48 protein-coding genes, 1 pseudogene and 1 riboswitch (1 of these 50 only partly in view) are annotated in these 57,102 nt (G+C 71.9%); of the genes and pseudogenes, 13 read left to right on the top strand and 36 right to left on the bottom strand.

All coding sequences use genetic code 11. From position 1 onward, the window contains the following. Positions 1 to 463, bottom strand: the 5' portion of a protein-coding gene (locus tag IE264_RS36300; protein ID WP_032760535.1) for an amidohydrolase. 1,184 nt of this gene lie to the left of the window's left edge; only the first 463 of its 1,647 coding nucleotides appear in the window; the start codon lies at positions 461 to 463; its stop codon lies off the left edge, out of view. 56 nt (positions 464 to 519) lie between these two features. Then, complete coding sequence (locus IE264_RS36295) at positions 520 to 960, bottom strand: Lrp/AsnC family transcriptional regulator (RefSeq protein WP_015607305.1); 441 nt, start codon at positions 958 to 960, stop codon at positions 520 to 522. A 202-nt stretch (positions 961 to 1,162) separates the two neighbouring features. Between IE264_RS36295 and IE264_RS36290 the strand changes: the two genes are divergently transcribed. Beyond that, entirely contained in the window at positions 1,163 to 1,561 is a 399-nt protein-coding gene (locus tag IE264_RS36290) for a hypothetical protein (RefSeq protein ID WP_015607306.1), read from the top strand. A 481-nt stretch (positions 1,562 to 2,042) separates the two neighbouring features. Here IE264_RS36290 and IE264_RS36285 read toward each other — a convergent pair whose 3' ends face one another. Then, complete coding sequence (locus IE264_RS36285) at positions 2,043 to 3,215, bottom strand: acyl-CoA dehydrogenase family protein (protein ID WP_015607308.1); 1,173 nt, start codon at positions 3,213 to 3,215, stop codon at positions 2,043 to 2,045. A gap of 385 nt (positions 3,216 to 3,600) precedes the next feature. On the opposite strand from IE264_RS36285, the gene IE264_RS36280 reads away from it, so the two are divergent. Continuing rightward, positions 3,601 to 4,875 (top strand): glycoside hydrolase family 18 protein, encoded by a 1,275-nt coding sequence (locus tag IE264_RS36280; protein ID WP_032760533.1) that lies wholly within the window; start codon positions 3,601 to 3,603, stop codon positions 4,873 to 4,875. Positions 4,876 to 4,960: 85 nt separating this feature from the next. Here the strand turns inward: IE264_RS36280 and IE264_RS36275 are convergent, their stop codons facing one another. Then, a complete protein-coding gene (locus tag IE264_RS36275) occupies positions 4,961 to 5,116 on the bottom strand; it encodes an SCO1431 family membrane protein (RefSeq protein WP_106973160.1) in 156 nt (51 codons plus the stop codon). Between the two features lie 383 nt (positions 5,117 to 5,499). On the opposite strand from IE264_RS36275, the gene IE264_RS36270 reads away from it, so the two are divergent. Together IE264_RS36270 and IE264_RS36265 are read left to right on the top strand one after the other, a co-directional pair. Next, the gene (locus IE264_RS36270; RefSeq protein ID WP_032760531.1) at positions 5,500 to 6,090 is read left to right on the top strand and encodes a hypothetical protein; all 591 of its coding nucleotides are present in this window, start codon (positions 5,500 to 5,502) and stop codon (positions 6,088 to 6,090) included. Positions 6,091 to 6,260: 170 nt separating this feature from the next. After that, entirely contained in the window at positions 6,261 to 7,772 is a 1,512-nt protein-coding gene (locus IE264_RS36265) for a PepSY-associated TM helix domain-containing protein (protein ID WP_032760529.1), read from the top strand. A gap of 56 nt (positions 7,773 to 7,828) precedes the next feature. Here IE264_RS36265 and IE264_RS36260 read toward each other — a convergent pair. Both IE264_RS36260 and IE264_RS36255 read right to left on the bottom strand, forming a co-directional pair. Beyond that, positions 7,829 to 8,296 (bottom strand): annotated as a pseudogene (locus IE264_RS36260) (SAM-dependent methyltransferase); the annotation flags it as partial. Positions 8,297 to 8,344: 48 nt separating this feature from the next. Further along, entirely contained in the window at positions 8,345 to 9,721 is a 1,377-nt protein-coding gene (locus IE264_RS36255) for a C39 family peptidase (RefSeq protein WP_032760528.1), read from the bottom strand. A 185-nt stretch (positions 9,722 to 9,906) separates the two neighbouring features. Between IE264_RS36255 and IE264_RS36250 the strand changes: the two genes are divergently transcribed. Further along, positions 9,907 to 10,536 (top strand): uridine kinase family protein, encoded by a 630-nt coding sequence (locus IE264_RS36250; protein ID WP_032760525.1) that lies wholly within the window; start codon positions 9,907 to 9,909, stop codon positions 10,534 to 10,536. A 359-nt stretch (positions 10,537 to 10,895) separates the two neighbouring features. Beyond that, positions 10,896 to 12,815, top strand: coding sequence for an AAA family ATPase (locus IE264_RS36245; RefSeq protein WP_032760582.1), 1,920 nt, complete (start codon positions 10,896 to 10,898; stop codon positions 12,813 to 12,815). A gap of 103 nt (positions 12,816 to 12,918) precedes the next feature. Here IE264_RS36245 and IE264_RS36240 read toward each other — a convergent pair whose 3' ends face one another. The 10 genes from IE264_RS36240 to ribD all read right to left on the bottom strand — a co-directional run bounded on the left by IE264_RS36240 (position 12,919) and on the right by ribD (position 21,537). Beyond that, complete coding sequence (locus IE264_RS36240) at positions 12,919 to 14,022, bottom strand: hemolysin family protein (protein WP_032760523.1); 1,104 nt, start codon at positions 14,020 to 14,022, stop codon at positions 12,919 to 12,921. Further along, entirely contained in the window at positions 14,019 to 15,428 is a 1,410-nt protein-coding gene (locus tag IE264_RS36235; protein ID WP_032760522.1) for a hemolysin family protein, read from the bottom strand. The genes IE264_RS36240 and IE264_RS36235 overlap by 4 nt, the downstream gene beginning before the upstream one ends. Before the next feature lie 202 nt (positions 15,429 to 15,630). Then, a complete protein-coding gene (locus IE264_RS36230; protein ID WP_032760520.1) occupies positions 15,631 to 16,092 on the bottom strand; it encodes a PH domain-containing protein in 462 nt (153 codons plus the stop codon). A gap of 53 nt (positions 16,093 to 16,145) precedes the next feature. Then, complete coding sequence (hisG, locus tag IE264_RS36225; RefSeq protein ID WP_015607320.1) at positions 16,146 to 16,994, bottom strand: ATP phosphoribosyltransferase; 849 nt, start codon at positions 16,992 to 16,994, stop codon at positions 16,146 to 16,148. 59 nt (positions 16,995 to 17,053) lie between these two features. Further along, positions 17,054 to 17,326: a phosphoribosyl-ATP diphosphatase gene (locus IE264_RS36220; RefSeq protein WP_015607321.1), complete on the bottom strand. Its 273-nt coding sequence runs from the start codon at positions 17,324 to 17,326 to the stop codon at positions 17,054 to 17,056. 35 nt (positions 17,327 to 17,361) lie between these two features. Continuing rightward, complete coding sequence (gene ribH / locus IE264_RS36215) at positions 17,362 to 17,847, bottom strand: 6,7-dimethyl-8-ribityllumazine synthase (protein WP_015607322.1); 486 nt, start codon at positions 17,845 to 17,847, stop codon at positions 17,362 to 17,364. Between the two features lie 38 nt (positions 17,848 to 17,885). Next, on the bottom strand, positions 17,886 to 19,190 hold the full coding sequence (locus tag IE264_RS36210) for a bifunctional 3,4-dihydroxy-2-butanone-4-phosphate synthase/GTP cyclohydrolase II (RefSeq protein ID WP_032760518.1): 1,305 nt from the start codon (positions 19,188 to 19,190) through the stop codon (positions 17,886 to 17,888). Beyond that, a complete protein-coding gene (locus IE264_RS36205; RefSeq protein WP_015607324.1) occupies positions 19,187 to 19,831 on the bottom strand; it encodes a nicotinamide mononucleotide transporter family protein in 645 nt (214 codons plus the stop codon). Before IE264_RS36205 ends, IE264_RS36210 begins: the two co-directional genes overlap by 4 nt. Next, on the bottom strand, positions 19,828 to 20,436 hold the full coding sequence (locus IE264_RS36200; RefSeq protein WP_015607325.1) for a riboflavin synthase: 609 nt from the start codon (positions 20,434 to 20,436) through the stop codon (positions 19,828 to 19,830). Before IE264_RS36200 ends, IE264_RS36205 begins: the two co-directional genes overlap by 4 nt. Next, complete coding sequence (ribD, locus tag IE264_RS36195; protein WP_032760516.1) at positions 20,437 to 21,537, bottom strand: bifunctional diaminohydroxyphosphoribosylaminopyrimidine deaminase/5-amino-6-(5-phosphoribosylamino)uracil reductase RibD; 1,101 nt, start codon at positions 21,535 to 21,537, stop codon at positions 20,437 to 20,439. A gap of 159 nt (positions 21,538 to 21,696) precedes the next feature. Next, positions 21,697 to 21,827: riboswitch (FMN riboswitch) on the bottom strand. Positions 21,828 to 22,131: 304 nt separating this feature from the next. On the opposite strand from ribD, the gene IE264_RS36190 reads away from it, so the two are divergent. Together IE264_RS36190 and IE264_RS36185 are read left to right on the top strand one after the other, a co-directional pair. Continuing rightward, on the top strand, positions 22,132 to 24,495 hold the full coding sequence (locus IE264_RS36190) for a chitinase C-terminal domain-containing protein (RefSeq protein ID WP_015607327.1): 2,364 nt from the start codon (positions 22,132 to 22,134) through the stop codon (positions 24,493 to 24,495). Between the two features lie 127 nt (positions 24,496 to 24,622). Then, complete coding sequence (locus IE264_RS36185) at positions 24,623 to 25,369, top strand: SDR family oxidoreductase (RefSeq protein WP_032760514.1); 747 nt, start codon at positions 24,623 to 24,625, stop codon at positions 25,367 to 25,369. A 119-nt stretch (positions 25,370 to 25,488) separates the two neighbouring features. Here the strand turns inward: IE264_RS36185 and IE264_RS36180 are convergent, their stop codons facing one another. Beyond that, positions 25,489 to 26,670, bottom strand: a complete 1,182-nt coding sequence (locus IE264_RS36180) for an ROK family transcriptional regulator (protein ID WP_032760511.1) — start codon at positions 26,668 to 26,670, stop codon at positions 25,489 to 25,491. A gap of 170 nt (positions 26,671 to 26,840) precedes the next feature. Here IE264_RS36180 and IE264_RS36175 point away from each other — a divergent pair, with 170 nt between their 5' ends. Together IE264_RS36175 and IE264_RS36170 are read left to right on the top strand one after the other, a co-directional pair. Next, positions 26,841 to 28,067 carry an MFS transporter gene (locus tag IE264_RS36175; RefSeq protein WP_032760508.1) on the top strand — a complete coding sequence of 409 codons (1,227 nt, stop codon included), beginning with the start codon at positions 26,841 to 26,843 and terminating at the stop codon, positions 28,065 to 28,067. A gap of 139 nt (positions 28,068 to 28,206) precedes the next feature. Then, on the top strand, positions 28,207 to 29,613 hold the full coding sequence (locus IE264_RS36170; RefSeq protein WP_032760506.1) for a uracil-xanthine permease family protein: 1,407 nt from the start codon (positions 28,207 to 28,209) through the stop codon (positions 29,611 to 29,613). 71 nt (positions 29,614 to 29,684) lie between these two features. On the opposite strand, the gene IE264_RS36165 is transcribed toward IE264_RS36170, so the two are convergent. Further along, positions 29,685 to 30,887, bottom strand: a complete 1,203-nt coding sequence (locus IE264_RS36165; protein ID WP_032760505.1) for a glycoside hydrolase family 6 protein — start codon at positions 30,885 to 30,887, stop codon at positions 29,685 to 29,687. Between the two features lie 96 nt (positions 30,888 to 30,983). Between IE264_RS36165 and IE264_RS36160 the strand changes: the two genes are divergently transcribed. Beyond that, entirely contained in the window at positions 30,984 to 31,652 is a 669-nt protein-coding gene (locus IE264_RS36160; RefSeq protein WP_032760502.1) for a DUF5995 family protein, read from the top strand. 37 nt (positions 31,653 to 31,689) lie between these two features. On the opposite strand, the gene IE264_RS36155 is transcribed toward IE264_RS36160, so the two are convergent. The 5 genes from IE264_RS36155 to IE264_RS36135 all read right to left on the bottom strand — a co-directional run bounded on the left by IE264_RS36155 (position 31,690) and on the right by IE264_RS36135 (position 38,203). Then, complete coding sequence (locus IE264_RS36155; RefSeq protein WP_015607334.1) at positions 31,690 to 33,384, bottom strand: flavin monoamine oxidase family protein; 1,695 nt, start codon at positions 33,382 to 33,384, stop codon at positions 31,690 to 31,692. Positions 33,385 to 33,439: 55 nt separating this feature from the next. Then, entirely contained in the window at positions 33,440 to 34,237 is a 798-nt protein-coding gene (locus IE264_RS36150) for a carbon-nitrogen hydrolase family protein (protein ID WP_032760500.1), read from the bottom strand. Positions 34,238 to 34,455: 218 nt separating this feature from the next. After that, entirely contained in the window at positions 34,456 to 34,914 is a 459-nt protein-coding gene (locus tag IE264_RS36145) for an Lrp/AsnC family transcriptional regulator (protein WP_015607336.1), read from the bottom strand. Positions 34,915 to 35,077: 163 nt separating this feature from the next. Then, on the bottom strand, positions 35,078 to 36,535 hold the full coding sequence (locus IE264_RS36140; protein WP_015607337.1) for an aldehyde dehydrogenase family protein: 1,458 nt from the start codon (positions 36,533 to 36,535) through the stop codon (positions 35,078 to 35,080). A 201-nt stretch (positions 36,536 to 36,736) separates the two neighbouring features. Beyond that, positions 36,737 to 38,203, bottom strand: coding sequence for a GuaB1 family IMP dehydrogenase-related protein (locus IE264_RS36135; protein WP_031127656.1), 1,467 nt, complete (start codon positions 38,201 to 38,203; stop codon positions 36,737 to 36,739). Positions 38,204 to 38,522: 319 nt separating this feature from the next. Here IE264_RS36135 and IE264_RS36130 point away from each other — a divergent pair, with 319 nt between their 5' ends. Beyond that, positions 38,523 to 39,590, top strand: coding sequence for a terpene synthase family protein (locus IE264_RS36130; protein WP_032760498.1), 1,068 nt, complete (start codon positions 38,523 to 38,525; stop codon positions 39,588 to 39,590). 88 nt (positions 39,591 to 39,678) lie between these two features. Here the strand turns inward: IE264_RS36130 and IE264_RS36125 are convergent, their stop codons facing one another. The 4 genes from IE264_RS36125 to fmt form a co-directional block, all read right to left on the bottom strand. After that, positions 39,679 to 40,674: a sugar-binding transcriptional regulator gene (locus IE264_RS36125; RefSeq protein WP_031127654.1), complete on the bottom strand. Its 996-nt coding sequence runs from the start codon at positions 40,672 to 40,674 to the stop codon at positions 39,679 to 39,681. Between the two features lie 133 nt (positions 40,675 to 40,807). Continuing rightward, on the bottom strand, positions 40,808 to 41,491 hold the full coding sequence (rpe, locus tag IE264_RS36120) for a ribulose-phosphate 3-epimerase (protein ID WP_015607341.1): 684 nt from the start codon (positions 41,489 to 41,491) through the stop codon (positions 40,808 to 40,810). A gap of 148 nt (positions 41,492 to 41,639) precedes the next feature. Further along, positions 41,640 to 43,073 (bottom strand): RsmB/NOP family class I SAM-dependent RNA methyltransferase, encoded by a 1,434-nt coding sequence (locus IE264_RS36115; RefSeq protein ID WP_032760497.1) that lies wholly within the window; start codon positions 43,071 to 43,073, stop codon positions 41,640 to 41,642. A gap of 119 nt (positions 43,074 to 43,192) precedes the next feature. After that, the gene (fmt, locus tag IE264_RS36110) at positions 43,193 to 44,125 is read right to left on the bottom strand and encodes a methionyl-tRNA formyltransferase (RefSeq protein WP_032760496.1); all 933 of its coding nucleotides are present in this window, start codon (positions 44,123 to 44,125) and stop codon (positions 43,193 to 43,195) included. A 300-nt stretch (positions 44,126 to 44,425) separates the two neighbouring features. Between fmt and IE264_RS36105 the strand changes: the two genes are divergently transcribed. Further along, a complete protein-coding gene (locus IE264_RS36105; RefSeq protein WP_015607344.1) occupies positions 44,426 to 44,995 on the top strand; it encodes a hypothetical protein in 570 nt (189 codons plus the stop codon). 212 nt (positions 44,996 to 45,207) lie between these two features. On the opposite strand, the gene IE264_RS36100 is transcribed toward IE264_RS36105, so the two are convergent. From IE264_RS36100 to carB, 9 genes are all read right to left on the bottom strand, one after another. Then, complete coding sequence (locus IE264_RS36100) at positions 45,208 to 47,373, bottom strand: primosomal protein N' (RefSeq protein WP_032760494.1); 2,166 nt, start codon at positions 47,371 to 47,373, stop codon at positions 45,208 to 45,210. Positions 47,374 to 47,503: 130 nt separating this feature from the next. Then, the gene (gene metK, locus IE264_RS36095; RefSeq protein ID WP_015607346.1) at positions 47,504 to 48,712 is read right to left on the bottom strand and encodes a methionine adenosyltransferase; all 1,209 of its coding nucleotides are present in this window, start codon (positions 48,710 to 48,712) and stop codon (positions 47,504 to 47,506) included. Between the two features lie 235 nt (positions 48,713 to 48,947). Then, the gene (coaBC, locus tag IE264_RS36090) at positions 48,948 to 50,156 is read right to left on the bottom strand and encodes a bifunctional phosphopantothenoylcysteine decarboxylase/phosphopantothenate--cysteine ligase CoaBC (protein ID WP_032760492.1); all 1,209 of its coding nucleotides are present in this window, start codon (positions 50,154 to 50,156) and stop codon (positions 48,948 to 48,950) included. 175 nt (positions 50,157 to 50,331) lie between these two features. Continuing rightward, on the bottom strand, positions 50,332 to 50,604 hold the full coding sequence (gene rpoZ / locus IE264_RS36085; protein ID WP_015607348.1) for a DNA-directed RNA polymerase subunit omega: 273 nt from the start codon (positions 50,602 to 50,604) through the stop codon (positions 50,332 to 50,334). Between the two features lie 91 nt (positions 50,605 to 50,695). Continuing rightward, positions 50,696 to 51,313 carry a guanylate kinase gene (gene gmk / locus IE264_RS36080; RefSeq protein ID WP_015607349.1) on the bottom strand — a complete coding sequence of 206 codons (618 nt, stop codon included), beginning with the start codon at positions 51,311 to 51,313 and terminating at the stop codon, positions 50,696 to 50,698. Positions 51,314 to 51,351: 38 nt separating this feature from the next. Further along, the gene (locus tag IE264_RS36075) at positions 51,352 to 51,675 is read right to left on the bottom strand and encodes an integration host factor (RefSeq protein ID WP_015607350.1); all 324 of its coding nucleotides are present in this window, start codon (positions 51,673 to 51,675) and stop codon (positions 51,352 to 51,354) included. A gap of 244 nt (positions 51,676 to 51,919) precedes the next feature. After that, positions 51,920 to 52,759 carry an orotidine-5'-phosphate decarboxylase gene (gene pyrF / locus IE264_RS36070; RefSeq protein WP_015607351.1) on the bottom strand — a complete coding sequence of 280 codons (840 nt, stop codon included), beginning with the start codon at positions 52,757 to 52,759 and terminating at the stop codon, positions 51,920 to 51,922. Further along, a complete protein-coding gene (locus tag IE264_RS36065) occupies positions 52,756 to 53,868 on the bottom strand; it encodes a quinone-dependent dihydroorotate dehydrogenase (RefSeq protein WP_032760491.1) in 1,113 nt (370 codons plus the stop codon). The genes pyrF and IE264_RS36065 overlap by 4 nt, the downstream gene beginning before the upstream one ends. Positions 53,869 to 53,925: 57 nt before the next feature. Further along, a partial coding sequence (gene carB / locus IE264_RS36060) for a carbamoyl-phosphate synthase large subunit (RefSeq protein ID WP_190167881.1) occupies positions 53,926 to 57,102 on the bottom strand: 3,177 nt, incomplete at its 5' end.

Here is a 57,102-nt window from a genome sequence, read left to right as displayed (position 1 = left end):
GCACGTCGATCCGGGGCAGGTACAGGGCCCGGCCGCCGGACGCCTCGTCGAGCTCGGCGCGCGAGGGGTGGCGCTGCTCGGGCCACCGTGCGGCGTCCCAGCCGTGCCCGAGGAGGACGTCGGTTGCGGTGTGCCGGTTCGCGAACGCACGGACGAGGCCGAGGGCTTCGGGGAGCGTGCGGGCGCCGGAGAGGTCGAGTCCGGTCAGGGCCAGGCCGGTCGCGGTGGTGTGGACGTGGGCGTCGGTGAACGCCGGGGTGACCAGGGCGCCCTCCAGGTCGACGACTTCGTCGACGCCGGTGGCGAAGGCGTCGGCGGCCCCTTCGGATCCCACCCAGGCGACATGCCCGCGTTCGACGACCATCGCGGTCGCGAAGGGGTCGGCCGGGCTGTGGACGTCTCCCCCGCGCAGCAGCAGGGTGCGGTGTTCGGGGGCGCTCTGGGGGGCGGTGCTCTCGGTCATGGGACCAGTCTCGCGCCTGCCGGGGACCGCCCGGCCCGCGGGTCCCCCTCAGCCCCTCAGACGCGCGGGGGCCGGGCCTCGTACGGGGTGGACAGGACGACGGTCGTCCGGGTCGAGACGCCGGCCAGCGTACGGATCCTGGTGAGCAGGTGCTCCAGCTCCAGCGGGGTCGCGACCCGTACCTTGAGGATGTAGTTCTCGTCCCCGGCGACGCTGTGACAGGCCTCCAGCTCCGGCACCCCGGCGAGCCGCTCCGCGATGTCGTCGGGTGCGCTGGGGTCGAACGGCTTCACCGAGATGAACGCGGTGAGGGGCAGCCCGACGGCCTCGGGGTCGACGACCGCGGCATAGCCGCGGATCACCCCGCGCTGCTCGAGCCGGCGGACGCGCTGATGAACGGCCGAGGTGGACAGGCCGGTGGCCTTGCCCAGGTCGGTGTAGCTCATCCGCCCGTCCTTGACGAGCAACTCCACAATCTGACGGTCCAGCTCCTCCATGCGGATCAACCTATGGCCCCGGGTGCCTGTCGGCACAGTCGTACGGGTCACGGAACGGCACCTGCGGGGGGCATGTGACGAACACCACAGACCTACGGGTCGGTAGCGGGGTCCCTCGCGGTTACCGGCCACGCGCGGGGGGAAGTGCTTGCTGTGGTCGAGGCCGTGGCGCCCTGCCGGCCCACCCGAGGGGGGAATTCCCATGCAGAGCCTGAAGCTCACCGGACGTACCGAACCGGAGCCTGTCGATCCGGACGAGGACGACGGCGCCGATGTGTACGACATGTTCGAGATGTTCCGGGTGATCTGCCCGGACTGCGCCCGGCCGATCGCACTGCTGGCCGACGAGGACGTCCTGCCTGAGCACGCCCGGTGCCCCACCCCGTGGAACCCGTTCGTGCTCACCGTCTGCTCCGGCACCGGCCGCGTGGTGGCGGACGCCCGGCCCGCGGACGAGACGCTGGAGCCCCAGGAGCAGGAGGCGGCGCTGCTGCTGACGCTCCCCCAGGGACTCGACTGGCGGATGCAGCCCTTCTCGCACGCCGGCGGCCCGGGCTCCCGCCCGCTGCGTGTGCCCCTGATGCGGCGCGAGGCCGCCTGAGCCGTCGGCTCCCGGCCTTGTACGTACGGACTCGCGCGGCACCGCCCCCGGCCCGTACGCAACCGCTCCTGACCCGCTGTGCACTTCTGCCCGCACCACGACGGCCCGTCCGGCGTGGTGCGGGCGGTGCGGTTCTCCGGGCCGGCACTCCTGCGGGCACCCGCCGAACTGGCACTCGGATCGGCGTGGCAGTGACCCGGGCCCGCCCCGGCGCGTTCACCCCGTATGACGACGCTGCATTCACCAGTCGGCTCGGGTCGCCGCCGTCTCGCTCCACCGGCCCCCGAAGAATCGGTTCCGCAACCGCAGCCGCTGCCCCGGTCGACGGGGAACTCACCGATGGCCTCCCCCGTCGACCCGCCCATCTACAGCGCCCTGCTGCGGCATTGGCGGAGCAGCGGCCGGACCGTGCCGGGCCACCGCGACCCGGAGTGGACCCAGGCCGCCGCGCTTCCCGTCTGGTCGGACCGGCCGCTGCGGGTCAGCGGGTCTCCGGACCCGCGAGGTGGCGCGCGATGACCATGCGCTGGATCTGGTTGGTGCCTTCCACGATCTGCAGCACCTTGGCCTCGCGCATCAGCCGCTCGACCGGGAAGTCGAGCGTGTAGCCGTAGCCGCCGAGCACCTGGACGGCGTCGGTGGTCACCCGCATGGCCGCGTCCGTGCAGAAGAGCTTCGCCATGGCCGCCTGGCGGGAGAAGGGTTCCCCCGCGTCGCGCAGCCGTGCCGCCTCCAGGTAGAGCGCCCGGCCCGCCTCGATCTGGGTGGCCATGTCGGCGAGCATGAAGCGCAGCCCCTGGAAGTCCGCGATGGGGCGGCCGAACTGGCGGCGGTCGGTGGCGTACCGGACGGCCTCGTCCAGGGCCGCCTGGGCGACCCCGATCGCACAGGCCGCGATGCCCAGGCGCCCGGAGTCGAGCGCGGACAGGGCGATGGCGAAGCCCTGGCCCTCCTCGCCGATGCGGCGGTCGTCACCAACCCGTACGCCGTCGAAGTTGAGCTGGGCCGTGGGCGAGCCCTTCATCCCCATCTTCTTCTCGGGGAGGGCCGCGTTCAGACCTTCGGCATCGCCCGGGACGAGGAAGGCCGTGATGCCGCGGGGGCCGTCGACGCCGGTGCGGGCGAGCACGGTGTAGAAGTCGGCGACGCCGCCGTGGGTGATCCACGCCTTGGTCCCGGTGATGACCCAGTCCTCGCCGTCGCGCACGGCCTTGGTGCGCAGGGAGGCGGCGTCGGAGCCGGAGGCGGGTTCGGAGAGGCAGTAGGCGCCCAGCAGACCCCCGGAGAGCATCGCGGGGAGGTGCGCGGCCTGCTGCTCCTCGGTGCCGTATCCGGCGAGTGCGTGGCAGGCGAGGGAGTGGACGCTGACGCCGAGGCCGACGGTGAGGCGGGCCGCGGCCAGCTCCTCCAGCACCTGGAGGTAGACCTCGTAGGGCTGGTCGCCGCCGCCGTGGGCGGAGCCGTAGGGAAGTCCGAGGAGGCCGGATTCGGAGAGGAGGGTGAACACCTCGCGCGGGAAGTGGCCCGCGTCCTCCTCCTCGGCCGCTCGGGGAGCGATCTCCTTGGACACGATGTCGCGGACGAGCGCGACGAGCTGCCGGGACTCCTCGGTGGGCAGACGGCGTTCCACCGGCTGCGGGGCACGGTCGGACATGACGGCGCTCTCCTCCCTGTCGGGCGTTGCGACGGTCGCGCGCTCGGGGTGTGAGAGGCGCCGCCGGGTGATCTCCCGGAACGGAGCCGGGAAAAACAGACTGCCCAGCCGATCCTGCCCTCCCGGGTCTCGGGGGGCGCGGGTCAGCGGCTGTAGCGGGTTGAGTATGCCCGATCGGATGCCTTCCGTCACGGGGTAACGGCCTGGTCGGAGGGGATGGAGGGGTCCGAAGATCGGCGAATTGGTCCGAACCATTGACCCGACTGGTCTAGTCCTTCTACGGTTCCACCGAACGCGTTACCGCGTTCATGCCAAACCGGGCGCGTACGGCCCGGAGTTCGACCGGCACCCCCCACGCACCAGCCCTCCCCCACGAGGAGCCACGATGCTCACACTGCACCGTCCCCGCGCCCGGCTCCGGGCGTTCGCCGCGGCCGCCTGTACGGCGGCGCTCGGCGCCACCCTGCTCGGCGTCGCCGGCACATCCCCGGCAGGCGCGGCCCCCGCCGCACAGCCGGCCGCGGCCCCCGCCGCCGCCGAGGCCGCCCCCACTGCGGCCGGCGACAAGGTGATCGGATACTTCACCAACTGGGGCACGTACGACCGCAATTACCACGTCAAGAACATCGAGACGTCGGGGTCCGCGGACAAGCTCACCCACATCAACTACGCCTTCGGCAACGTGCAGAACGGCAAGTGCACGATCGGTGACGCGTACGCCGACTACGAGAAGGCCTACACCGCCGAGCAGTCGGTCGACGGGGTCGCCGACACCTGGGACCAGGAACTGCGCGGCAACTTCAACCAGTTGCGCAAGCTCAAGGAGCTCCACCCGGACCTCAAGGTCCTCTGGTCCTTCGGCGGCTGGAGCTGGTCGGGCGGCTTCGGTGAGGCCGCGCAGAACCCCGCCGCCTTCGCCCAGTCCTGCTACGACCTGGTCGAGGACCCGCGGTGGGCCGATGTCTTCGACGGCATCGACATCGACTGGGAGTACCCCAACGCCTGTGGTCTCACCTGTGACACGAGCGGCCGGGACGCCTACGGCGAGCTGCTCGGCGAGCTCCGCAAGAGCTTCGGGAACGACAACCTGATCACTTCGGCGATCACCGCGGACGGGTCCGACGGCGGCAAGATCGACGCGGTGGACTACGCGGGGGCGGCGACCCACCTCGACTGGTACCTCCCGATGACGTACGACTTCTTCGGCGCGTTCGCGGCGCAGGGCCCCACGGCCCCGCACTCCCCGCTGACGTCCTACCCGGGCATCCCGACGGAGGGCTTCAACTCCGACGCCGCGATCTCCAAGCTGAAGTCGCTGGGCATCCCGTCGGAGAAGCTGCTGCTCGGCATCGGCTTCTACGGCCGGGGCTGGACCGGTGTCACGCAGTCCGAGCCGGGTGGCAGCGCGACCGGCGCGGCGGCGGGCACGTACGAGGCGGGCATCGAGGACTACAAGGTCCTCAAGAGCAGCTGCCCCGCCACGGGCACGGTGGCCGGTACGGCGTACGCCCACTGCGGGAACGACTGGTGGAGCTACGACACCCCGGAGACCATCGGCACCAAGATGACGTACAAGAACGAGCAGAACCTGGGAGGCACGTTCTTCTGGGAGCTGAGCGGTGACACCCAGAACGGCGAGCTGATCAAGGCGATCGACTAGCCGGTCACGGAAGTACGCGGACCGCGGGGGTGGGGTGCCGGCCGGGCGCCCCACCCCTTTCGCGGCTCCGGGGGCCGGGGCGGGGTCACATCAGCCCGGCCTGGGTGACGAACATGGCGAGCACGACCACGAGGGCCCAGCCCGCGAGGTGCTCCAGCAGCCCGGGGCCGTCGTCGTCCGGGCCCCCGGTACGGGCGCGGCGGGCGTGGTGGGCGTTCTGTGCGGCGGTGGTCGCGGTCATGGCGTCTCGCTCTTCGTCGGGCTCCGGCTGAGGTCCCCCCGTGACCCGACCACAGTGCCAGCGCGGCGCGCGGCGCGAAACGAGATACGGGTCACGGCGCGGCCGGCCCGGGGACGGCCCGGTCCCCTGATACGGCAAGGGTTCCGGGGCCCGTGGAGCCGAGGCGGGCCGGGGGCGCTGTGGGCGACGCCACAGGACAGCCGGCAAAAACTTCGTACGGGATTCCGTACGTGAAGTCGTCAGGGAAGTCGTACGGGAAGTCGTACGGGAACTTTTTCGGCCATCTGGCCGACTACTGCCCCATGGGAAGAGACCGCGTGGGAAGAGACAGCGCCGGAGGCCCCCGGGGCGGAGCGTGCGCGGCGGATGGCTACCTTGTCTCCATGCGTGCACGGGGCGGCTGGCCGACGCGAGCGGCCAGGGGCCTGCTCTGCGGTTCCGCATGCCTGCTTCTCGGTGCCGTGAGCCATGTCGTGGCGGGCGGACGGCTGCCCGGCGCGGGAGTGCTCGCCCTCCTGTTCCTCGCCCTGAGCGTGCAGGGGGCGCTCCTCTTCGGCGGCCGGCGACGCCGCTTCGACGTCGTGACGCTGGTGCTGGGCTCCACCCAGTTCGCCCTGCACGGCGCCTTCCACTTCCTCTCGGAGGCGCCCGGCGGAGCCCAGCACTCCGGCATGCCGGCCGGACATGAGCACCCCATGGCCGGGCACTCCGGCGGGCACGTCATGGACGCCGGGATGACCCTGGCGCACGGGGCGGCCACGCTCGGCACGGCCCTCTGCGTGATCCACGGCGAGCGGGTGCTGCGACGCCTCGCGGCCCTGGTCGTCCCCCGCGTCGCCCTCCGGCCCCTGCCGTCGCTCCCCTGCCTTCCCCGGCTGCGCCCGGCGCCGCCGGTGGTCGCGCGGATCCGGTTCGGGGCGCTCCTCGCCCGCTCCCGCCACCGGCGTGGGCCGCCGTCGGCGGCCGTGGCCTGACAGCCTCCCCACCCAGCCTCGGACGCCGGATGTGATCGGGCGTCCATGAGGCATGCGTGCGGGAGCCGTCAGGGCGCGGCCGCCACCGCTTCCCACCGCCCGGGCAGGACCCGGTCCCCCACCGGCAGGTCCACGGAGTCTCCCTGCGGCCTGCCCTCCGAGGAGCACCCATGTCTCACACCACCGAAGAAATACCGCAGAACGACCACGATCCGACCGGCACCACGACCGGCACAGCGACGGGCGAACCGGACTCCGGCAGACCCGACGGCGTCGCGAAACCCGCCTCCGACCAGCCGCGGCCGGCCCGCTCCTGGGAGGCCGTACGGCACCTCCTGGTCCGGCTGCACTTCTACGCCGGGGTGCTCGTCGCCCCCTTCCTGCTGGTCGCCGCGGTGACCGGGCTGGCCTACACCTTCACGCCCCAGCTCGACCAGTTCGTGTACGGCGACCGGCTGCGGGTCGAGCGGGTCGGGGACGAGCCCCGTCCGCTGGCGGAGCAGATAGCCGCCGCGCGGGCGGCGTACCCCGAGGGCACCACGGCGTCGGTGATCACCCCGGCGGGCCCGGAGGACACCACCCGGGTGGTGCTCGCGGTGCCGGAGCTGGGCGAGAACCAGCGCACGGTGTTCGTGGACCCGTACACCGCCGAGGTACGGGGTGAGCTGACGACCTGGTTCGGGTCGACACCGCTCACCACCTGGCTCGACGACCTCCACCGCAACCTCCACCTCGGCGAGACCGGCCGCCTGTACTCCGAGGTCGCAGCGAGCTGGCTGTGGGTGGCCGTCGCGGGCGGCCTCGTCCTGTGGATCGGGCGCAGCCGGGGACAGCGTGCGAAGTCGGCGCGGGGCGTGCTGCTTCCGGACCGCAAGGCCCGTGGGGTGCGCCGGACCCGCAGCTGGCACGCGGCCACCGGTGTGTGGCTCGCGCTGGCACTTCTCTTCCTGAGCGCCACCGGCCTGACCTGGTCGGGTTACGCGGGTGAGCGGTTCGGGCGGCTGCTGGACGCGGCGAACGGCAACGCCCCGGCCCTCGACACCGCGCTCCCGGGGGCGGAGGCTCCCGCCGAGGACCACTCGGAACACGCTGAGCACGGCGGTTCCGGCGACAAGGCGGCCGACGCCGACCCGGCCGGCTTCGACGCCGCCCTCACGGCGGCCCGGGCCGCGGGTCTCGGCGGCACGGTGGTGGTCACGCCCGCGGCGGACGCGGCGAGCGCGTGGACCGTGGCGCAGAACGACAACGTCTGGCCGGTGCACTACGACCGGGTCGCCGTGGACGTCGCCGGCGGCGGCGAGATCACCGCACGCACCTACTGGGCCGACCACCCGGCCCTGTCCAAGCTCAGCAAGCTGGGCGTGCAGGGGCACATGGGCGTGCTGTTCGGGGTCGTCAACCAGATCGTGCTGGCGCTCGTGGCGCTCGGCCTGACGGCGGTGATCGTCTGGGGTTACCGCATGTGGTGGCAGCGGCGTCCCACTCGCGACGACCGCCGGGCCCTCGCCGGCCGGGCCCCCGAGCGCGGGGCGTGGCGACGGCTCCCGCTGCCGGTCCTCGTCCTGGGCATCCCTGCGGTCATCGCCCTGGGCTGGGCGCTGCCGCTCCTGGGAGTGACCCTGGCCGGGTTCCTCGTGGTCGACGTGGTGGCGGGGGCGGTCCGGCGACGGCGTAGCGCCTGACGGTCCGGTACGGGGCGCTCGGCCGGGACCACCCGGTCGAGCGCCTCACCGTGGCTTCACTTACGGTCGACGCCCGCGTACATCGCAACGTCCGGCGCCGGCTTCTCCGGCCGCCACGCGGAGCAGGACACCACCCCTGGTTCGAGCAGCTCCAAGCCGTCGAAGTAGCGCGCCACGGCGGCCGGGGTCCGCTGTGTGAGCTTCGGGGTGCCGTTCTCGTTCCAGAACGCCACCGCCTCGTCCACGTCCGGCATGTCGGGGTGCGTGACCGTGTGGGACAGGACGAGGTGGCTGACGACCCGCGTGTCGGGGGCGACGCGCTGGGCGACCTCGTGCGTGTTGTCGGCGCTCGGCAGCCCCGTCCCGATGTCCAGGAACTGCCGGATGCCCCGCTCCTCGGCCAGGTGGCGCACCGCCCGCCCCAGGAACAGCCGGTCCGCCTTCGCGTACTCCCCAATGCCGGGGTGCAGCTCACCGATCCGGTCGCCGGCCTCCCGGTCGACCGGATAGTCGCGGCAACTCCCTTGCCCCTGTGCCGCGTTGGCCTCGCTGCGGCTGGGGGCCGGACCCGCTCACAGCAGACCGAGCGAGCGCAGGACGCTGCGCTGTCCGGGCGTCGGACCCGAGGGCCAGAAGACGTAACAGACCCCGCCCGTACCGCTCCTGACCCGGCCGCTCGCGTCGTAGCGCTTCGTCCGGAGCCAGATGTTCTCCCAGGCCCGCCGCGGGTAGACGCGGCGCACCGCCGCGTTGTCCGGGGACGCGGGGTCGTTGGCGATCACATCGCCCTCGGGGGTGAAGCCGACCACCGTCATCAGATGGCCCGCCGTCCCGTAGCCCGCTCCGGGCAGCTCCGCCTCCAGGAAGGACTGCGAGGTGATGACGGGGATTCCGGCGCGGACAAGCCGCTCCAGGTCGGTGAGCGAGCTGAGGCGGGTGACGACCGCGTTCAGGTCCCGGTAGGTGGCGGCGTAGGCGGCGTTGAAGGGCCAGTTTCCGCAGCCGCCGTACTGGTGGTCGTAGGTGTAGCGGGCGGCGTGGCAGACCTGGGGGTCGGGCAGGCCCGGCCTGACCCAGGCGAGGTCCTCGGCGGTGGGCCGGCGGCCCCAGTACTCGACGATCATCTGCGAGGAGGTGGGGCTGCACCACGCCTCGCCGCCGTTGTCGTACTCGGGGTACTGGCCGATGTGGACGTTCTGGGAGTAGCGCGGGACCCGCAGTTCGCGGGCGTGGGCCGGGGTGCTCGCCGGGACCGTGAAGCGGTCGGGGATGTCGGAGGCCATCGCGCCGACGCGCCGGACGGTGGGGGTGAGGCGACTGCCGGGGGTGCGGTACAGGGTGAGGCGGATACGGAACGCGGCGAACCGTACGCCGCTCGCCGCGTCGTCCACGGAGAGGGTGTCGGTCCAGACGGAGCTGTGCGGGTCGCCCTGGTCGTCCACCGAGGTGCGGCGGATGTCTCCGTCGCCCGAGGCCCAGCGGCCCATCACGAACCAGGGGGTGGCGGTGGAGTCCGCGTAGGTGGCGCCCAGCTCGACCGCGATCCAGGTGCCCGCGGGCGTACGGGCGTTCCAGGAGGTGATCAGCTCGGTGGCGGGGACCGCGGAGCGGTGGACGGGCGAGGTCCAGGTGGCGTACTCCCAGGCGGCCGTCTTCCCGGTGTGCGGGTCGGTGTAGTCGGTGCGGCCGGCCGGGGTGGCGATCTGCAGGCCGGGGCGGACGCCCGCGAGGACCCGGGTGCCGTCGCCGGAGCCCCAGCGCCAGTCGGTGTACGTGTGCCAGAAGCGGTTGTCCACGAGGGGTGCTGCCGCCCGGGGTGCGGAGGGCCGGACGGAAGGCGTCGATCCGGGCGCGGCCGCCGCGGGTCCGGCGGATGCGGCGGCGCCGGCGCCTGCCGCCGCCGCGACGGCGGCGGTCAGGACGGTCCTGCGTGAGGTCGGACTGGTCATGGGCGAGACCCCCGGTCATGGGTGGGAGTGGGGCTGCGGATGCCGATCGGTGCGCCAACTATCCCGCCTCCCGGCTCGGTCGGGCCAGTGATTCGGCCTGCGCCGCGCCACCAATATGGGTCTGGACCACTGGCGTGACCTGCGGTGGGCCGGGGCCGCCGGCGCCGGGCCCGTACCCTGGGACCATGAACGACCTGGCCCGCCACGCCGACGCCCTGCGCTCGCTCCCGCCGTCCTGCGGGCCGGTCCGGCTCGTCGCGGTGGACGGGCACGCGGGGTCCGGCAAGAGCACCTTCGCCGCCCGGCTCGCGGCGGCCCTCGGAGGTGCGCCGGTGCTTCATCTGGACGATCTCGCCACCCACGAGGAGCTGTTCGGCTGGGTGGGGCGGCTGCGGGAGCAGGTGCTCCTGCCCCTCTCGCGCGGCGAGGAGGCCCGGTACGCCCCGTACGACTGGACCGAGCGGCGCTTCGGTCCGGCGCGGACCCTGGACCCGGCACCGGTGGTGCTGGTCGAGGGCGTCGGGGCGGGCCGGGCGGAGGTGCGGCCGTGGCTGGCGGCGCTCTGCTGGATGGAGCTGGGGCGGTCGGTCTCCTGGGGGCGCGGCAGGGCGCGGGACGGCGCGGAGCTCACGGAGTTCTGGGACGGGTGGACCACCGCCGAGGAGACGCACTTCGCCGGGGACCCTTCGCGCCCCTACGCCGACGTCCTGGTACGCCAGTTGACGGAGGGGTACGCGTGGCAGGAGGGGCCCGGTTCGACAGCGGGAGTGAACCGTTTCGTCACCGACGGTAGGCGCGGTGCTCCCCCGTACTGAGCAGTCGGAATTCAGCCGGGAAGTGCCTCAACTCGGCTTGACCGAGGGGCCGTACTGGTCTTACGTTCTCATTGTGCGGCTTTTCGGAGCCCCCGCAGACGCGAAGCCCCCGGTTGTTCCCCCGTGATCGGGGGCTTCGTCCTGTGCGCGCACCGCCGCCCGGCGACCACGCAGAGCGATCCGTTCACCCTCGGTCACCGCCCGCATGATCCGCTTCCGGCCCGTCCGCTCCCCCCTGCGCAGGTACGATGCACCTCGGTGCGGTCAATTCCCTTCCTCCGCGCAGTGATTCGGCACGCTCCGGTGGGCATGCTGTGCGGGCGGGACATCCTGGGGGAACGGTTGGCGTGGGGGACCTGATGGACATCGGCACACAGGGCGCACAGGCCCCCGCCGACCTCGCCTGGCTGCGTGGCATGGACGCCTACACGATGGGCGCCTACCCGCAGGCGGAGGAGGAGTTCAGAGCTGCGGTACGGATCGATCCCGGCATGGCGGACGGCTGGCTCGGCCTCCATGCGCTGCGCATCGACACCGCCACGGCTCTGTTACGTATGTACCGGCACCGCGACCGCTTCGGCGAACAGCGGACCCGGCACCGGCGGCCGCTCAACTCCTGGTACTGGCTGGGATGGTGGGTGCAGCCGTTGCTGGAGAGCCCGCGCGATCTGCTGCTCGCCCACGCCTCGCACTGGCTGGACGGACGCCATGTGCCGGAGCTGGACCGGGCGTTGGCGGGGCTGCCGCCGGTGGACGCGGACCCGCAGGTGCGGTTCCTGCACGCCTGCCGCTCGTATCTGGTCAAGGACTGGGAGCAGCTCGTGCGGTACACCGAGCAGCTCGTCGACGATCCGATGCTGGGCATAGAGGCGGGGCTCTTCGGCGGTATGGCCCGGGTGCGGCTGGAGATGTACGGGCAGGCGGAACCCCTGCTCTCGGCCGCTCTGATGCGCTGTCGCAGCGAGCAGCCGCAGCGCAAGGAGCTCCGCTACTGGCTGGCGCGGGCCCACGAGGGCACCGGGCGCAGTGCGGCCGCCCTGCCGCTGTACCGGGCGGTGCACCGGGTCGACCCGGCGTTCATGGACACCTCGGCCCGCCTAGCGGCGATCTCCGAGGGCGACGGGTACGACGAGTCCGCCGATCTGGCCGCCGTGATGCTGACCGGCTTCGGCTCGGGAGGTGCGGCGGGTTCGGGGGCGGAGGCGTTGGTGGACGGCGACGCGGCGCTGGGCACGGAGCCGGCGGACAGCCGCGAGTCGTGGGCGGTGGGCGACGCCGGACTGCTCGGCGACAGCGAGGACCCGCCGCCACCGCCGGCCGTCCCCATCGAGGGTGCGCGCCGTACGAGGACCCGGAAGCCGCCGCCCTTCCCGGCCGGGCCGAGTGATCCGGTCCTGCTCGCCGAGGCGCTGGCCCAGCTGGAGCGCATGGTCGGCCTGGAGCCCGTCAAGCGGCAGGTGAAGGCACTCTCCGCGCAGTTGAACATGGCCCGGCTGCGGGCCGAGCAGGGGCTCCCGGTCCAGCCGCCGAAGCGGCACTTCGTCTTCTCCGGCCCCTCGGGCACCGGCAAGACGACGGTGGCCCGCATCCTGGGCCGGGTGTTCTACGCGCTGGGGCTGCTCGGCGGCGACCATCTGATCGAGGCCCAACGCTCGGACCTGGTGGGCGAGTTCCTGGGGCAGACGGCGGTGAAGGCCAATGACCTGATCGACTCGGCGCTCGGCGGGGTGCTCTTCGTCGACGAGGCGTACAGCCTGGCCAACTCCGGTTACAGCAAGGGCGATGCGTACGGGGACGAGGCCCTCCAGGTCCTCCTGAAGCGGGCCGAGGACAACCGGGACCATCTCGTCGTCATCCTCGCGGGCTACCCGGAGGGCATGGACCGCCTCCTCTCCACCAACCCGGGGCTCTCCTCCCGCTTCACCAGCCGGGTCGACTTCCCCAGCTACCGCCCGCTCGAACTCACCGCGATCGGCTCGGTGCTGGCCGCGGAGAACGACGACGTGTGGGACGAGGAGGCGGTCGACGAACTGCGTTCCATCAGCGGCCATGTGGTGGACCAGGGCTGGATCGACGAGCTGGGCAACGGCCGCTTCCTGCGCACGCTGTACGAGAAGAGCTGCGCCTACCGCGATCTGCGGCTCTCGGGTTACGCGGGGACGCTGACCCGGGACGACCTGTCCACGCTGCGGCTGCCGGACCTGATGCAGGCGTACGGCGAGGTGCTGTCCGGGCGCGGGCCGGTGGGCCGGGGGAAGCAGGAGCCGGGCGGGGCCTGAGGACGCGGGGCACCTGCGGGGCCGGGCGGGGGCACGAGGACACAAGGCCTGTACGGGGCCGGGCGGGGCGGAGAGTTCTCCGGCCGGCCCGGCCCCGTACGCCTCAGGACACCAGGGTCCTGCCCGCCCTGGCCTCCGGCGCCGGTACGTCCACCGTGCGCAGGGGCACCGACACCACCCGGTGGGCCGGGTCGCGGACCTCTCCCACCAGCGTCTCCAGGACGTCCTCCATCGCCACCAGGCCGAGGATGCGGCCCGATCCGTCCGCGACCTGGGCCAGGTGTGTCGCCGCGCGGCGCATCACCGTCAGGGCGTCGTCGAGCGGGAGTTCGGCCCGTACGGCGGCCATCGGGCGCCAGAGCTGCCGCGGGACCGGCCGGTCGGCGTCCTCCAGGTCCAGGACGTCCTTGACGTGCAGGTAGCCCAGGAAGGGGCCGCCGCCCTCCGCGCAGACGGGGAAGCGGGAGAAGCCGGTCCGTACCGTCAGCTCCTCGATCCGGCGCGGGGTCACCGACGGGTCCACCGTCACCAGGGAGGCCCGCTCCAGCAGGACGTCGGTGACGGGCCGGCTGCCCAGGACGAGGGCGTCCTCCAGGCGCTCCTGGGCCTCGGGGCCGAGCAGCCCCGCCTGGCCGGAGTCCTCGACCAGCCGGTTGAGCTGCTCGCTGGTGAAGACGGCCTCCACCTCGTCCTTCGGTTCGACGCCGAAGATCCGCAGCACCAGAGCCGCGCAGGCGCCCAGCGCGGTGGTGACCGGACGGCAGAGCCGGGCGAAGCCGACCAGGCCGGGGCTGAGCCAGAGCGCGGTGCGCTCCGGGGCGGCCATCGCGAGGTTCTTCGGGACCATTTCGCCGATGACCAGGTGCGCGGCGACCACGAGGGCGAGCGCCAGCGCGAAGCCGAGCGGGTGGATGAGCCCTTCGGGGAGGTGCGCCGCGTGGAAGACCGGCTCCAGGAGACGGGCCACGGTCGGTTCGGCGACGGCTCCGAGGGTGAGCGAGCAGATGGTGATGCCGAACTGGGCGGCGGCCATCATCCGCGGCAGGTTCTCCAGCCCGTACAGGACCGTGCGGGCCCGGCTCGACCCCTGGGCGGCCAGCGGTTCGACCTGGCTGCGGCGGACGGAGACCAGGGCGAACTCGGCGCCGACGAAGAAGCCGTTCGCCAGCACGAGGAGGGCGGCGAAGAGGAGTTGGAGCATGCTCATCGCGCGGCCTCCAGCAGGGCGTGCGCGGCTGCGTCCGGCGTGTCCTGCCCGGACGCCTTCGGCAGGCCGCCCCGTACGGCCGGGTCCGGCAGCGGGTCGGCGGTGCGGGTGAAGCGGACCCGTTCGGCGCGGTAGTGGCCGACCCGGTGGACGGAGATCCGCCAGCCGGGGAGTTCGGCCAGGTCGCCGGGGGCGGGGATGCGGCCCAGCAGGTCGGCGACGAGCCCGGCGACGGTCTCGTACGGCCCTTCCGGCGGCTCCAGGCCTATCCGGCGCAGGGTGGGGATCCGGCAGCTGCCCTCGGCGTCCCAGGCCGGTCGGCCGTCCTCACCGGTGGCGGGGCTGAGTTCGGGGCGGTCGGAGCCCTCGGCGTCGTGCTCGTCGCGGACCTCGCCGACGAGCTCCTCGATGATGTCCTCCAGGGTGACGACCCCGGCGGTGCCGCCGTACTCGTCGACGACGACGGCTATCGGCTGCTCGTGGCGCAGCCGCCGCAGCAGCAGCTCCACGGGCAGGGTCTCGGGCACCAGCAGCGGGGCGACGGCGATCGTGCCGGCCGGGGTGCGCAGGCGCTCGTGGGCGGGGACGGCGAGGGCGTCCTTGAGGTGGACCATGCCGATGACCTCGTCGATGCGGTCCCGGTAGACCGGGAAGCGGGAGAGGCCGGTGGCGCGGGTGAGGTTGAGGACGTCCTCGGCGGTCGCGGAGGAGTGCAGGGCGCTGACCTTCACCCGGGGGGTCATGACGTGCTGGGCGGTGAGCCCGGCCAGCGAGAGGGTCCGTACGAAGAGGTCGGCTGTGTCCTGTTCCAGGGTTCCGGCCTCGGCTGAGTGGCGGGCCAGGGAGACCAGCTCGCCCGGGGTGCGGGCGGAGGCCAGCTCGTCGGTGGGCTCGACGCCGAAGAGCCGGACCAGCCGGTTGGCCAGCGTGTTCAGCGCGATGATGACGGGCCGCAGCAGGGTGGCGAAGCGGGCCTGCGGTCCGGCGACGAAGCGGGCGACCTGGAGCGGCCGGGAGACCGCCCAGTTCTTGGGGACGAGTTCGCCGACGACCATCTGGACGGCGGAGGCGAGGAGCATCCCGATGACGATGCCGACGCCGGGGACCGCGCCCGCGGGCAGTCCGGTGGCGGTGAGGGGACCGGCGAGCAGCTGGGCGAGTGCCGGTTCGGCGAGCATCCCGACGACCAGCGAGGTGATGGTGATGCCGAGCTGGGTGCCGGAGAGCTGGAAGGAGAGTTCGCGCAGGGCTTCGACGACGGTACGGGCCCGCCGGTCGCCCTCGGCGGCAGCGCGTTCGGCGTCGGGCCGGTCCACGGTGACGAGCCCGAATTCGGCTGCCACGAAGAATCCGTTGGCGAGGATGAGGAGGAAGGCCGCCGCGAGGAGCAGCAGGGGGGTGGTCATGAGGCCGCCGCCTCCGGGGAAGGGGCGGCGCAGGTACTACCGGACGATCCGTCCATTGCTGGAGGGAGTCACTCCTTGGGTCGCAGGAAGGCCCCGCGGGCCCCGGGTGGGGAGCCGTGGAACGGGCGGGGCGGGGCGCACGGGGCGCCGCCGTCCACCAGAGTAGACAACGCGGCCGTGTGCGGCGCGGGTGCTCCGCCGGTCAGGGGGTGTCGTCGCCCGTGGCGGACCGGGACTCGGCGAGGGCGCGCAGGGAGCGGGCGTCGCGGATGGCCTGCTCCTTGGCCATGCCGGGCTGGATGCCGAGGGCGGGCATGCTGGTGCCGTCGCTGAGGTCGAGGAAGACCCAGGGGTCGCCGGACCGCAGGTTGACGCGGAGGATCTCCTCCCAGGCCAGCCTGCGGGTCCGGGTGATGTTGACGACGGTGACCCCGGTGTCGTCGGCGGTGACCCTGGGCCTGCTGAGCAGGGCCAGGACACCGAGGAAGAGCGCGGCGACGAAGATGAAGGTGACCCGCTCCCCCGGGTTGAGCCGCTCCAGCATCAGGGCGATGACCGTGATGACGAGGAACATCGCCAGGCCCACGCTCAGCAGGACCACCCGGGTGAGGGTGGGCCGGAAGGTGACCGGGAGGGTGGGGAGTTCGGGCCGGGGCGCGGACATCGGGGTCTTCTCTCGGGGTGTGCGGGTGGCCGGTTTCGCGATGGCCTCGGTGCTCAGAGGCGGCAGGCGTGGATGGCCGTGGTGAGGATGGCGCGGGCGCCGAGCTCGTACAGGTCGTCCATGATCCGCTGGGCCTCCTTGGCGGCGACCATGGAGCGGACGGCGACCCAGCCCTCGTGGTGCAGCGGGGAGATGGTCGGCGACTCCAGGCCCGGGGTGAGGGCGACGGCGCGCTCCAGGTGCTCGACGCGGCAGTCGTAGTCCATCATCACGTAGGACCGGGCGACCAGGACGCCCTGGAGGCGGCGCAGGAACTGCTGGACCTTCGGGTCGTCGGTGGGGGCGCCGTTGCGGCGGATGACGACGGCCTCGGAGGTCATGATCGGGTCGCCGATCACTTCGAGTCCGGCGTTGCGCATGCTGGTGCCGGTCTCGACGACGTCGGCGATGATCTGGGCGACGCCGAGCTCGATGGCGGTCTCGACCGCGCCGTCGAGGTGGACGATGGACGCCTTGACGCCGGCCTCGGCGAGGTGGGCGGCGACGATGCCCTCGTAGGAGGTGGCGATCGTCATGCCGTCGAAGTCCTGGGGGCCGGCGGCGGTGCCGGGCTTGGTGGCGTAGCGGAAGGTGGAGCGGGCGAAGCCGAGCTGGAGGATCTCCTCGGCGTCGGCGCCCGAGTCCAGGAGCAGGTCGCGGCCGGTGATGCCGATGTCGAGCTTGCCGGAGCTGACGTAGATCGCGATGTCCCGGGGGCGGAGGTAGAAGAACTCGACCTCGTTCCCGGGGTCGACCAGGACGAGCTCCTTGGACTCCTTGCGCTGCTGGTAGCCGGCCTCATGGAGCATGGCCATCGCAGAGCCGGAGAGTGCACCCTTGTTGGGGACGGCGATGCGCAGCATGAGGTCAGCTTCCTTTGTGCGGAGGGAGAACGGGGGGACGTGCGGTGCTGGGGCCGGGCTCAGAGATGGGCGTAGACGTCGTCGAGGGAGATGCCACGGGCGACCATCATCACCTGGACGTGGTAGAGGAGCTGCGAGATCTCCTCGGCAGCGGCCTCCTTGCCCTCGTACTCGGCGGCCATCCAGACCTCGGCGGCCTCCTCGACGACCTTCTTGCCGATGGCATGCACGCCCTTGCCCACCAGTTCGGCGGTGCGGGAGGTTGCGGGGTCGCCCTCGGCGGCCTTGAGCTGGAGCTCGGTGAAGAGCTCTTCGAAGGTTTTGTTGGCCATGATGGTCCTCAGAATACGGGGTCGCCGGGGCGTACTCAGCGCCAGGGTTCGCTGACGGTCCGCAGCGTGGCCGCGGTGGCCACGGCGGCGGTGACCGCTTCGTGCCCCTTGTCCTCGTTGGACCCTTCGATGCCCGCCCGGTCGAGCGCCTGCTCCTCGGTGTCGCAGGTCAGTACGCCGAAGCCGACGGGAACACCGGTGTCGACGGTGACCTGGGTGAGGCCCATGGTGACGCCCTGGGAGACGTACTCGAAGTGGGGGGTGCCGCCCCGGATGATCACGCCGAGGGCGACGATCGCGTCGTAGCCGCGGCCGGCGAGCACCTTGGCGACGACGGGCAGCTCGAAGGAGCCGGGGACCCGGAGGAGGGTCGGCTCGTCGATGCCCAGCTCGTGCAGGGCGCGCAGGGCACCGTCGACGAGGCCGTCCATGACCTTCTCGTGCCACTGGGCCGCGATGACGGCCACCCGGAGGTCGGCGCAGTTGCGTACGGACAGTTCGGGTGCACCCTTGCCGCTCATGGTTCTCCTGAAGCTCGTTGCGTAGAAGTGGTCGGTGGTTACTGGTTGGCGCAGGGCGACGCCGGGGCGCCGTCCAGCCAGGGAAGGTCGTGGCCCATGCGGTCGCGCTTGGTGCGCAGGTACCGCAGATTGTGCTCGCCGGCCTGCACGGGCATCGGCTCCCGGCCGGTGACGGCGAGCCCGTGGTGCAGGACCGCCGCGGTCTTGTCGGGGTTGTTGGTCATCAGTCGCAGGCTGCGTACGCCGAGGTCCTTGAGGATCTGGGCGCCCGCCGCGTAGTCGCGGGCGTCGGCGGGCAGGCCGAGCTCCAGGTTGGCGTCGAGGGTGTCCACGCCGCGCTCCTGGAGTTCGTACGCGCGCAGCTTGGAGAGCAGGCCGATGCCGCGCCCCTCGTGGCCGCGGAGGTAGACGACGACGCCCCGGCCCTCTTCGGTGATGCGCTGCATGGAGGCGTGCAGCTGGGGGCCGCAGTCGCAGCGCTGGGACTGGAAGATGTCGCCGGTCAGGCACTCGGAGTGGATGCGCACGAGGATGTCCTCGCCGCCGCCCTCCGTGACGTCGCCGTGGACGAGGGCGACGTGCTCGACGCCGTCGACGGTGGAGCGGTAGCCGTACGCGGTGAAGTCGCCGAACGCCGTGGGCAGCCGGGTGGCGGCCTCGCGGCGGACGGTCGGCTCGGCGCTGCGGCGGTAGGCGATCAGGTCCTCGATGGAGATGATCGTCAGGCCGTGCTTGCGGGCGAAGGGGACCAGCTCGGGCAGCCGGAGCATGGTGCCGTCCTCCCCGGCGATCTCCACGATGGCCCCGGCGGGGCGGAGTCCGGCGAGCCGGGCGAGGTCGACGGCGGCCTCGGTGTGGCCGTTGCGGACGAGGACTCCGCCGGAGCGGGCGCGCAGCGGGAAGATGTGGCCGGGGCGGACGAAGTCACCGGGTCCCGCCGTGCCGCCCGCGAGCATCCGCAGGGTGGTGGCGCGGTCGGCGGAGGAGATGCCGGTGGTGACGCCGTGGGCGGCGGAGGCGTCGACGGAGACCGTGAAGGCGGTCTGCATCGACTCGGTGTTGTCCTCGACCATCTGCGGGAGTTCGAGGCGTTCCAGCTCGTCGCTCTCCATCGGCGCGCAGATCAGGCCACGGCACTCGCTCATCATGAAGGCGACGATCTCGGGGGTCGCCATCTCGGCGGCGATGACGAGGTCGCCCTCGTTCTCGCGGTCCTCGTCGTCCACCACGACGACGGGCCGGCCGGCGGCGATGTCACGGATGGCCTGCTCGACGGGGTCAAGGGAGAGGTCCTCGGCGAGCGGGTCGTGGCCGGGGTGCAGCCAGGTGGGCTGAGCAGTCATGCCGTGGCTCCTTCCAGAGCGGGTGTCCGCGTACGCAGCCACCAGTCGCGCATGCCCCACAGGACGAGGGCGCCGTAGATGATGTAGACGAAGCCGGAGAAGGCGAAGCCGTTGGCGAAGTTCAGGGGGACGCCGACGAGGTCGACCAGGAGCCAGGCGAACCAGAACTCGACCATGCCCTTGGCCTGGGCGTACATCGCGACGACCGTGCCGACGAAGATGTACGCGTCCGGCCACGGGTCCCAGGAGAGCGACGGGAACGCGGTGAACAGGCCGCCGACGGCGAGGGTGCCCAGCGCCGCCGCGCCGATCAGCACACCGCGCTCGCGCCAGGTGGCGAAGCGGACGGCGATGGAGCCGTCCTGGGCCTGCTGCCTGCCGCGGTTCCAGGACCACCAGCCCCACAGGGCCACGACGATGACGACCAGTTGCTTGCCCGCGCTGCCGGAGAGGTGCGCGGAGGCGAAGGCGACCAGGAGGATGGCGCCGGAGAGCAGCTGGGCGGGCCAGGTCCAGATGGAGCGGCGCCAGCCGAGGGCCAGGGCGATCAGGCCGATGGTGTTGCCGATCATGTCCGACCACTTGATGTGCTGGCCGAACACGGTGAAGGCTTCGGAGTTGAGCCAGGAGGCGGCGTTCATCGCGGGTCCTGCCCGGACCGGTCCCCGAGCAGCCGCTCGACGTACTTGGCGATGACGTCCACCTCCAGGTTGACCGGGTCGCCGGGCTGCTTGTGGCCGAGCGTGGTCAGCGCGAGGGTGGTGGGGATGAGGCTGATGGTGAAGTAGTCGGGTCCGGCGTCGACGACGGTGAGGCTCACGCCGTCGACGGTGATGGAGCCCTTCTCGACGACGTAACGGGTCAGCTCGGGCGGCAGGGAGACCTTGACGATCTCCCAGTTCTCCGAGGGGGTGCGCTCCACGATGGTGCCGGTGCCGTCCACGTGCCCCTGGACGATGTGCCCGCCGAGCCGGCCGCCGAGCGCCATCGGGCGCTCCAGGTTGACCCGGGAGCCGGTGGTCAGGGCGCCGAGGCTGGAGCGCAGAAGGGTCTCCGCCATCACGTCGGCGGTGAACTCGCCCTCGCCGGTGTCCACGACGGTGAGGCAGACGCCGTTCACCGCGATGGAGTCGCCGTGCTTGGCGCCGTCGGTGACGACGGGGCCGCGCAGCCGGAAGCGGGAGGCGTCGGCGAGTTCCTCGACGGCGGTGACCTCACCCAGTTCTTCGACAATTCCGGTGAACACTCAGTTTCCCTTCCGAGCAGGGGCGGGGGTGGCGGTGATGCGCAGATCGGGGCCGAGGCGGACGGTCTCGGTCACATCGAGGCGCAACGCCTGCGAGATCGTGGTGATTCCGGCGTCGCCGAGGGCCGCGGGGCCCGCGCCGAGCAGTACCGGGGCGAGATAGCCGACGACCTTGTCGACCTTTCCCGCGGCGACGAAGGCACCGGCGAGGGTGGGCCCGCCTTCGAGGAGTACGGAGAGGACACCGCGCTCGTGGAGGGCGGCGAGGAGGGCGTCGAGGTCCAGGCCGGAGCCCGTGGCGGCGCGGGGCAGCCGGAGTACGACGCCCTCGGGGAGGTGGTCCGCGGGGGCGTCGTCGGCGACCGCGACCAGGGTGGGCGCGGTGTCGTCCAGTACGCGGGCGCCGGGCCGGACGGCGGTGGCGTCGGTGTCGACGACGACCCGCAGCGGCTGGGTGGCGCCGTCGATCCCGCGTACGCCCAGCTGGGGGTCGTCGGTGCGGGCGGTGCCGGAGCCCACGATCACCGCGTCGGCCTCGGCGCGGAGCCGGTGGACGTCGGCGCGGGCCTCGGGCGAGGTGATCCAGCGGCTGGTGGCGTCGGCCGCGGCGATGCGGCCGTCGAGGGTGGCGGCGTACTTCCACAGGACGTACGGGCGGCCCAGGCGCACCGAGGTCAGCCAGGCGGCGTTGCCCGCCTCGGCCTCTGCGGCGAGGGGGCCCTGCTCGACCTGGACCCCGGCCGCGCGCAGGGTGTCAGCACCCCCGGTGGCCTGCGGGTTCGGGTCGCCGACCGCGTAGACCACCCGGCTGATCCCGGCGTCCAGGAGGGCCTGGGCGCAGGGGCCGGTGCGGCCGGTGTGGTTACAGGGTTCGAGGGTGACGTAGGCGGTGCCGCCCCGGGCCCGCTCGCCGGCCGCGCGCAGGGCGTGGACCTCGGCGTGCGGCCCTCCGGCGCGCTGGTGGAAGCCTTCACCGGCCAGGGCTCCGGCGGCGTCGGTGACGACACAGCCGACGACCGGGTTGGGGCTGGTGGAGCCGAGACCGCGAGCGGCGAGTGTGATGGCTCGGCCCATGGCGGTGATGTCGGCTGCGGATGCCACCGGGTCCTCCTGCCTCTTCGGGCACGGACTCCGGGGCCTGTCGATGACGACAGATGAAGCGGCTCACCAGGGGAAACGCCGAAAACCGAAGAAGGGACGCAGGGGTCCGGCGAATCCCGGCCATGCGTCCGCCTACGGCGGCGTACCGATGAAGAACCGCCGCGCACTGCCTCCCATCCGGACTTTAACCGTCGGTCCAGGAATCCCACCTGGTCAACCGGCCGCTGGCTGCGGACGGGTCGCGGACTATAACCGCCGGTTCGGAATTGCACCGACCCCGGAGTGCGCTGCTACTGGTACGGAACCAGTCTGCCACGGACGCTCCTCGGCCATGCGGGTGAGCGCTGTGGGCTGGGTCACAGATCACCTGGCGCAGACCGCCCAGAGGAAACCCGACAAGTGGGCGACAACGTAGTCATTCAGAAAGTTGAGCGCTAAAGGTCCAGACCTATTGACGCACTGGTCTAGTCCTCTTAATCTCTGCGTCACCTCCGAGGTTCGGTCCCACGGTGTGCGCACACCGGGACCCCGACACGACCCATCCCCTTTTTTTGCCAGTTGTGTTCTGCCGACCTCCCCAGGAGGAACGTCCACATGCTGTCCCCCACCAGAGCGAGAGCCTCGCTGCTCGCCGCCGGCGCCGCTGTCGCCGGCCTGCTGATGACCTCCCTCGCCGCCACCCCGTCGGCCGCCGCCGTCGACCAGGAGTCCTGTCGCCCCGACGGGCTCTACAAGACCCCCGGTGTCGACGTCCCCTACTGCTCCGTCTACGACGGTGAAGGACGCGAGAAGATGGGCGCGGACCACAAGCGCCGCGTCATCGGTTACTTCACCAACTGGCGTACCGGCAAGGACGGCAAGGACGCCTACCTGGTCCCGAACATCCCCTGGGACAAGGTCACGCACCTCAACTACGCCTTCGCGCACGTCGACAGCTCCAACAAGCTCTCGGTCGGCCCCGACAGCGCCGACAACGCCTCCACCGGGATGACCTGGCCCGGTGTCGCAGGCGCCGAGATGGACCCGACGCTCCCCTACAAGGGGCACTTCAACCTGCTGACCAAGTACAAGAAGCAGCACCCGGACGTGAAGACCCTCGTCTCCGTGGGCGGCTGGGCCGAGACCGGCGGCTACTTCGGCCCCGACGGCGAGCGCGTCAACTCCGGCGGCTTCTACTCGATGGCGACCAACGCCGACGGCTCGGTCAACCAGACCGGCATCAACACCTTCGCCGACTCCGCCGTCACCTTCATCAAGAAGTACGGCTTCAACGGTGTCGACATCGACTACGAGTACGCCACGTCCATGAAGGACGCGGGCAACCCCATGGACCACACGCTGGCCAACGGCCGCCGCGCCGGTCTGGTCAAGGGCTACGACGCCCTGATGAAGACCCTGCGCGAGAAGCTCGACCGCGCGGGCGCCGCCGACGGCAAGCACTACCTGCTGACCGTCGCCGCCCCCTCCTCCGGCTACCTGCTGCGGGGCATGGAGACGTACCAGATGCAGAAGTACCTGGACTACGTCAACATCATGTCCTACGACCTGCACGGCGCCTGGAACGAGTACGTCGGTCCGAACGCCCAGCTGTTCGACGACGGCAAGGACAACGAGCTGGCGCAGGCGGGCGTGTACTCGACCTCGCAGTACGGCGGGGTCGGCTACCTCAACACCGACTGGGCCTACCACTACTTCCGCGGCTCGATGCCGGCCGGCCGGATCAACATCGGCCTGCCGTACTACACCCGCGGCTTCAAGAACGTCCAGGGCGGCACCGACGGCCTGTGGGGCAAGGCCGCCACGACCACCTGTCCGGCGGGCGCGGGGCTGACCAAGTGCGGTGACGGCGCGGTCGGCATCGACAACCTGTGGCACGACAAGGACACCAACGGCCAGGAGTCGCCGGCCGGTTCCAACCCGATGTGGCACGCGAAGAACCTGGAGAAGGGCATCGTCGGCGACTACCTCACCGACTACGGCTTCCCCGCCAACACCCAGCTGACCGGCACCTACGTCCGCAAGTACGACTCGACGCTGGTCGCCCCGTGGCTGTGGAACGCCCAGAAGAAGGTCTTCCTCTCCACCGAGGACGAGCAGTCCGTCAAGACCAAGGCCGACTACGTGGTCGACAAGGGCATCGGCGGCACGATGATCTGGGAGCTGGCGGGCGACTACCAGTGGAACGCCGCCAAGGGCCAGTACGAGACCGGCAACACGCTGACCACGGCGATGTACGACGCGTTCAAGTCGGCCACCCCGTACGGCGCGAAGCGCTCCACGGTCGACCTGCCGGCCCAGGCCGTCGACATCGACGTCTCGTTCAACCAGTTCGCCCTCGGTGACTCCAACTACCCGATCAGCCCCAAGCTGAAGATCACCAACCGCACCAAGGCCACGCTGCCCGGCGGTACGGAGTTCCAGTTCGACTACTCCACCTCCGCCCCGGCCAACGCCAAGGACCAGTCCGGCTTCGGTACGTCGATCATCCGCAGCGACCACACGGCGGCCAACAACGTCGGCGGGCTCAAGGGCCCCTACAACAGGGTCTCCCTGAAGCTCCCGGCCTGGCAGACCGTGGCCCCCGGCGCCTCGGTGGAGCTGGACTTCGTCTACTACCTGCCGACCTCCACGCCGTCCAACTGGACCGTGACCTTCGGCGGCAAGTCCTACTCCCTCGCCGGCGACCTGGCCCGTGGCACCACCCTGGTCGAGCCCGGCACCGGCACGAACCCGACGCCGACGCCGACCCCGGACCCGACCGGCCCCACTCCGACGCCGACCCCGACGCAGCCGGGCGGCACCTGCTCGGCCCCGGCGTGGGTCGCGACCACCGAGTACGGCGGCGGCTCCACCGTCAGCCAGGACGGCCACCAGTGGAAGGCCTCGTGGTGGACGAAGGGCGAGAAGCCCGGCACCACGGGCGAGTGGGGCGTCTGGAAGGACCTCGGCGCCTGCTAGCTCCTGTACGGGGGTGAGCGCATCGCCCCTGTGAACTCCTCGCACCACACGTGAAGCCCCGGCGTCCCCGGCCGGGGCTTCACGCGCTCCTGCCGCGACCGGATCCCGCCTCTGGCAGGCTGGCCCCATGACGACGATTCTGGTCACCGGCGCCACCGGAACGCTCGGCCGTCAGGTCGCCGAACGGCTGCGCGGCCAAGGCGCCGATGTACGCGGTCTCAGCCGGCGCTCCCCGTCGTACGCCGTCGACCTGCGCGACGGCAGGGGGCTGGACGCGGCGGTCGACGGGGTGGACGCGATCATCCACTGCGCCAGCGCGCCGCGCGGCGGCGACGACCGGGCGGCGGGGTTCCTCATCGAGGCCGCGAAGCGGGCCCGGGTGCCCCATCTGGTCTACATCTCGATCGTGGGCGTGGACCGGGTGCCGCTCGGCTACTACACGGTCAAGCACCGGGTCGAGCGGATGATCGAGGACTCCGGGATCGGCGCGACGATCCAGCGGACCACCCAGTTCCACGACCTGGTCCTGTCCGTCGTCTCCGGCGCGGCGAAGCTCCCCGTGCTGCCGGTGCCCGCCGGGGTGTCGGTCCAGCCCGTCGACAGCGGCGAGGTCGCCGGCCGGCTGGCCGCCCTGGCCGCCGGTCCGCCGGCGGGCCGGGTGCCGGACATGGGCGGGCCCGAGGTCCGGGAGCTGACCGGCCTGGCCGCGGCCTACCTCCGGGCGACGGGACGCAAGCGGCGGGTGGTGCCGGTGCGGCTGGCGGGGAAGGCGTACGCGGCGTACCGGAGCGGCGGCCATCTGAGCCCGGAGCACGCGGTGGGGACCGTGACGTTCGAGGAGTTCCTGGCCCGGCACCACCGCCGTACGGGCTGAGCACCACACGGCGGTCCGGTGGGGCGGGTCGGCCTCCCCCGGTGCGAACAGGGGGCAGGTGAGCCTCCCGGTGCGAACTGGGGGTGGGTAGGCCTCCCGGCCCGAACAGCGGGGCCGGGTCAGCCCCCCGGTGCGAACAGCGCCTCCTGTGCCGCGTCCCGGGCCGCGATCAGCGCCCCGCGCAGTACGGCCCCGTCCCCCAGCGAGCCCGCCCGGACCTCGGTGCGCAGCGGTGACATCAGGGCGAGGCGCTCCTCCACCCGGGCGGCGAGCGGGGGCCCGCCGGCCTCACCGACCGCGCCCGCCAGGAGTACGCAGCCGGGGTCCAGGACCGAGACGACGGCCGCGGCCCCGAGGGCGAGGCGGTCGGCCAGCTCGTTCAGGAACGGCTCCCCGCGCTCCCCCGCCGCAAGGGCGGTGCGCACGGCCGCCACGGCGGTCGCCTCCTGGGCCGTGTCCGGGGGAGGCTCGATGCCGTGCCGGGCGGCGAGTTCGCAGAGGGCGGCCGAGCCGGCCAGGGAGTAGAAGCCACCCTCGCAGTCGACGGCCGAGGGCAGTCCGGCCACCCCGGGCACCGGCAGGAAGCCGATCTCCCCCGCGCCCCCGGAGGCGCCCTGCCGCAGCTTGCCGTCGAGCATCACGGCGGCCCCGATGCCCTGGCCCAGCCAGATCAGGACGAAGGTCTCGCGGTCGAGGGCGGCCCCGGCCCGGTGTTCCGCGACGGCGGCGAGGTTGGTCTCGTTCTCGACGAGCACGGTCGCCGGCAGCCGCTGCTGGAGGACCCGGACCAGGCCCCGGTGCCAGGCGGGCAGGCCGGAGCTGTCGCGCAGTTCGCCGGTGACCGGGTCGATCAGACCCGGGGCCCCGATGCCGACGCTGTGCAGCGGTACGGACCCCGCCCGACGGGCCGTGCGCTCCAGGAGGGCGACGGCCTGCTCGACGGCGGGCCCGGTCCCGGCGTCGCCGGTGATGGGCAGGGTGGCCTCCGCGAGCGTGGCCCCCAGCAGATCGGCGACCACCACGGAGACGCTTCCGGTGCGCACGTCGAGGGCGGCGAGATGGGCCCGGTCGGCGACGATCCCGTACAGCTTCGCGTTGGGGCCCCGGCGGACCGCGCCCGACTCGCCGACGACATGGATCAGCCCGGCGCCCTGGAGCCGCTCGACCAGGTCGGCGACGGTGGGGCGGGAGAGTCCGGTGAGGGTCTTGAGCTGGGTGGCCGTCAACGGGCCGTCCTGCTGCAGCAGTCGCAGGGCGAGCCGGTCGTTGATGGCCCGAGCCGTGCTCGGTGATGCGGGCATACCGGGATCCTTCCAGACCACTGCGGAGCCTCTTTCCCGGGTCGGCGGCAAGCGCTTCCCGAAAGAACTATTTATCAGGCAGGGTTCCTGATAGTTTACGCGACGCAATGGGGAGCGGGAGCGCCGGGACAGGCCTGCGCACCGGATTCCTCAGGGGAGGGCACAACCGCATGACGAAGGAACCGACCGCCGCGGTCTACAGCACGGAGCAGGTGAAGCGGGCCAGGGTCGCCGTCGCCACCGTCTTCGCGGTGCACGGGGCGGTGACCGGCAGCTTCGCGACCCGGGTGCCCTGGATCCAGGACCACGCCGGGGTGAGCGCCGGCCAGCTCGGCCTCGCGCTGGCCTTCCCGGCGATCGGCGCCTCGATCACGATGCCGCTGGCGGGCCGGATCAGCCACCGCTTCGGCGCGCGGACCGCCCTGCGCGGACTGCTCGCCCTGTGGACGCTGGCGCTGATCCTGCCCGCACTGGCGCCGAACCTGCTGACGCTGTGCGCCGTCCTCTTCGTCTACGGGGCCACAGCAGGGATGTCCGACGTGGCGATGAACGCCCTCGGCGTGGAGGTGGAGAACCGTCTCGACAAGTCGATCATGTCGGGGCTGCACGGGATGTGGAGCGTGGGCGCGCTGATCGGTTCGGCGGCGGGCACGGTCGCCGCCCACATCGGCGCCGACGCCCGCCTCCACCACACGCTCGCCGCGCTGGTGCTGACGGCGCTGGGGCTGCTCGCCTGCCGGGGCGTGCTGGATCTGCGCAGCGAACCGGACGAGGAGCCGCCGCCGCGCTTCACCCTGCCGCCGAAGTCGGCGCTGATCATCGGGGCCGTCGGGTTCTGCGCGGTGTTCGCGGAGGGCGCCAGCCTCGACTGGTCGGCGGTCTACCTGCGGGACATCCTGGGCAGCTCGGACGGGGTCGCGGCCGCCTCCACCACGGCCTTCGCCCTGACGATGGCGGTGGCGCGGCTGGCCGGGGACCGGATCGTGGACCGGTTCGGCGCGGTGCGGACCGTACGGGCGGGAGGGGTGCTGGCCACCACGGGCGGGCTGCTGGTGGTGTTCTCGCCCGCTCCGGCGGCGGCGATGTGCGGCTTCGGGCTGCTGGGCCTCGGTGTGGCGGTCGTCGTGCCGCTGGCCTTCGCGGCGGCCGGGCGCAGCGGGCCGAACCCGAGCCAGGCCATCGCTGGCGTCGCGACCATCACGTACACCTCGGGTCTGATCGCCCCCTCGGCGATCGGTTCGCTGGCGGAGGCGACCTCGCTGGTGGTGTCCTTCGGCGTGGTGACCGCGCTGGCGTTCGGCCTGGTGCTGGGCGCCGGGGTGCTGCGGGCGGGCGACCGGAAGGTCACCGGCTCGGCGGTGGGCGGTGTGCCGGCGAAGAGCCCGTCGGGGAGCTGAGCCCTGGACGCGGCGGGAGGCCTCCGCGAGGTGGCCGCACGCCGCACCACTACCATGGCGCTGATCTTTTCCGCAGGTGAACACCGATTACCGGGTCGCAGACCGGCCGGCACACCGAGCAGACCTTCAGGGAGCAACCATGAGCCTCGGCGTGCGCTGGACCTTGCACGGCGACGGGAAGACCCCCGCGCCCGGGGCGGTGGTGCGCCCCGACGAGCGGCTCTCCTGGCCCCGTACCTTCGGCCTCGGCGCACAGCACGTGGTCGCGATGTTCGGGGCGTCGTTCGTCGCTCCGGTCCTGATGGGTCTGGACCCGAACCTCGCGATCATGATGTCCGGGGTCGCGACCGCGATCTTCCTGCTGGCCACCAAGGGCCGGGTGCCCAGCTATCTGGGGTGCTCGCTCTCCTTCGTCGGGGTCGCGGCCACCATCCGGGCGAGCGGCGGTGACAGCGCGACCGTCACGGGCGCGGTGCTGGTGGTCGGCGCGGCGCTGTTCCTGGTGGGCCTCGCGGTGCAGCGGTTCGGCGCGCGGATCATCCACGCGGCGATGCCGCCCGTGGTGACCGGCGCGGTCGTGATGCTCATCGGCTTCAACCTGGCGCCGGTGACCGCCTCGACGTACTGGCCGCAGGACCAGTGGACCGCGCTGCTGGTGATGCTCTTCACCGGGCTGGCCGTGGTGTGCCTGCGCGGCTTCCTCTCCCGGATCGCGATCTTCCTGGGGCTGGTCTTCGGCTATCTGCTCTCCTGGGTGCTGGACCTGGTGTTCGGGAAGATCCACTCCCCGGCGGGCGGAGCGGCGGCCGTCGACCACTGGCGCCTGGACCTGTCGGGCGTGGGCGCTGCGGACTGGATCGGCCTGCCGTCCTTCCACGCCCCGGCCTTCGAGTGGTCCGCGATCCTGGTCGCCCTGCCCGTGGTGATCGCGCTGGTCGCGGAGAACGCGGGGCACGTGAAGGCCGTCGGCGAGATGACCGGCGACTCGCTGGACGACAAGCTCGGCACCGCCATCGCGGCGGACGGCGCCGCGTCGATGCTCTCCACCGCCGTGGGCGGCCCGCCCAACACCACGTACTCCGAGAACATCGGCGTGATGGCCGCGACCCGCGTCTACTCCACGGCCGCCTACTGGGCTGCGGCCTGCTTCGCCCTGCTCTTCGGCCTCTGCCCCAAGTTCGGCGCGGTCGTCGCGGCGATCCCGGGCGGGGTGCTCGGCGGGATCACCGTGATCCTGTACGGGATGATCGGCCTGCTCGGTGCGCAGATCTGGCTCAACGGCCGGGTGGACCTGCGCAATCCGCTCAACCTCGTCCCGGCCGCCGCGGGCATCATCATCGGCGTCGGCGGGGTCAGCCTGAAGATCGGCGACAACTTCGAGCTGGGCGGCATCGCGCTCGGCACCCTCGTCGTGATCACCGGCTACCACGTGCTGCGCGCCTTCGCCCCGGCGCACCTCAAGACCCAGGAACCACTGTTGGACTCCGGCACGTCGGCGTACGACGAGGAGTCCGGCGACACGGATCCCGGGCCCGGGAAGTCCTGAACCGGACGCAGGACCGGCGGGCCCTCGACGGCCTCATGCGGGACCGGCAGGCCCTCGACGGCCTCACGGGGTCAGCCGGTTGCCAGTCCGTGGGCGTACTCCGGGGAGAAGGCACCCGGCGCGGCCGAGCAGCCGTCGGACTCCCCCGGCAGCTTCACCCACAGGTACGCGTCGATCCGGTCCTCGCCGGTCCGCGTCGTGGGGGTCTGCCCCAGCGCCCGGCCCTCGGGGTCGCACCACTGGCCGGGCGGGGGCGCGCCGTTGCCGTTGCGGCTGGTGTCGATGACGGCGCCGAGGTTGGAGGGGCCGCCGAGTGCGGCCAGCACCTGGCGGGCGTAGGCCCGCTCGTCGGCGGTGGTGCGGAAGTTGGCCACGTTGGTGAAGATGCCGTCGCCGCTGGTGGTCACCCCCGCAGCCCGGAGCGCGGCTGCCTGCTTCGGGGCGGGGTGCCAGCCGGAGTGGCCTCCGTCGAAGTAGACCCGGGCCTTGGGGTTGGCGGCGCGCAGGGTGGCTCCGGCGCGGGCCAGTGAGGCGAAGCGGGCCGCGCGAGCCTCGGCGGTGAGGCAGTCGGAGAGGGCGATGGCGTCCGGTTCCAGGATGACGATCGCCGGGCCCGCGCCGAGCCCCTCGGCGAACTCCCGTATCCAGGCGTCGTACGCCGCGCCGTCCGGCGCCCCGCCCTGCGAGGCGCCACCGCAGTCCCGGTCGGGTATGGCGTACGGGACGAGCACCGGGGTCCGCCCGGCGGCGGCCGCGCCCCGGGTGACGGCGCGGACCTCCGCGGCGACCTGCCCCGGGTTGTACTGCGCGAACCAGACCGCCGCCGGCTGCGCCGCGATCCGGGACTCAATCAGCGGGCGGCGAGGGTCGTCGGGGTTGGCCCGCACCCACTGGACGACCTGGGACCCCGGGTCGCGGAAGAGACTGTTCCTGGGGACCGGGGCGGGGGCCGCGGATGTCGCGGCGGGGGCGGCGCTCGTACGGGAGGCCTTGGGCCGCGGTGAGGGCGGCGGGGCCGTCGTGGGGACGGCGGAGGGGGACGCGGTCGGCGGCGCGGCGGTGGGCGTCGGGACCGCGGGCAGCGGCTGGAGGACCGGCGGAGGCGTCGGCTCCGGGACGGCCGTGGTCCGGCGCCCGTCCTGCCCGGCCTCGATCAGGCCGGCCGTGGCCCCGATCGCCACGACGGCCGACGCGACGGCCAGCAGGCCGTGCCTGCGGGCTCCCCGACGGCGTGCCCGGTGGGTGGTGCGGCGTTGTCCGTGTATGCCCGGCACTCCTCGAACCCCTTTTCCGGCACCGTCGTTCGTCCGTTCCGATGAACCTTCGGCCGGTCGGCACCGTGCCGAGCCTATGGCTGCCACGCTCCGCACATGGCGCAGATCGAACAGTTCGCGGAACCGGCCGGTCCCGGCACCCTCGTCGCGGAGGTGGACCCGGTGTTCGAACGGATGCGTGCGTTCCGCCACCGGTGGCCGCCCGGGGACGGTGTCGGGGTCTTCCACGAGGTCTGCCTGACGACCGCCCGGGAGACCGCCGGCACGCTGGAGGTGCGGCTCGCGGAGCGCTATCTGTCGGCCCTGGGTGCGGCGGAGGCGGGCGGGCGTCCGCCGGAGTGCCGGCGTCCGCTGTTCCAGTACCGGCACCACCCCGGCGTACGCCCGGTGCAGTTCGCTCTCGGCGGTCTCCATGCGCACATCGCTCACGACCTCGCCCTGGCCGTGGTGGACAGCTGTCGTACGCTCGGCTGCGCCCCGCCGGAGCTGGAAGGGGAGTACGAGCGGGTGGGTGATCTCCTCGCGCTCCTGGAGGAGCGGATCCACGACGAGCTGATGCCGGGCCCCGATCTGCTCCGGCTCGCGGACCCGCTGACCCATCTGGTGAGTTCCTGGAGCCTGGAGCGGGCCCGTGAGGCCGCCTGGTCGGCGGCCCGGGTGCTCTGGCGGCTGCGCGGATTCCCGTCGTCGGCCGAGGAGTTCCGGCAGCAGACCGACGCGGGCGCCGGGCTGGTGGTGCGCTTCCTGCTCACCCCGTGCCGCTGACGCCCGCGTACGTGTCCGGCCCTCCGGCTCGGTCCGTTCAGTCCTCCGGAAGCTCCACCGGAGCGATCTCGTCGAAGACGTCGCCGGGGCCCGGGTTGGTCGGGTCACTCGCCCCGCCGAACTGGTGCATGACGCCCCACACCGCGTTGAGCGCGGTCTGTACGGCGCCCTCGGCCCAGCCGGCCGTCCAGGAGATGTCGTCGCCCGCGAGGAACAGGCCCCGCTTGTCGGCGGGCAGCCGGTCCTGCATGAAGTGGGTGAACAGCCGCCGCTGGTAGCGGTAGTGGCCGGGCAGGTTCGCCTTGAACGCGCCCATGAAGTAGGGCTCGTTCTCCCAGGAGACGGTGACCGGGTTGCCGATGATGTGGCCGCGGATGTCGACGTTCGGGTAGATCTCCCCGAGCGACTTGAGCATGACCTCCATGCGCTCCTTCGGGGAGAGCGGCAGCCACTTCAGGCTGTCGTCGCACCACGTGTAGGAGAGGCAGATGACGGCGGGCTTGTCCGGCCCGTCGTCCAGGAGGTAGGTCCCCCGGGTCATCCGGTCGGTGAGCGTCATCGACATGGTGTCGCGGCCGGTGGTCTCGTCCTTGTCCAGCCAGAACGGCCGGTCGACCGGGACGAACAGCTTGGACGACTCCATGTAGTGGGTGCGCTCCATCGCCGTCCAGTGGTCGATCGGGAAGAGCGCGTCATCGCAGTCGATCTTGGAGAGCAGCAGCCAGGACTGGCCGGTGAAGACGGCGGCCCGGAAGGTGCGGATGTCGCCGGTGGCGTCGGTGACCGTGATGCGGTTGCCCGCGGTACGGGTCAGCCGGGTCACGGCGCCGCGCGGCTCGCCGCCGTGCAGGGAGGCCAGCGAGGTGCCCAGCGGCCAGTGGACGATCTTCTGCGGCTCGCGGTCCCACAGGCGCAGCGGGAGCTGCTGGCTGCCGCCGACGATGCCCCGGTGGTGGTCGTCGGCCTCGGTGTAGACGACCCGCAGGATCTCCAGGATGGAGTTGGGGAAGTCGGTGTCCCAGCCGCCGGTGCCGAAGCCGACCTGGCCGAAGATCTCGCGGTGCCGGAAGGACTTGAAGGCGTCGGAGGCACAGAGGAAGCCGTAGAAGGTCTGGTTGTCGAGCTGCTCGACGAGCTTGGCCCAGATCTCCCGGATGCGCGGTACGTCACGCTCGCGCAGCGCCCGGTTCATGTCGGAGAAGTCGGCGCCCTCCTCCAGACAGGCGTTCCAGGCGTCGGCCACATCGCGGTAGACCTGCGGCAGGTCGTCGATCGTCTCGGCGTAGTGCGACTCGCCCTTGAGGTCCACGACGGTCGAGGGCGTGGCCGGGGAGAGCGGGTTGGGGAAGGCCGAGGTCTCCAGGCCCACCAGGTCGATGTAGTGCTGGAGCGCCGTGGAGGACGGCGGGAAGCGCATCGCGCCCATCTCGGCGGTGAGCGAGGGGTCGCAGCCGTCGAAGCCGACGGTGCGCAGCCGCCCGCCGATCCGGTCCGCCTCGTAGACGACGGGCTTGAGGCCCATCTTCATCAGCTCGTACGCGGCGATGATGCCGGAGAGTCCGCCGCCGATGACGGCGACCTCCTGGCCGTGCTCGGTCGCCGGTATCTGGCCGAGGCCGGCCGGGTGGGCGAGGAAGTCGTCGTACGCGTACGGGAAGTCCGGCCCGAACATGGTGATCGGCGGGGCGGCCGCGTCGGTGTGCTGGACAGCGTTGGGCACCGTGGACGTCATGGGGTACGGACTCCTTGCGCGATGACTGAAGAGAGACGGTGTGGGGGTGGCGGGCTCAGCCGAGGGAGCCGTACAGACCGGGGCGGCGGTCGTGCAGGTAGGGGTTGGCGGCGCGGGACGCGGCCAGGAACTCCGGGTCCACCTCGCCGACGACGAGCTCCTCGCCGCGGCCGGCGCGGGTGCGCACGGTGCCGTCGGGGCCGGCCAGACAGCTGAGCCCGACGAACTCGAACTCGCCTTCCGGGCCGGTGCGGTTGACGTATGCCACGTACATCTGGCTCTCGAAGGCCCGTACGGGGATGACGGACTCGGCGACGAACTGGAACGGGTGCATCTGCGCGGTGGGCACCAGCAGCAGGTCGGTGCCGGCGAGGGCGTGCGCCCGGACGTTCTCCGGGAACTCGACGTCGTAACAGATCAGCAGCCCGATCCGGATGCCGTCCAGGTCGGCCTGGACGACGGCTCGCTCGCCGGGGGTGAACCACTCCTGCTCGAAGCAGCCGAAGAGGTGGGTCTTGCGGTAGTTCGCCAGCGACGCGCCGTCGGGGCCGATGAGCTGGGAGGCGTTGAAGATCCGCTCGCCGTCGCGCTCCGGGTACCCGTACAGGACGGCGAGGCCGTGGCGTACGGCGATCTCGGCGACGGCCCGCGCGCCGGGGCCGTCGACGGGCTCGGCCAGCTCGGGGACGGCGTCGCCGATGGCGTACCCGGTCAGGAACAGCTCGGGGGCGACCAGCAGCCGGGCGCCCGCCGCACCGGCGCGCGCGGCGGCCTCGTCCAGCGTCTTCAGGTTCTCGGCGACGGCACCGGGCCGGCCGGAGCTCTGGAGCAGGGCGGTACGCAACGGCGGCATGACTGACCTCGGGCGGTGCGGGCGGGGTGGGGAGACGTATCGAAGGTACGTGGCGCCCGAGGGCCCGGACAAGGCGCGAGTGTTGCGCACCGACCGTCGATTCGTTGCGCCGGAAGGGCCTGTGGCGGCGAAACGTTGCGTCGGGCATCACCGCAGGTCAGCGAGGTGATGTGGGCCACTGTTCCGGGCGCCCGGGCCGCCGGGGATCACGGCGTTCGCTAGGCGGGCGGGGCCTCCGCCGAGTACCGGCGCAGCAGCGGTGAGAGCACCAGTACGGACTTGGTACGCTCCACGTACGGCTCCCCCGCGATCCGCTCCAGCACCTGCTCGAAGTGGCGCATGTCGGCGGCGAAGACCTGGACCACCGCGTCCGCGTCGCCCGTGACGGTGGAGGCGGCGGCGATCTCCGGGTAGCGGGCGAGGCCCTGCTTGATCGCTTCCGGGGAGGTGTTGCGGCTGCAGTAGATCTCGATGAACCCCTCGGTCTCCCAGCCGAGCGCGGCCGGGTCGACGCGCACGGTGAAGCCCGTGATCGCGCCCTCGGCGCGGAGCCGGTCGACGCGCCGTTTCACGGCGGGGGCGGAGAGGCCGACGATCGCGCCGATGTCGGCGTAGGAGCGCCGGGCGTCTTCGGCGAGGGCGTGGACAATGCGTTCGTCCAGGTCGTTCAGGCGCACGTCGGGCGGTTCACTTCTCTGCGGTGGGTCTGGCCGGCGGGAGGCGGCGGGTGCCGCCTCCCGCAGTAGACCATGAGCCGCCGTCGTGGGCGCGCCCGGCGCAGTGGCAGTGGGTGGGCCCGTGCGTCAGGCAGTGGGTGGCCCGTGCGTCGGAACGGGAGGGTCAGAACGGGAACTGCGACCGGCCGTGCTGGACGGAGATCCACTTCTGCGTGGTGAAGGCCTCCACCATCGACTCGCCGTTCAGCCGGCCGAGGCCCGAGCTCTTCTCGCCGCCGAAGGGGACGATCGGCTCGTCGTGGACGGTGCCGTCGTTGATGTGGATCATGCCGGTGTGGATGCGCTGCCCGACCCGCACGCCGCGCTCGATGTTGGCGGTGTGGACGGCGCCGCTGAGCCCGTACGGGGTGTCGTTGGCGATGCGGACGGCCTCGTCCTCGCCGTCGAAGGGGACGAGCAGGGCGACCGGGCCGAAGATCTCCTGCTGGAGGACGGGCGAGTCGGGGGCGAGGCCGGTCAGGACGGAGGGGCTGACCAGGTTGCCGTCGGCGCGGCCGTGGAGCAGGGCGGTGGCACCGGCCTCGACGGTCTGGTCGACGAGCCGGGAGATGGACTCGGCCTGCGAGGAGTTGATCAGCGGGCCGATCTGGGTGGCGGGGTCGGCCGGGTCCCCGACGGTGAGGGAGGCGACCTTGGCGACGAACTTCTCGGTGAACTCCTCCTCGATCGCCCGGTCGACCAGGATCCGGTTGGCGGCCATGCAGACCTGGCCCTGGTGGACGTAGCGGCTGAAGACCGCCGCGTCGACCGCGTAGTCCACATCGGCGTCGTCCAGCACGATCAGGGCGCTGTTGCCGCCGAGTTCGAGGACGGCGCGCTTGAGGTTGGCGGCGCAGACCGTCGCGACGTGCCGGCCGACCTTGTCCGAGCCGGTGAAGGAGATGACCTGCGGTACGGGGTGCTCCAGCAGGGTGTCGCCGATCTCGGCGATATCGGTGACGACGACGTTGAGCAGTCCGGCGGGGAGCCCGGCGTCCTCGAAGACCTTGGCCAGCAGGGTGCCGCCGCAGATCGGGGTGTTCTGGTGCGGCTTGAGGACGACCGCGTTGCCCAGGGCGAGGGCGGGGGCGACGGACTTGAGGGAGAGCAGGAAGGGGAAGTTGAAGGGGCTGATGACACCGACGACCCCGACGGGCACCCGGTAGACGCGGTTCTCCTTGCCCTCGGTCGGGGAGGGGAGGATCTGGCCGGCCGGGCGCAGGGCGAGCTGGATGGCCTCGCGCAGGAACTCCTTGGCCAGGTGCAGCTCGAAGCCGGCCTTCAGGTGGGTGCCGCCGAGCTCGGCGACGATGGCCTCGGCGATCTGCGGCTCGCGCTCCTCGACGATGCGCAGCGCCTTCTCCAGAACGGTGCGCCGGGCGTACGGGTTGGTGTCGGCCCACGCCTGCTGGGCGCGCTCGGCGGCACGGTAGGCCTGGTCGACCTCTTCGGCGGTGGCGACGGGGATCGAGGCGAGCTTCTCGCCGTTGAAGGGGTTGAAGTCGATGATGTCCCAGGACCCCTTCCCCGGCCTCCACTCGCCGTCGATGTACTGATGGGCCAGGTCAGTGAAGAAGGACATGAGATCCCTTACCGCAGAGAGGGAGGCAGCTGATTGCGCTTCATATTACTTATGTTTCAACAGAGTTGAAGCGGGATCCCGGCCACCTCGGAAGGCCGTATACAAGGTGTCATACAACCCCTGATACAAGGCTCCGCATACGACACCGCCCCTCCCGGCAGGAATCACCGGAAGGGGCGGAGAAGTTACGAACCGGCAGGATCAACTCCAGCTGGCGTGCAGCGGCTTGCCCTCGGCGTAGCCGGCCGCGCTCTGGACACCGACGACCGCCTTCTCGGCGAACTCCTCCAGGGAGGCCGCACCCGCGTAGGTGCAGGAGGAGCGGACGCCCGCGATGATCGAGTCGATCAGGTCCTCGACGCCCGGACGGGTCGGGTCGAGGAACATCCGCGAGGTGGAGATGCCCTCCTCGAAGAGCGCCTTGCGGGCCCGGTCGTACGCGGACTCGTCCGACGTGCGGTTCTTCACGGCACGCGCGGAGGCCATCCCGAAGGACTCCTTGTAGTAACGGCCGTCGGCGGACTGCTGGAGGTCGCCGGGCGACTCGTACGTCCCCGCGAACCAGGAGCCGATCATCACGTTGGACGCGCCGGCGGCGAGCGCCATGGCGACATCGCGCGGGTGGCGGACGCCACCGTCCGCCCAGACGTGCTTGCCGTGCTTCTTCGCCTCGGCGGCGCACTCCAGGACGGCGGAGAACTGCGGCCGGCCGACACCGGTCATCATCCGGGTGGTGCACATGGCGCCGGGGCCGACGCCGACCTTGATGATGTCGGCTCCGGCCTCGATCAGGTCCCGCACGCCCTCGGCGGCGACGATGTTGCCCGCGACGATCGGCACCTGCGGGTCCAGCGCCCGTACGGCACGGACCGCGCTGATCATGGATTCCTGGTGGCCGTGGGCGGTGTCCACGACGAGCGTGTCGACGCCCGCGTCCAGGAGCTGCTTGGCCTTGCCCGCCACATCGCCGTTGATGCCGACGGCGGCCGCGATGCGCAGCCGGCCCTGGGCGTCGGTGGCGGGGGTGTAGAGGGTGGCGCGCAGGGCGGCCTTCCGGGTGAGGATGCCGACGAGCCGGCCGTCCTTGTCCACGGCGGGGGCGAGCTTGCGGTTGGCGCCGTCGAGCTTGTTGAACGCGTCGCGCGGGTCGATGTCCGCGTCCAGGAGCACCAGGTCCTTGGACATGACCTCGGAGAGCTGGGTGAAGCGGTCGACGCCGGTCAGGTCGTGGTCGGTGACGACGCCGACGGGGCGGCGGTCCTCGTCCACGACGACACCCGCGCCGTGCGCCCGCTTGGGCAGCAGGGACAGGGCGTCGGCGACGGTCTGGCCGGGGGCCAGCTCGATCGGGGTGTCCAGGACGAGGTGGCGCGTCTTGACCCAGGTGATGACGTCGGTGACGACCTCGATCGGGATGTCCTGGGGGATGACGACGAGCCCGCCGCGGCGGGCGATGGTTTCGGCCATCCGTCGTCCCGCGATGGCGGTCATGTTGGCGACCACGAGCGGGATGGTCGTCCCCGTGCCGTCGGGCGAGGAGAGGTCCACGGCCTGGCGGGAGCCGACGGCGGAGCGGCCCGGAACCATGAAGACGTCGTCGTACGTGAGGTCGTACGGAACCACGGAGGAGTCTGTGTAGCGACCGGTGCCCGGCTCAAGAAAGCGCATAACACTCATTTTTTCATACGAAACGGTGCAGGTCGTTTCCACGAAGACACAGCAAAAGACCCCCGCGTTCGTCTGTTCCTCCAAATGGCTCTTGGAGGCCTCCAGGGAGGCGGTCGGGGGGTCCCGGGCAAGTGGAACCTGCCTTACCCACAGACCCTACCCGAACGGGATTCGATTCATTCGTGATCACCATCCCTGGACCCGGTGACAAGGGGTCAGGTAGCTTCAAAGCCGCAGGTCTCGGGGGTGTCCGAGGTGCCGCTCCGGCACATCGGCAGCCTCGGCACACCGTTTGACCGGAGAGGATCCAGATCCGCCTGTGGACAGCGAACTGCCGGACATCTACTGCCCGTTCCCCCAGCGGACCAACCCGCACGTCGGGCACACACGCGGTCACCTGGCCACCTGGATCAGACAGACGGGTCTGGTGCACCGCGAGTCCGCGATGAACCGCTTCGAACAAGCCGATTTCGGCGCGTTCGTCGGCATGGTCTACCCGACGGCCGATCCTGAACACCTCGATCTGGTGGCCGACTGGTTCGTCTGGCTCTTCCTCGTCGACGACCAGCTCGACGACGGCCATCTCGGCCGCTCCCCCGAGCTGGTGCGCGCCGTGGTCGAGCGGATGCGCGCCGTCGTGGACGGCACCGCCCCCGGCCCCCTGCCCGGCGAGGAGCTGCCGGCCGCCGTGATCGCCCTGATGGACCTGTGGGAACGTACGACGCCGAACGCGGCGCCCCACTGGCGGACCCGGTTCGCCTGGCACCTGATCACCTACCTCACGACGGCCACCACCTGGGAGGCGGGCAACCGCGCGGACGACGTGGTGCCGTCCGAGGAGACGTACATCGCCAAGCGGCGGCACACCGGGGCCATCCACGTCTGCATGGACCTCATAGAGATCGTGACCGGCATCGAGGCCCCGGAGTCGCTGCACAACGACCCCCGGTTCATCACCGCCCTCGAAGCCTCCTGCAACCACGTGTGCTGGGCCAACGACGTGTACTCCTTCGAGAAGGAGCAGGTGCTCGGCGAGATCCACAACCTCGTCCACCTGGTCCGCCACCACCGGGGCTTCGGCGAGCAGCAGGCGCTGGACCATGTCGCGGAGCGGCTGGCACTGGAGACGGAGCGGTTCCTGACCGCCGAGGACGAGCTGCTGGAGCTGTATCCCGAGCTGACCGGTCTGCTGGTGCCCTATCTCGAAGGGATGCGCAGCTGGATGCGCGGGAACCTGGACTGGTCGCGCCAGACCCCGCGCTACAACCCGGCCGACGTGGGGCAGTACGAGGAGCCGCAGGAGTATCTGGAGGAGACCGTGCTGGGCATCGCGCCCGACCACGCGGAGGCCACGCCCTGCGCGGCGGAAGCCCCTCGTCAGGGCTGAGGCCGGGCGCAAGGTCCGAGGCCGTGACGGAAGGAGGCCGGGCACCCCTGGGGGTGCCCGGCCTCCTTGCGTCAGCTTCCGGTCCGGGTCACTCGCCGTCCGGGTCGGCCCGCTCCAGCGCCGGGCGGACTCCGGCCGCCGATTCGGTCAGCAGGTAGTCGGCTGCGGCGGTGTCCGTCACCAGGCTGGTGACCAGACCCGAGCGCAGTACGGCGCCGATCGCCGCCGCCTTGCGCAGGCCGCCCGCGATCGCCACCACCTCGGGGATCCGGCGCAGCCGGTCCGCCTCCACGGTGATGCAACGCTCCCCGAGGTCGCGGCCGACGCGGCGGCCGTCGGAGTCGAAGAGGTGCGCGGACATCTCGGCGGCGACGCCGAGGGAGGCGTAGTGGGCGCGCTCCTCGTCGGAGAGCATGTCGTGGACCGTGGAGATGCCCGGCTCCCAGGAGCCGATCGAGACCGCGGCGACCGTCACCTTGTCGAAGTACTCGAAGGCGCGGGCGATGCCCGTCTGCTCGCGCAGCGCGGCAGCCGTCGCCGGGTCGGGCAGCAGCATCGGGGCGTAGATGGGGTGGGCCTCGCCGCCGGAGACCTGGGCGGCCCGGCGGACCGCCTCGACGGAGCCGCGCTCGGCGGTGCCCGCGTCGTAGACACCGGTCAGCTGGACGACCGTGCACGGCGGGAGCCGGTCGAGCGCCGCCGCCATATGAATGGTGGAGCGGCCCCAGGCCAGGCCCAGCACATCGCCCTCGGCCACCAGCTCGCCGAGCAGGTCGGCCGCGACCTCGCCGAGGTTCTCCGGGTCGGGGGCGTCCTCCTGCTCCTCGGCCGGGGACTCGACGACGACCGCGTGGCGCAGCCCGTAGCGGGCCCGGAGCGCGTCGGAGCGTTCGGCGTCCAGCTCGGCCGGCACCCGGATCTCGATCCGTACGAGATCACGCTCCAGGGCCGTCTCCAGGACCCGGGCCACCTTGAAGCGGCTCACGCCGAACTCCTCGGCGATCTGGATCTTGGACTTGCCCTCCAGGTAGAACCGGCGGGCCATGGCCGCCGCCTGCACCAGCTCCGCGGGTCCCATCCGCATGGCTGACCGACCCGCCGAGATGCCAGACACCGCGATCTCCTCACTGCTGTTCACACGCCCCGATACGCCTTCATCCTGTCAGATCCGGCGATCCTTGATCGGCCCCGTCGGGCCGCGTTCATCTGCCCTTTGTTCAGTGGCCGCATGCCCAGGGCGCGGCGGCCGTGACCGCCTCGGCCTGCGCCCGCAGACCCCGCACCGCCGCTGCCGGGTCCTCGGCCCCGTACACCGCCGATCCCGCGACGAAGACATCGGCGCCCGCCTCGGCGCACCGCTCGATCGTGGAGGCGGAGACCCCGCCGTCGACCTGGAGCCAGAGTTCGAGGCCGTGCTTGCCGATCAGTTCCCGGGTGCGGCGGATCTTCGGGAGCATGATGTCCAGGAAGGCCTGGCCGCCGAAGCCCGGCTCGACCGTCATGATCAGCAGCATGTCGAGCTCGGGGAGCAGGTCCTCGTAGGGCTCGATCGGCGTCGCGGGCTTGAGCGCCATCGACGCCCGCGCACCCTTCGCCCGGATCTCCCGTGCGAGGCGCACCGGCGCCGCCGCGGCCTCCACATGGAAGGTGACCGAGCCGGCGCCCGCCTCGACGTACTGCGGGGCCCAGCGGTCCGGGTCCTCGATCATGAGGTGGCAGTCCAGCGGGGTGTCCGTGGCCTTGCCGAGCGCCTCGACGATCGGCACGCCGAGCGTCAGGTTGGGCACGAAGTGGTTGTCCATCACGTCGACATGGAGCCAGTCCGCGCCTTCGACGGCCTTCGCCTCCTCGGCGAGACGCGCGAAATCGGCGGACAGGATGCTGGGGTTGATCTGCGCCATGACCCAAGCCTGCCACGTTCCGCGCCGGTTCCCCGCCTCGGCGGTCGCCAAAGCCTCACCCGGCCATCACAGTTCGCACATTCTGCGCATTTTGCCTGCGCTTTACTGTTCTTTTGCTGTACGGGGAGGACCGTTGTCGCGGCGATATTCAGCCGGTCCTGCGCAGCAGAGCGAGATACATGGCGTCCGTCCCGTGCAGATGCGGCCAGAGCTGGACGTCGGGCCCCTCCCCCAGCGCGGGCACCCCGGGCATCAGCGGGCGGGCGTCGACCCATTCGGCCTCCACCGGCTCCCCGCCCCGGCCCTTCAGTACGTCCTCGACGACCACCCGGGTCTCCGCGAGGTGCGGCGAGCAGGTCGCGTAGCCGACTACGCCGCCGACCCGTACGGCCTTCAACGCCTCGCGCAGCAGCCCGCGCTGGAGCGGGGCGAAGCTCTCCAGATCCGCGGCGCGGCGCCGCCAACGGGCCTCCGGGCGGCGGCGCAGCGCGCCCAGACCGGAGCACGGCACGTCCATCAGGATGCGGTCGAAGGTGCCGGGCAGCCACGGCGGGCGGGTGCCGTCGGCGGTGACCACCTGGTACGGGCCCGGGTTGCCGGCGAGCGTCCGCTCCACCAGCCGGGCGCGGTGCGGCTGCTTCTCGGCGGCGAGGAGGGCGGCGCCCCGCTCGGCGGCGAGGGCGGCCAGCAGGGCGGCCTTGCCGCCCGGACCGGCGCAGCCGTCCAGCCAGCGGCTGTCACGGCCCTCCACGGGGGCGGCGGCGAGTGCGGCGGCCACCAGCTGGCTGCCCTCGTCCTGGACGCCCGCCCGGCCCTCCTGGACCGCAGTCAGGGCGCCCGGCTCGCCGCCCTCCGCCATCCGGACGGCATACGGCGACCAGCGGCCCGGCAGCGAGTTCTCGTCGCCGAGGGCCTTCTCCAGCTCATCGGTGGTGGAGCGGCCGGGGCGGGCCACCAGGGTCACCTCGGGCCGCTCGTTGTCGGCTTCCAGCAGGTCCTCGATGCCGGCGCGGCCCCCGCCCAGCGCGTCCCAGAGCGCCGAGACGATCCAGCGCGGGTGCGAGTGGACGATGGAGAGATGGTCCTCGGCGTCCTCCTCGTAGGAGGGCGCGACCTTCTCCACCCAGCCGTCCAGGTCGTGCGCGGAGACCTTGCGCAGCACCGCGTTGACGAACTTCGCGCGCCCCTCGCCCAGCACCACCCGGGCCAGCTCCACACTGGCGGAGACCGCCGCGTGGGTGGGGATGCGGGTGCCGAGCAACTGGTGGACGCCCATGTTGAGGACGTCCAGGACCGGCGGGTCGACCTCGCGGAGCGGCCGGTCGATGCAGGCCGCGACGATCGCGTCGTACGTGCCCTGGCGGCGCAGCGTGCCGTAGACCAGCTCGGTCGCCAGCGCCGCGTCCCGGCCGTCGAAGTCGCCCTTGGCGCGGGCCTTCTTCAGCAGCGGGGGCAGCACGAGGTTGGCGTACGCGTCCCGCTCGTCGACGGCCCGCAGCGCCTCGAAGGCGAGGAACCGGACGGGGTCCTTCTGGGGGCGGCGGTGGGGCTTGGCAGGACGGCGACGCGGCTGGTCGTTCACGTGAAAGGTGCTCCGCAGATGGTGAGAGGGCGAACCCTCCCAGCGTACGTCGCCGTCCCCGGGCGCCCGAACGGGAGGCGGGGACGGCGTACGCCCCCGCCCCCCTCGTACGAGAGGTTCTACGACCCCAGCAGCTCGCCGTGGACGATGCGGACCCCGCGCGCCCAGTCGGCGGCCTTCATCGGCTTCTTGCCCTGCGGCTGGACCCAGAGCAGCTCGACGGCGTGCGATCCGGTGCCCACGTACACGTTGTTCTTCGCCGCCGACAGCTCGCCGGGCGCCAGGTCGGTGCGGTCCAGGACGGGCGTCGCCTGGACGAGCTTGAGCCGCTCGCCCCGGAACAGGGTCCAGGCGCCCGGCGCGGGGGTGCAGCCACGCACCACCCGGTCGACGCGCAGGGCGGGGGCCGACCAGTTCACCTGGGCGTCCTCCACGGTGATCTTCGGGGCCAGGGTGACGCCGTCGTGCGGCTGCTGCACGGCGTGCAGGGTGCCGTCCTCGATGCCGTCCATGGTGGCCGCGAGCAGCCCGGCACCGGCGAAGGCGAGCCGGGTGAGCAGGTCGCCGCTGGTGTCGGTGGGGCGGATCTCCTCGGTGAGGACCCCGTAGACCGGGCCGGAGTCAAGACCCTCCTCGATGAGGAAGGTCGAGGCGCCGGTCACCTCGTCCCCGGCCATCACCGCGTGCTGCACCGGCGCCGCACCCCGCCAGGCGGGCAGGAGGGAGAAGTGCAGGTTGACCCAGCCGCGGGCGGGCACGTCCAGGGCCACCTTGGGCAGCAGGGCTCCGTAGGCGACGACCGGGCAGCAGTCCGGGGCGATCTCCCGCAGCCGGGCGAGGAACTCCTCGTCCCGGGGCTTCACCGGCTTGAGCACCTCGATCCCGGCCTCCGCCGCCCGCTCGGCCACCGGACTGGCCACCAGTCGGCGGCCGCGCCCGGCCGGTGCGTCGGGACGGGTGACGACGGCGGCCACCTCGTGGCGGTCGGAGGCGATCAGGGCGTCCAGGGCGGGGACGGCGACCTCGGGGGTGCCGGCGAAGACGAGCTTCATGGGTGGCTGACTGCCTCTCGGGCTTCTCGGACTCTCGGGCCCTGCGGGGGGGGGCCAGGACGTACGGTGACGAGCAGCACACCAGTCTAGGGGCTCGTCCCGGAACGCACCCGGCCCACCTGCTGCGATCGCACGGCGGCCAGGGGGCGCACGCGCGCCGCGCACGCCCCGTGCATATGCACATACGCCCCGATAGCGTGACCACATACCCGGCTCGGGCGTTGGTCAAAGGAGATTGACCGAAGCGGGCCGCCCCGATGCGGCCCGATCCCTTTCAACGCCGGTTCGAGAGGCTTCTTCATGGCCGACCACGCAACCCACGACGCCCAAGCGCGGGCCAGCCTGCATCTCCTGGTGCGGGACATCGAGCGGGTCCGGCGGCAGGTGGACGCGCTGCGCACACTCACCGCCCAGCTGGGCAACGTCTACCGCCCGCGCCGCTCCGGCCCCTCCGCGGGCTTCGTCGTCTACGGCAGGGCCCCGGCCCCCACCGTCCGCCTCGCCCAGGAGCTGCGGGACAGCGTCGAGACCCTGGTCACCGCGGCGGTGGACTTCGACCGCTCGCTCGGCTTCTCCTGGGACGCGGTGGGCTCGGCGCTGGGCGTCACCAAGCAGGCGGTGCACCGCCGTTACGGATCGCGCCGGGCCACCGCGCAGTCCTCGGCCGCCGAGACGAACACCGACACCTCTGCGACACCCCGCCCGGTCTCCATGGGCCCCGGCCTGCCGGGGTCGACCTCCGGCGGTGCCATCTCCCCGGTGCCCTCCGTGCCCGCGGCCCGCTCGATGCCGCCGCAGCCCTCGGTGAGCCAGCCGCCGGTCCGTGAGGAGCTGCGCCCCGGAGCCTTCCCCGGCCCGCGCAACGGCTGACCGTACGCACGTCCCTCTGCCCCACCGTGGCGGTCGCACGGCGGGGCAGCCCCGCGCCCGGGCGCGGGACTCCGGAGCGGCGGGCTCCCCGGCCCGCCGCCCCACCCCCGACCGGAACGGACGGTTCTTCAGCCGCGCTTCCGGCCGCCCTCCCAGCGGCCCTCGCGGGCCATGGGTCGACCGGCGTCTCAGCCGAGCTCCCGGCCGATGTGTCAGCCGATGTCCGGCGGATCGATCCTGATCCGCACCTGCTCTCCCCCGCCCTTGGCCGTGCGCGCCGCCTGTGCCGTCTTCAGCGCGCCCGCGAGGGCCGCTCCGCGTCCCGGCACCACCCGGATCAGGACCCGCTCCCAGCTCTCGCCCGGCGGTGCGTCCGACGGTCTGCGCGGTCGCCCCGGCTCGGCCGAGGCAACCGGCACCGGGCCCAGGATCTCCGCCTCCGGCGGCAGTGCGGCAGCGGCCAGGAAGGATGCCAGGGCCTCGGCGGGGCCGGTCACCGACGCCATCCGGGAGACCGGCGGGAAGCGCAGCTCGGCCCGGTCCGCCAGCTCCCGGCGGGCGAAGCCGGGCGGGTCCCAGCGGACCAGCGCCTGCACCGCACGCAGCGTCGGCTCGGCGACGATCACCACCGTGCCGCCCTCGTCCTGCCCCCGCACCAGCGCCCCCGCCGCCGTCCACCGGCGCAGCGCCTCCTCCCCCGCCCGCAGGTCGGGCCTGCCGAGCATCGCCCAGCCGTCCAGGAGCAGCGCCGCCGCATAGCCGCCCTCGGCGACGGGCTCGGCGCCTGGGGTGGAGACGACCAGGGCGGGCGCGGCCGGGACCGCGTCCAGGATGTGGTCGCGCCCCGAGGTGCGGACCGGCACGGCGGGGAAGGCCCGGCCCAGCTCCTCGGCGGTGCGGCGGGCGCCGACGATCTGGGCGCGCAGCCGGTTCGAGCCGCACTCCGCGCAGTGCCAGGCCCGCTCGGCCTGCCCGCACCAGGCGCAGTTCAGGTCCTGCTGGTCCGGGGCCTCCAGGGGGCCCGCGCAGTGCCGGCAGCGGGCGGGGGTGCGGCAGCGCTCGCAGGCGAGGCGGGGGGCGTAACCCCGCCGGGGCACCTGGACCAGCACCGGGCCGCTGCGCAGACCGTCGCGCACGGTCTGCCAGGCGAGGCTGGGCAGCCGGGCGGAGCGGGCGGCGCCGTCCCGGGCCAGCTCCCCGTCGCCGACCGTACGGATGAGGGGCGCGGCCCGCCTCAGCTGCTCCCGGTCGGCGAGGAGGGGCAGCGCCCAGCCGCTCTCGACCAGCTGGGCGGCCTCGACCGTGCAGCTCGTCCCGCCGAGCAGGAAGGCGCACCGGCCCTGGGCGGCCCGCAGCTCCAGGACCTCGCGGACGTGCGGGAAGGGTGCGTTGGTGTCGCTGTGGCTGGAGTCCCCGTCGTCCCAGACGGCGACCAGACCGAGGTCCCGGACGGGGGCGAACATGGCGGCGCGGGTCCCGACGACAGCCCGCACCGAGCCCCGGCGCACCGCGAGCCACTGGCGGTAGCGCTTCTCGGGGCCGGAGTCGGCGGTGAGCAGGGCGTGCCGGCCCGCGCCGAGCACCTCGGTCAGGGCGGCGTCGATCCGGCCGGCGACCCGCCCGTCCGGGACGACGACGAGCGCGCCGCGCCCCGAGGAGAGCGTCGCCGCGACCGCGCGGGCGATCTCGGCGGGCCAGTGGGGTCCCGGCAGGGCCGTCCAGACGGCTCGGGGCGCGCCGCCCTCGGCCAGGGCACGGAGGAAGGCGGGGCCCTGCCCGTACCGCTCCCAGGTGCCCGGCTCGGGGGGCGGGGGCGGTGGCAGGGGCTCCGGGGAGGGCTTGGACTCGGCGCGGCCGTTGCGGGGCGGGACGGCGAGCTGGAGGACGTCGGCGAGGCTGCCCGCGTACCGGTCGGCCACCGCGCGGGAGAGGGCGAGCAGCTCGGGCCCGAGGACCGGCTCCGGGGAGACCACATAGGCGAGGGCGGCCAGCGTGCCCTGGTAGTCGGACTCGGCGCGGCGCTCGATGATGAACCCGTCGATCAGGCCACCCCCCTCGCGCCGCCCGCCCTGGACGTTGTGGCGCCCGGCGCCGAACCGCACCCGCACCCGCACGCCCGGCTGGGCGTCGGCGTCCAGCTCCTCGGGGACCGCGTAGTCGAAGTACTGGTCGAGGTGGAGGACCCCCTTGTTGACCAGCACCCGGGCCACGGGCAGCTCCTCGGCCAGCGGGGCGCCGCGCCAGGTGCGCGGCTTGGCGCGGGGCACCTTGGCCCGGCGCACGGTCTCCCGGATCAGCGCAAGCTGCTCCGGCGCCCCGGCACCGGGCTCGGGCGCCCCTGCACCGGGCTCGGCGGACTGCTCGTTCTCGCTGCTCACAGCCAAATTCCTACCAGACGGCACTGACAGCGGCGGCGGCCCGCAGAGCAGCGGGGCCCGGCCACCACGTTCGGTGTCCGGGCCCCGCTGTCATGACGGTGCGGTCCTGCTGGAGAACTGTGCGGTGCTGCTAGAGGCCGGCGGCCGCGCGGAGGGCGTCCACGCGGTCGGTGCGCTCCCAGGTGAAGTCGGGGAGCTCGCGGCCGAAGTGCCCGTACGCGGCCGTCTGCGCGTAGATCGGGCGGAGCAGGTCGAGGTCGCGGATGATCGCAGCCGGGCGGAGGTCGAAGACCTCGCCGATCGCGTTCTCGATCTTCTCCGTGTCGACGGCGGCGGTGCCGAAGGTCTCGACGAAGAGTCCGACCGGCTCGGCCTTGCCGATCGCGTAGGCGACCTGGACCTCGCAGCGGGTGGCGAGCCCGGCGGCCACCACGTTCTTGGCGACCCAGCGCATCGCGTACGCCGCCGAGCGGTCGACCTTGGACGGGTCCTTGCCCGAGAAGGCGCCGCCACCGTGACGGGCCATGCCGCCGTACGTATCGATGATGATCTTCCGGCCGGTCAGACCGGCGTCGCCCATCGGGCCGCCGATCTCGAAACGCCCGGTCGGGTTCACCAGGAGCCGGTAGCCCTCGGTGTCCAGCTTGATGCCGTCCTCGACGAGCTGCGTGAGCACGTGCTCGACGACGAACTCGCGGATGTCGGGCGCGAGCAGGGAGTCCAGGTCGATGTCGCTGGCGTGCTGCGAGGAGACGACCACGGTGTCCAGGCGGACCGCCTTGTCACCGTCGTACTCGATGGTCACCTGGGTCTTGCCGTCGGGGCGGAGGTAGGGGATGGTCCCGTTCTTCCGCACCTCGGACAGGCGCCGCGAGAGGCGGTGCGCGATGTGGATCGGGAGCGGCATCAGCTCCGGGGTCTCGTCGCAGGCGTACCCGAACATCAGGCCCTGGTCGCCGGCGCCCTGCTTGTCGAGCTCGTCCTCATCGCCCTCGACCCGCTTCTCGTACGCGGTGTCGACACCCTGCGCGATGTCCGGCGACTGCGCGCCGATGGAGACCGAGACGCCACAGGAGGCACCGTCGAAGCCCTTTTTGGAGGAGTCGTAGCCGATCTCCAGCACCTTGTTGCGCACGAGGTTGGGGATGTCGGCGTAGGCCTTGGTCGTGACCTCGCCCGCGACATGCACCAGACCGGTGGTGATCAAGGTCTCGACGGCGACGCGCGAGGCGGGGTCGTCGCGCAGGAGCGCGTCGAGAATCGTGTCGCTGATCTGGTCAGCGATCTTGTCGGGGTGACCCTCGGTGACAGATTCCGAGGTGAAGAGACGGCGGGACACATCGCTCCCTGGGGTTGCAGCGGCTGCTGGCTGATCATGGGTGGCACGGCCGAGAGCTGCGCTCGGTACGTACCGTCGACCAGTTTATCGGTCACACCCGGCGGCCGGGGCATGCGTCTCGCCCTTTGGAGCGCGACAGCCCGTGACACGGCGGACACCTGAAGGATAATCCACCCTTCCGGGCGGTTGTTCCATCCCGTTATGGACCGTTCTGGCTCGCCCAGGGGGTTGATTGTCACATCTCCTGGAACCTTCCCGAAACCAGATCCCAGACCGTGTCGGCAAGCGCTTCCTTGGGTCCGTACGGCACCGGGGTCTCCGTTCCGTCCGCGGCGAGGACGACCGCCTCGTTCTCCTCGGAGCCGAAGGTCTTGCGCTCCCCCACCTCGTTGACCACGAGCAGATCGCAGCCCTTGCGGCGGAGCTTGGCCCGGCCGTTGGCGAGGACATCGTCGGTCTCGGCGGCGAAACCCACCACGAGCTGCCCCGGCCGGGCACGCTCGGCGGCGACCTCGGCGAGGATGTCGGGGTTGCGGACCAGGGGGACGACGGGCGCCTCCTCGCCGTCCTTCTTCTTGATCTTGCCCGGGGCGTACTCGGCGGGCCGGAAGTCGGCCACCGCCGCCGCCATCACCACGACGTCCGCGTCGGCGGCCGCCTTCAGGACGGCCTCCCGCAGCTGGACCGCCGTCCCGACCCGTACGACGTCCGCCCCGGCCGGGTCGGGCAGCCCGGTGTTGGCCTCGATCAGGGTGACGCGGGCGCCCCGGGCCACGGCGGTGCGGGCCAGCGCGTACCCCTGCTTGCCGGAGGACCGGTTGCCGAGGTAGCGCACCGGGTCCAGGGGCTCGCGGGTGCCGCCCGCGCTGATCACCACATGGCGGCCCGCGAGGTCGGGCGCGGTGACTCCGCGCGCCAGCACCCGGCGGCAGACCTCGAAGATCTCGCCCGGGTCGGGCAGCCGGCCCTTGCCGGTGTCGACGCCGGTGAGCCGCCCCACCGCGGGCTCGATGACGACCGCGCCCCGGCGGCGGAGGGTCGCCACGTTCTCCTGGGTGGCCGGGTGCTCCCACATCTCGGTGTGCATGGCGGGGGCGAAGACCACCGGACAGCGGGCGGTCAGGAGCGTGTTGGTGAGCAGGTCGTCGGCGAGCCCGTGGGCGGCCTTGGCCAGCATGTCCGCAGTGGCCGGAGCGACGACGACGAGGTCGGCGCCCTGCCCGATCCGCACGTGCGGGACCTCGTGCACGTCGTCCCACACCTGGTCGGAGACGGGATGCCCGGAGAGCGCCGACCAGGTGGCCGCGCCGACGAAGTGGAGCGACGAGGCGGTCGGGACGACCCGTACATCGTGCCCGGACTCGGTCAGCCGGCGCAGCAGCTCGCACGCCTTGTAGGCGGCGATGCCTCCGCTGACCCCCAGGACGACCTTCGGCTTGTCCACTGCGTCTCCCCGCATTCGGCAACGTAAGAACTCGGCTACGTAAGAACATCGGCTCCGTAGGAACGTGACTCCCATGCTGCCTCACCGCACGGAACGCGTTCACCCGGCCCCGGACACGCCTCAGGCCCGGCGGACGGGCCGCCGGGCCTGAGAGGAGGAACGAGGTGCTGTCCTGCTACTGGGCGGGGCCCTCGATGGGCTCCGAGGTCAGCAGGCCCGCGTTGATCTCGCGGAGCGCGATCGACAGCGGCTTCTCGTGCACGTGGGTGTCGACGAGCGGACCGACGTACTCAAGGAGACCTTCGCCGAGCTGCGAGTAGTACGCGTTGATCTGACGCGCGCGCTTGGCGGCGTAGATGACCAGGCTGTACTTCGAGTCGGTGGCCTCAAGGAGCTCATCAATCGGCGGGTTGATGATGCCCTCGGGCGTGGTGATGGAAGAGGACACTCTCTGCCTTCCGAAGGGGGTAAAGATCAAAGAAATCTTTGATAGTGCGGATTCCGGCGAGTCGGACTCCGGGCCAGCCGCGGCGTAGGGTTCAGCCGCTGCTGTCAGGGTGGTCGGAAGCCTGCAGCATCAACGTTAGCAGCTCACGGGCCACGTCCTCGACGGAGGTGTTGACGAGCGTCGTATCGAACTCGGCCTCGGCGGCCAGTTCGACCTTCGCGGCGGCGAGCCTGCGCTCGATCACATCGGGCGCCTCGGTGCCCCGGCCGGTGAGCCGGCGCACCAGCTCCTCCCAGCTCGGCGGGGCCAGGAAGACCAGGCGCGCGTCGGACATCGACTGGCGGACCAGCCGGGCCCCCTGGAGGTCGATCTCCAGCAGAACCGGCTCACCGGCCTCCAGGCGGTCCAGCACGGCGCGGCGCGGCGTGCCGTAGCGGTTGCCCGCGAACTCGGCCCACTCCAGCAGTTCACCGTTGGCGATGAGCTTGTCGAACTCCTCGTCGTCGACGAAGAAGTAGTGGACACCGTTGCGCTCCCCGGGGCGGGGCTTACGGGTCGTCGCCGACACGGAGAGCCAGACCTCGGGGTGCACGGTGCGCATATGAGCGACGACCGTGCTCTTGCCGACCCCTGAGGGGCCGGAGAGCACGGTCAGCCGCGGACGTACGTCCGGGGGTACGGGGGACGTCCCCCGGGATGTTGCAGCCATGGGGCGATTATCCAGGTTCTCAGGAGTGCCTGAGAACCTCAGGCGGCGCCGCCGCCGAACTCACGCTCCAGGGATGCGATCTGGTTGGAGCCGAGACCCCGGACCCGGCGGCTCTCGGAGATGCCGAGACGCTCCATGATCTGCTTGGCGCGGACCTTGCCGACGCCTGGCAGGGACTCCAGGAGGGCGGAGACCTTCATCTTCCCGATGACGTCGTTCTCCCGGCCCTGCTTGATGACCTCGTGGAGGGAGGCGCCGGAGTGCTTGAGTCGATTCTTGACCTCGGCCCGCTCCCGGCGAGCCGCGGCGGCCTTTTCGAGCGCGGCTGCGCGCTGTTCAGGGGTAAGGGGCGGAAGAGCCACGCCTACGTCACCTCGGATGTCGATCTGTCGGATACGGACCGGTGGGGAAGCTGGACGCCCTCCACCAGGTGAGCGACGAACACACTGTGCTCGGCTGCTCTCGACGGAGACTAGCGGCCAAGGCCGCTCTAGTCAGCGAGAACAGACGAAAAGTCCTGGTCAGCCTTGGCCGACCAGGACATTTGCCGCATAACCACCGGGTTTCCGGTCAGTAATTCGTCAACGGCCTGTAAACGTGCCAGGGTCAACTGCCGGAGACGGCGCTGCGGACCTCGTCCGCGAACCGTCCGGCCGCTTCGCGCAGCCCTGACGCGTCCGGGCCGTGGCGCAGCACGCCCCGGCTCACGCTCGGCACCACGTTGCCGACCGCTTCGCCGAAGAGCGCCGGAAGATCGGCGGGGGTCGCCCCCTGGGCGCCGATGCCGGGCGCGAGGAGCGGTCCGTTGATCGCCAGGTTCACCCCCGCGTCATCGAGCGTCGCTCCGACGACCGCGCCGACCGAGCCGAGCGGGGTCGCCCCCTCGTTCTCCGCGGCCATGTGGTCGAGCATCAGCTGGGCGAGCGAGCGGCCGTCGGCGGCGGTGGCGCGCTGGACCTCGGCGCCCTCCGGGTTGGAGGTGAGGGCCAGGACGAAGACGCCCGAACCGGAGACGGCGGCCGCGTCGAGCGCCGGGCGCAGCGAGCCGAACCCGAGGTACGGGGAGACGGTGACCGCGTCGGAGAAGAGCGGGGAGTCCTTGTCCAGGTAGGTCGCCGCGTAGGCGCCCATGGTGGAGCCGATGTCACCGCGTTTGGCGTCCATCAGGACCAGCGCCCCGGCGGCCCGTGCCTCCGTAACGGCCTTCTCCAGTACGGCGATGCCGCGCGAGCCGAACCGCTCGAAGAAGGCGGACTGGGGCTTGAGGACGGCGACCCGGTCGGCCAGCGCCTCAACGACGGTCCGGGTGAAGCGCTCAAGGCCCGCGACGTCGTCGTTCAGCCCCCAGGAGGTGAGCAGGGAGGCGTGCGGGTCGATGCCGACGCAGAGCGGCCCGCGGGTGTCCATGGCGTGGCGCAGTCGTGCGCCGAAGGGTTCGGGTGTCACAGGGCGGCCTTCTTCCGGGTCTCGGCGCCGACGGCCTCGGCGAGGGTGGCGTACGGGGATGCGGCGAGCCGGGCGGCGAGACCCTTGTGAATGGCCCGGGCGTAGAAGGGACCCTCGTAGATGAAGGCGCTGTAGCCCTGTACGAGGGTGGCACCGGCCAGGATGCGCTGCCAGGCGTCCTCGGCGCTCTCGACGCCCCCGACCCCCACCAGGGTGATCCGGTCCCCCACACGGGCGTACAGACGGCTCAGGACCTCCAGGGAGCGCGCCTTGAGGGGTGCCCCGGAGAGCCCGCCGGTCTCCGCGACCAGGGCGGGGTCGGACGTCAGGCCAAGGCCCTCGCGGGCGATGGTGGTGTTGGTGGCGATGATCCCGTCGAGCCCCAGCTCCACGGCGAGGTCGGCGACCGCGTCCACGTCCTCGTCCGCGAGGTCCGGGGCGATCTTGACGAGCAGCGGTACGCGGCGGGCGGTCACGGTACGGTCGGCGGCCTCGCGGACGGCGGTCAGCAGCGGGCGCAGCGACTCGGTGGCCTGGAGGTTGCGCAGGCCGGGCGTGTTGGGCGAGGAGACGTTGACGACCAGGTAGTCCGCGTGGGCGGCGAGGGCCTCGGTGGACTTCACGTAGTCGGCGGCCGCCTCGGCCTCCGGTACGACCTTGGTCTTGCCGATGTTGACGCCGACCGTGGTGCGGAAGACCGGGTTACGGGCGGCGAGACGGGCGGCGACGGCGGCGGAGCCCTCGTTGTTGAAGCCCATGCGGTTGATCAGCGCGCGGTCGGCGACGAGCCGGAAGAGGCGCTGCTTGGGGTTGCCGGGCTGCGGTTCACCGGTGACGGTGCCGATCTCGACGTGGTCGAAGCCGAGCATCGTCATGCCGTCGATCGCGACCGCGTTCTTGTCGAAGCCGGCGGCCAGCCCGAAGGGGCCGTGCATCCGCAGGCCCAGCGCCTCGGTGCGCAGCTCCTTGTAGCGGGGTGCGAGAGCAGCCGCGACGAAGGTGCGCAGGACGGGGATGCGGGCGGCGAGGCGGATCCAGCGGAAGGCGGCGTAGTGGGCCCGCTCCGGGTCCATCCGCTTGAAGACGAGCCTAAAGAAGAGCTTGTACATGGGGAGATGTCCTCACAGAGAGGGGGACACCGTTTCCGGTGTCCCCCTGCTGGGCTGCTAGTCGCGGGCCGCGATCAAGTGTTCCGCGTGTTCTTGGAGGGAGCGGACGCCGACGTCGCCGTGGTTGAGGGCGTCGATGCCCTGGACGGCCGCGGCGAGGGCCTGGACCGTGGTCAGGCACGGGACGGAACGGGCGACGGCGGCGGTGCGGATCTCGTAGCCGTCGAGCCGGCCACCGGTGCCGTAGGGGGTGTTGACGATGAGGTCGACCTGCCCGTCATGGATGAGCTGGACGATGGTCTTCTCGCCGTTGGGGCCTTCGCCTTCGGACTGCTTGCGCACGACGGTGGCGTTGATCCCGTTGCGCTTGAGGACCTCGGCCGTCCCGGAGGTGGCCATCAGCTCGAAGCCGTGGGCGACGAGCTCACGGGCCGGGAAGATCATCGAGCGCTTGTCCCGGTTCGCGACCGAGATGAACGCCCGCCCCGACGTCGGCAACGGCCCGTAAGCCCCCGCCTGCGACTTGGCGTAGGCGGTGCCGAAGACGGAGTCGATGCCCATCACCTCACCCGTGGAGCGCATCTCCGGACCCAGGACCGTGTCGACACCCCGGCCGTGGATGTCCCGGAACCGGGACCACGGCATGACGGCCTCCTTGACGGAGATCGGCGCGTCCAGCGGGAGGGTGCCGCCGTCACCGGTCTTCGGCAGCAGGCCCTCCTCGCGCAGCTCGGCGATGGTGGCGCCCAGCGAGATGCGGGCGGCGGCCTTCGCGAGCGGGACAGCGGTCGCCTTGGAGGTGAAGGGGACGGTGCGGGAGGCACGCGGGTTGGCCTCCAGGACGTAGAGGATGTCCCCGGACAGGGCGAACTGGATGTTGATCAGCCCGAGGACACCGACACCCTTGGCGATGCCCTCGGTCGAGGCGCGCAGCCGCTTGATGTCGAACCCGCCCAAGGTGATCGGGGGCAGGGCGCAGGCCGAGTCGCCGGAGTGGATCCCGGCCTCCTCGATGTGCTCCATCACACCGCCGAGGTAGAGCTCGGTGCCGTCGTAGAGGGCGTCGACGTCGATCTCGATCGCGTCGTCGAGGAACCGGTCGACCAGGACCGGGCGGGTGGGGCTGATCTCGGTGGACTCCGCGATGTAGGAGGCCAGGCGGGTCTCGTCGTAGACGATCTCCATGCCCCGGCCGCCCAGGACGTAGGAGGGGCGGACCAGGACCGGGTAGCCGATCTCGTCCGCGATCGCCTTCGCCCCGGCGAACGTCGTCGCCGTCCCGTGCTTCGGCGCCGGGAGTCCCGCTTCGGCGAGGACCTGGCCGAAGGCACCGCGGTCCTCGGCGGCGTGGATCGCTTCCGGGGACGTGCCGACGATCGGGACCCCGTTGTCCTTCAGCGCCTGGGCGAGGCCCAGGGGCGTCTGGCCGCCGAGCTGGACGATGACCCCGGCGATCGGCCCGGCGAGGGATTCGGCGTGGACGATCTCCAGGACGTCCTCCAGCGTGAGCGGCTCGAAATACAGCCGGTCGGAGGTGTCGTAGTCCGTCGAAACCGTCTCCGGATTGCAGTTGACCATCACCGTCTCGTACCCGGCATCCGACAGGGCGAAGGAGGCATGCACGCAGGAGTAGTCGAACTCGATACCCTGCCCGATCCGGTTCGGACCCGAACCGAGAATGATCACAGCGGGCTTGGTACGGGGCGCGACTTCGGACTCCTCGTCGTAGGAGGAGTAGAAGTACGGGGTGTTCGCCGCGAACTCCGCCGCACACGTGTCAACCGTCTTGTACACCGGGCGGATCCCCAGCGCGTGGCGGACCTCACGGACCACGTCCTCACGCAGCCCACGGATCTCACCGATCTGCGCATCGGAGAACCCGTGCCGCTTGGCCTCGGCAATCAGACCGGCATCCAGACGCTCGGCGCAGGCCAGCTCGTCCGCGATCTCCTTGATCAGGAACAGCTGGTCCACAAACCACGGGTCGATCTTCGTCGCGTCGAAAACCTCCTCCTGCGTCGCCCCGGCCCGGATCGCCTGCATCACGGTGTTGATCCGGCCGTCGGTCGGGCGTACCGCCTGGGCGAGGAGTTCGGCCTTGTCACCGACCTCGCCGGTGAAGGCGAACTGGGAGCCCTTCTTCTCCAGCGAGCGCAAAGCTTTCTGGAGGGCTTCGGTGAAGTTCCGGCCGATCGCCATCGCCTCACCCACCGACTTCATCGTCGTGGTGAGGGTGGAGTCGGCGGAGGGGAACTTCTCGAACGCGAACCGCGGCGCCTTCACCACCACATAGTCGAGCGTCGGCTCGAACGAAGCCGGCGTCTTCTCCGTGATGTCGTTCGGAATCTCATCCAGCGTGTAACCCACGGCCAGCTTCGCGGCGATCTTGGCAATCGGGAAACCCGTCGCCTTGGAGGCGAGCGCGGAGGAGCGGGAGACGCGGGGGTTCATCTCGATGACGATGACCCGGCCGTCGGTGGGGTCGATCGCGAACTGGATGTTGCACCCGCCGGTGTCGACACCCACCTCACGGATGATCGCGATCCCCACATCCCGCAGCCGCTGATACTCCCGGTCCGTCAACGTCATGGCGGGGGCCACGGTGATGGAGTCACCGGTATGGACACCCATCGGGTCGAAGTTCTCGATCGAACAGACGACCACGACATTGTCGTTGCGGTCCCGCATCAGCTCCAGCTCGTACTCCTTCCACCCCAGAATCGACTCCTCCAGGAGCACCTCCGTGGTCGGAGAGAGGGTGAGGCCCTGGCCGGCGATGCGGCGCAGCTCCTCCTCGTCGTGGGCGAAGCCGGAGCCGGCGCCGCCCATGGTGAAGGAGGGGCGCACGACGACGGGGTAGCCGCCGAGGGTGTCCACCCCGGCGATGACGTCGTCCATGGTGTGGCAGATGACCGAGCGGGCGGACTCCCCGTACCCGATCTTCGCCTTCACCGCCTCCACGACACCCTTGAACAGGTCGCGGTCCTCACCCTTGTTGATCGCCTCGACGTTCGCGCCGATCAGCTCGACCCCGTACTTCTCCAGCACACCGTTGTCATGCATGGAGATCGCCGTGTTCAACGCCGTCTGACCACCCAACGTGGGCAGCAGCGCGTCGGGGCGCTCCTTCGCGATGATCTTCTCCACGAACTCCGGGGTGATCGGCTCCACATACGTGGCATCCGCGATCTCGGGGTCGGTCATGATCGTGGCCGGGTTGGAGTTCACCAGGAT

Source organism: Streptomyces microflavus, from assembly GCF_014650075.1.
Lineage (GTDB): Bacteria > Actinomycetota > Actinomycetes > Streptomycetales > Streptomycetaceae > Streptomyces > Streptomyces microflavus.
Note: the sequence above shows the minus strand (reverse complement) of the source record. Positions and strands in the feature narration are given on the sequence as shown.

Excerpts from the sequence above, each read along its gene's own strand:
- IE264_RS36295 (WP_015607305.1), bottom strand. The coding sequence starts at position 960 with ATGGAGGAGCTGGACCGTCAGATTGTGGAGTTGCTCGTCAAGGACGGG.
- IE264_RS36290 (WP_015607306.1), top strand. The coding sequence starts at position 1,163 with ATGCAGAGCCTGAAGCTCACCGGACGTACCGAACCGGAGCCTGTCGAT.
- IE264_RS36285 (WP_015607308.1), bottom strand. The coding sequence starts at position 3,215 with ATGTCCGACCGTGCCCCGCAGCCGGTGGAACGCCGTCTGCCCACCGAG.
- IE264_RS36280 (WP_032760533.1), top strand. The coding sequence starts at position 3,601 with ATGCTCACACTGCACCGTCCCCGCGCCCGGCTCCGGGCGTTCGCCGCG.
- IE264_RS36275 (WP_106973160.1), bottom strand. The coding sequence starts at position 5,116 with ATGACCGCGACCACCGCCGCACAGAACGCCCACCACGCCCGCCGCGCC.
- IE264_RS36270 (WP_032760531.1), top strand. The coding sequence starts at position 5,500 with ATGCGTGCACGGGGCGGCTGGCCGACGCGAGCGGCCAGGGGCCTGCTC.
- IE264_RS36265 (WP_032760529.1), top strand. The coding sequence starts at position 6,261 with ATGTCTCACACCACCGAAGAAATACCGCAGAACGACCACGATCCGACC.
- IE264_RS36255 (WP_032760528.1), bottom strand. The coding sequence starts at position 9,721 with ATGACCAGTCCGACCTCACGCAGGACCGTCCTGACCGCCGCCGTCGCG.
- IE264_RS36250 (WP_032760525.1), top strand. The coding sequence starts at position 9,907 with ATGAACGACCTGGCCCGCCACGCCGACGCCCTGCGCTCGCTCCCGCCG.
- IE264_RS36245 (WP_032760582.1), top strand. The coding sequence starts at position 10,896 with ATGGACATCGGCACACAGGGCGCACAGGCCCCCGCCGACCTCGCCTGG.
- IE264_RS36240 (WP_032760523.1), bottom strand. The coding sequence starts at position 14,022 with ATGAGCATGCTCCAACTCCTCTTCGCCGCCCTCCTCGTGCTGGCGAAC.
- IE264_RS36235 (WP_032760522.1), bottom strand. The coding sequence starts at position 15,428 with ATGACCACCCCCCTGCTGCTCCTCGCGGCGGCCTTCCTCCTCATCCTC.
- IE264_RS36230 (WP_032760520.1), bottom strand. The coding sequence starts at position 16,092 with ATGTCCGCGCCCCGGCCCGAACTCCCCACCCTCCCGGTCACCTTCCGG.
- hisG (WP_015607320.1), bottom strand. The coding sequence starts at position 16,994 with ATGCTGCGCATCGCCGTCCCCAACAAGGGTGCACTCTCCGGCTCTGCG.
- IE264_RS36220 (WP_015607321.1), bottom strand. The coding sequence starts at position 17,326 with ATGGCCAACAAAACCTTCGAAGAGCTCTTCACCGAGCTCCAGCTCAAG.
- ribH (WP_015607322.1), bottom strand. The coding sequence starts at position 17,847 with ATGAGCGGCAAGGGTGCACCCGAACTGTCCGTACGCAACTGCGCCGAC.
- IE264_RS36210 (WP_032760518.1), bottom strand. The coding sequence starts at position 19,190 with ATGACTGCTCAGCCCACCTGGCTGCACCCCGGCCACGACCCGCTCGCC.
- IE264_RS36205 (WP_015607324.1), bottom strand. The coding sequence starts at position 19,831 with ATGAACGCCGCCTCCTGGCTCAACTCCGAAGCCTTCACCGTGTTCGGC.
- IE264_RS36190 (WP_015607327.1), top strand. The coding sequence starts at position 22,132 with ATGCTGTCCCCCACCAGAGCGAGAGCCTCGCTGCTCGCCGCCGGCGCC.
- IE264_RS36185 (WP_032760514.1), top strand. The coding sequence starts at position 24,623 with ATGACGACGATTCTGGTCACCGGCGCCACCGGAACGCTCGGCCGTCAG.
- IE264_RS36180 (WP_032760511.1), bottom strand. The coding sequence starts at position 26,670 with ATGCCCGCATCACCGAGCACGGCTCGGGCCATCAACGACCGGCTCGCC.
- IE264_RS36175 (WP_032760508.1), top strand. The coding sequence starts at position 26,841 with ATGACGAAGGAACCGACCGCCGCGGTCTACAGCACGGAGCAGGTGAAG.
- IE264_RS36170 (WP_032760506.1), top strand. The coding sequence starts at position 28,207 with ATGAGCCTCGGCGTGCGCTGGACCTTGCACGGCGACGGGAAGACCCCC.
- IE264_RS36160 (WP_032760502.1), top strand. The coding sequence starts at position 30,984 with ATGGCGCAGATCGAACAGTTCGCGGAACCGGCCGGTCCCGGCACCCTC.
- IE264_RS36155 (WP_015607334.1), bottom strand. The coding sequence starts at position 33,384 with ATGACGTCCACGGTGCCCAACGCTGTCCAGCACACCGACGCGGCCGCC.
- IE264_RS36150 (WP_032760500.1), bottom strand. The coding sequence starts at position 34,237 with ATGCCGCCGTTGCGTACCGCCCTGCTCCAGAGCTCCGGCCGGCCCGGT.
- IE264_RS36140 (WP_015607337.1), bottom strand. The coding sequence starts at position 36,535 with ATGTCCTTCTTCACTGACCTGGCCCATCAGTACATCGACGGCGAGTGG.
- IE264_RS36135 (WP_031127656.1), bottom strand. The coding sequence starts at position 38,203 with ATGCGCTTTCTTGAGCCGGGCACCGGTCGCTACACAGACTCCTCCGTG.
- IE264_RS36125 (WP_031127654.1), bottom strand. The coding sequence starts at position 40,674 with ATGCGGATGGGACCCGCGGAGCTGGTGCAGGCGGCGGCCATGGCCCGC.
- rpe (WP_015607341.1), bottom strand. The coding sequence starts at position 41,491 with ATGGCGCAGATCAACCCCAGCATCCTGTCCGCCGATTTCGCGCGTCTC.
- fmt (WP_032760496.1), bottom strand. The coding sequence starts at position 44,125 with ATGAAGCTCGTCTTCGCCGGCACCCCCGAGGTCGCCGTCCCCGCCCTG.
- IE264_RS36105 (WP_015607344.1), top strand. The coding sequence starts at position 44,426 with ATGGCCGACCACGCAACCCACGACGCCCAAGCGCGGGCCAGCCTGCAT.
- gmk (WP_015607349.1), bottom strand. The coding sequence starts at position 51,313 with ATGGCTGCAACATCCCGGGGGACGTCCCCCGTACCCCCGGACGTACGT.
- IE264_RS36065 (WP_032760491.1), bottom strand. The coding sequence starts at position 53,868 with ATGTACAAGCTCTTCTTTAGGCTCGTCTTCAAGCGGATGGACCCGGAG.